This is a genomic window from Psychrobacter sp. CMS30, from assembly GCF_904846565.1.
Lineage (GTDB): Bacteria > Pseudomonadota > Gammaproteobacteria > Pseudomonadales > Moraxellaceae > Psychrobacter > Psychrobacter maritimus.
Genome location: NZ_CAJHBF010000012.1, coordinates 1 through 57,671, shown reverse-complemented (window position 1 = coordinate 57,671; position 57,671 = coordinate 1). Strand labels below are relative to the sequence as shown.

The following is a 57,671-nucleotide window of genomic DNA, read 5'->3' as shown; positions in this document are numbered from 1 at the left end:
CTTATCTTTTTCACCTACATTTTTAGAACCGAGCCAGCGGCGTACATCTTGGGTATGCAGATGGTCGTAGCTTATATAATCAACATCTTCTGGGGATAAGCCAACTTCTGCTAAAGCGCCAGTGACATCACGGATGATAGGTGCAACCACGCTTTCAAGTGGTGACCAGTTAGGCATCTTGTCTGTTAAGCGTTTAAAAAATGGTGTCTCACGGTCTGCTTCGATATCAGAAGGAGAGAATAGCAATGTTTTTAATTCACCCAAAAAGTCATGATATTGAATGATAAAAATGCGGTTGAGGATATGAATGTAGGGGAATTTATAGGTGCTTTGGGTATAGACGCCACTGTAGGCGTACCACGTGGGGTAGGGAACACGCACCATGTCGGCGCTTTGATAAAACTGTACCGGCGCTTCATCCATAAAGCGCTCTCTAAAGGCGCTTGCTTGCTTACGCGCTGCTTTTAGACGCTCTTGTGGTAACGGGCTTTGGCGAACGTCATCAAACTCGTGAATGGCTTTCATGCCGAGTGCTTGCAAATCCATAATGCATTTCCTTATGACTGATGGATATCTTAAAATAATACTAACAGTATTGTTTTAAGATTTATAGCGACTTTAAAAAACTGCTCAGTTTACTAAGTTAGGTCTATTAAAATTTATCCCAATAAGGGTCATCACCAAAACGCTCAGCGATAAAATCAATTAAATAGCGGCAGCGCTGCGATAAAAAGCGGTTTTTTGGATATACCGCATAGGCATTGAGTGTGGGTAATTGATATTGTTCAAGAATAGGCACAAGCTCACCTTTGGCCAACCGTTTATAAGCGATAAAGGTTGGAATAAATACAATACCTTGACCTTTTACCGCTAAGTCCACCAAGAACTCGCCATTAGTGGCTTTGATTTTGGCATCAATGGTGTGGTTGTGTTTTTTCCCTTGCGCGTCCGTCAGGGTTAGCGTGCTTGTTTTACCAAGACCATACTGCAAAAACTCATGTTGTTGTAAGTCTTCTAGGGTCGCAGGCGTTCCCATCTTTTCTAAATATTCTGGACTGGCACAAAGTGCATAACGAATAAGTGCCAAACGTTTGGCCTGATAACTGGAATCTTGTAGCTCTCTGATACGAATGGCAAGCTCATAGCCTTCCTCAATCAAGTCAACATGGCGATCAGAAAAATCGAGCTCAAAGTTCAAATTGGGATGCTGATTGGCATATTCATCGATGACATCATTGAGATGCATCAAGCCGAATGACAATGGCGCGGTCATTTTTAAGGTGCCCTCGATACGCGTCGGTGCGCCACTGGTTTCCTCGTTTAGCGCATCGACCTCGCTGAGTATATTGTTCACTTTTTGGTAATATTGCTCACCGGCTTGGGTTAGGTTTGATTGGCGCGTGGTGCGGCTAATAAGCTGACTGCCCAAACGTGTCTCTAAATCCTTAAGACGACGGCTAACGGCTGATTTGGCAATATTTAATTGTTCAGCGGCTTTGGTAATGCTGCCTGCTTCAACAATGCGAACAAACATCGCCATGTCTTCTAGTTGTCCCATCCTAGCTACCTCATTATTGTTATTTAACTATTGTTATTTAGCTATTATTATTTTGCTATATCGTATGATGACCATGATATAAAACGGTTATTTCCCAAGTGTTCTCTTTATCTAAGTATATATTTAATATGTCTATTTTATTTAATATTAACGATACAAAAGATAAAAGGCTGAGTTAAAAACCCAGCCTTTTATCAAAAAACCAAATAGTCGAGACTGTGGTCAATCTAAAAGCACTATCTTAAATGGTTAAATTACCCTTATTTAGTGTCTGCTTTTTTAAGGTCTGCTTTTTTACTACCTTCTACCTGAACGACCAGTTTGATGTCTTTCATCATACCGCCATCGGTAAAGGTATTGATGCCCCATTTGGTTCTATCGATAGTGGTTTCAAAATCACCACCACAAGCTTCAGTTTTTAATAAAGGACTGTCATAGCAGTTAAATTTAGTGGCTTTTAAAGTCACTGGATGGGTCTTACCAAGCAGGGTTAAATCACCTTTGACCGCTTTAACTTTATCGCCATCAAATTCCCATTTAGTCGATTTAAAATAAGCGGTTGGATATTCTTTTACGTTAAAGAAATCCGCAGATTTTAGATGGCCGTCAAAAGCTTTAATGCCTGTGCTCAAGCTGCCCATAGGAATCGTAATACCGACAAAGCCTTTTTTCTCTTTAGGGGCGTATTCAAGAATACCCGATAGATTATAGAAGCCGCCAGCATTGGTCGTGGTACCGAAGTGGTCTACAGAAAAGCGCACGGCGGTATGATGTGGGTCAAGCTCATAAGTCACAGCGTGACCTAGGGTGCTAAGCAGACCAAGCGTACCGATAGCAGCAAAAGTAAGCGCACGATTGGTTTTTTTAATAGAATTTACAGTGATCATAAATCAATCCTTTTGTTAAGTGAGTAGGTAAAAGTCAGTATATTGTCGAGTAAATATACTGCTTTTTTAATTATCAGCTCAAAGACTGATATTGGTTTAAAATTCTTCGGTTTAAAAGCGCTTCATTTAAAAGCTAGCGTTAAGTATATCTTATACACCAACACAATAAGTGTAGCAAAAAATCATGGTATTGGAGGTATGGTATTGGAGGTTAGGCAGTATCGAAAAATACTTCTTTCTGTGGCGGCTGATACCTTCTATCAAATACTAACTGTTTTTATCATTGTATCAATAGAACCATTCCTTGATTGTTCTCTAAATAAGAACTCATATTTGTAATTATCACGGTTTATCTATTGATAAGCAACGACTACAATAATGTCGTTGCCTAATCAAACAAAAGTCTTTTAAATAAACACGTTATCTTTAGAAATCTCATACTATTGGAGAATAATCATGGACAAATTACAAGAGCTTAGCGCCCCAATTGGTCGCCTATTTTTATCAATGATTTTTATCTTTTCAGGTTTTACTAAAATCACTGGCTACGCTGCCACTCAAGGTTATATGGAATCGATGGGCGTGCCAGGTATGTTATTACCTTTGGTCATCGCTGTTGAGCTGCTGGGTGGTATCGCCATCCTATTGGGCTTTAAAGCGCGCTTGGTGGCTATATTGATGGCAGGCTTTAGCGTTGTCTCAGCATTGCTATTCCACCAATTCTGGATTGATGAATCACAAATGAACCCATTTATGAAGAACATCGCGATGGCGGGTGGTTTCTTGATGATTTTTGCCCATGGTGCAGGTGCTTATTCAATTGATCACAGCAACACGCGCAGAATTTAGTATAGTAAAATGCTTAATCCATATGGTTTTATCATCATTCAGGAGTTGCTATGAGCGCATCAATCAACATCGCCCTAGTTATTGGTAGTTTGCGAAAAGAATCTATCAATCGTAAATTTGCCGAATATATCGTATCGCAGATGCCTGACAGCGTCACTATAAAGGAAGTCCACATTGCAGACTTGCCGCTCTATAATCAAGATTATGATGATAAAACCATTGATAGCTATGAGCGTGTCCGTCAGCAGCTAAAAGACGCTGATGCGGTATTGATTGTCACCCCAGAGCATAATCGCACCATGCCTGCGGCGTTAAAAAACGTCGTTGATATCGGCTCGCGTCCCTATAAAGAAAGTGTCTGGACGCATAAAAAAGTTGCCGTAGTTACGGCATCGCCGGGGAGTTTTGGTGGTATCAATAGTGGGCTTGATGTGCGCAAAAGCATGCAAATGCTCTCGGCGCAACTGATGGTCGATCCAGAAATCCATCTCAGCCGTGCAACCGATAGCTTAAATGAAGATGGCAGTGTTAGCGCCCGCACGCAAAAATTTTTACAAGGCTTTGTAACTGATTTTGTGCAGTTTGCAGGCAAGTCGGGTGGCTAACTCACTCTCTAATAATGCTGCGAATACTAATAATGAAGCTGCTAATAAAGGTGATAGTCACCAATCAGCTTCATCTGACTCACAGCCGTTACATTCAAAGCCGCCAAGTTTTTGGCGGCGCCATCAAACGCCTGTGCTATTAACCGTGGTTGGCGGGGCGATTGATACCATTGGTTTTATCACTTTGTTTGGCTTTTTTACTGCTCATGTCACAGGTAACTTGGTGATGGCAGGCAGTGGCTTGGTCAAAGGTGAGGCGGGTCTATGGATTAAGCTTGCCGCCTTACCGTTATTTATTTTGACGGTCATGGTGACCAAGATATTTATTGACCATAGTAAAAATAAACAATTAACGCTGAGCCATTTGTTCCTAGCGGAAGCGTTTTTTTTGACCGCTTTTATGATTGCCGGTCTGTACTATCAACCCTTTGTCGATGCCGATGATATAACCGTGGCGATAACGGGTGGATTAGGTTTAATTGCGCTGGCGATTCGTAATACTGCCAGCAAGACAGTGATTAAGCATATGAGTCCGACGGTATTGATGACCGGTAATACTACGCAACTGGGTATCAACCTGACCGATTATTTGCTCAATCGCACAGCGGATAATGGCAAAAAACTGGCGCACAGCTCGGTATTGGTGTTTAGCTTTTTAGTCGGGGCGTTAGTGGGTGCGCTGTTATATATGCAGCTGAGTTTTTGGGCAGTGGGCTTGTTTGTACTACCCGTACTGTATTTATCAATGAGGGCGCGCGATAAAGAATTTTTACAACATATTGCCTAAGCGTTTTTAGCTGAATTATTCTAGCGCTTACATTATAGAGATTAGAAAGCATCGTCCATAAAAAACGCCATATCTATCAGATATGGCGTTTTTTTGCGTGTTAATTAAATGCTTATGTTTAGCTAGCTACTGTTTAAGGCGTAGCGTTTTAAGGCGTGGCGTTATGAAATACCGAGTTGTCTTGGTATTCTGGATGCTTATCGATATAGGCTTTGATATAGGGACAAATGGGTTTCACTCGCAAGTTTTTCGCTGCCGCATCGTCTAGGATGGATTTGGCAAGATAACCTGCAATACCACGGCCACCTAACTCTTCTGGCACTTCGGTATGGGTATAAGCAATGCCTTTTTCACCTTGACTGGTGGTAAAAAACTCATAATCTTCAAAGGCGATATGGCCATCGATATGAATCTCAAAACGCTTTTGCTCAGTATTGTCGATGACTTCGTAGTTTAATGGTGTTTTGTTTGTTGTAGTTGACTTTGCATTCTCTGACATAGTTAAATTTCCTTATATCGTAAGTATGATTAACATCTTATAGACCCAATTTACATTCGTTATCATTACATGAGCGATAGTATCAGTTTATGCTACTAGCTCTGTTATGAATACAAATGGTTCTGTTATGAATATAAATGGTTCTGTTATCCATATATTACGCTATCTTTATGACGTTATTGTTCTAAAAATAAGAATAGTTAATTGCGATTATCGTTGTTTATCTATTAGCTGACAACAATTATAATAGACCCATTGTTTAAGCAAGTTAATTAATAATAAATTTATAAACATTTAACCTATTAATATCTAAGGATAAATTATGAAAACCATCTATCATGCAGCAGATTCTCGTGGCGATGCCAACCATGGCTGGCTCAAAAGCAAGCACACCTTTAGCTTTGCCAATTATCACAATCCAGAACGTATGGGCTTTGGCGCGCTACGTGTCATCAATGATGACTTCGTCATTGGCGGTCAAGGCTTTGGTAAGCACTCACATCGCGATATGGAAATTATCAGTATTCCTCTATCCGGTAAGCTCGGTCACGGCGATAACATCGGTAATAACGGCATCATTGAAACCGGTGAAATCCAAGTGATGTCAGCGGGTACTGGTATCACGCACAGTGAAATGAACGGCGACGATACCGAAGCGGTGAAGTTCCTACAGATTTGGGTTATCCCAAATAAAATGAACGTTGAGCCTCGTTATCAGCAAATCCGTATGGACGATATCCTAAAGCCAAACGAGTTCAATCAAGTATTGTCACCCAATGCGGACGACGCAGGGGTATGGATTCATCAAGATGCTTGGTTTAGCATGGGCGATTTTGATAAAGGTATCACCCAAACTTATGAGCTAAAAAACCCTAATAACGGCGTTTATATCTTTGTCATTAGCGGTAAAGTCGTGGTAAACGGTAACACTTTGGATACCCGCGATGGCCTTGGTGTTTGGGATACTAAGAACTTTACGATGGACGTAGAAGAAGATGCTAAAGTATTGCTAATGGAAGTTCCAATGAGCTTTTAAGCATCCCTGATGCTAAATGTAAAAGGTGCTAAGTTTAAAAGCTGCTAAATTTAAAAGGTGCTGACATTAAAGTGCACTTAAGTTAAAAATAGCATGTTGAGTTAAAAGTAGCGTGGTAAAAAAAGCGTGGTAGAAATAAAAACATCATTTTGCCGCGCTACTTTGATTTTTTTATAGCGTGTTGCCCATTATCTTTACATCACATCCCGTATCACATAATAAGAGGTGAATCATGAGTATCGAAACCCTAGAACCACGTTTGGCCGATGTTGGCGGTATTCCTATTGCGCGTCTATTGCCCAATACAGGCAAAAAGCCCATCGGCGCTTGGTGCTTTTTAGACCATGCTGGCCCTGCTGAATTTGGCGAAGATGAGTCAGGTATGCAAGTCGGTCGCCATCCGCATACCAACTTGCAAACCTTTAGCTGGATGTTAAATGGTGAAGTGCTGCACAAAGACAGCTTGGGTAATGAGCAAGTGATTACCAAAAACCAAGTCAACGTCATGACAGCGGGCACCGGTCTAACCCAAGGTATCAGTCATACTGAGCAAAGCGTTTTCGCAGATACTGGTGGCTCAGCAGATGCGGCGCGCGGTTTGAGCATGGTACAGCTGTGGATTGCACTGCCAACGGATCAGCAAATCGAGCGTAGCTTCCATCATTATCCAGAGCTACCAACCTGGCGCGAAGATAGTGTCGAGATGATTCTGACCACTGGCAGCTATACCAGCGTATCAGGTGAGCGTTACGAAGCGCCGACCATCCAGTATTCAAAAATGGTTGGTATCGATGTCTATTTCGTTGAAGACGGTGAGGTCACGCTTAACTTAGAGCCGGGCTTTGAATACGGAATCTTGGTGACAGAAGGACAAATCGAGTCTGAAGGCAAGATTTGTGAGCAAGATCAATTGTTCCGCTTCCATGATAGCGATGTTGCCAATAATAAAAGTATTAAGCTGGTCGCCAAAAAAGGCACCCGTGTGATGTTTATCGGCGGTGAGCCATTAAATAACCAAGTATTACTGTGGTGGAACTTTGTCGCGGACAATAAAGAAGAGATTGAGCAATCTATCATCGACTGGAATAACGGTCACGAGCGTTTTGGTAATGTCGATTCAGATATGAAGCGCCTGCCAGCGCCAGAGTTACCTGAAGGCTTTAAAGGTTAATGTCTTTAAAGGTTAATTTAACGGTAAGCTTTATTCGTTAAACTGCCTTTCAAATAGATATGTATTATTAAGTTTTTTTACAAAAGCAAAGTACGGATTTATCTCAAACGTCCATATAATAATTGAGATTAAAGAGTAGGAGCTTTGAGGTTATTCATTGCCCCTACTGGTTTAACGGTTATTTTCATTGGATTGAAATTCTATTAATCATATGGAGAAATATATATGTCAGACCTAAAAACATTACAGCAATTGGCTGAAAAGCGTCGTTCTATCTATGCATTGAGCAATCAATTGCCAGTATCAAACGATGAAATCGTCAAGTTGGTTGAGCATGCGGTTTTGCATACGCCATCAGCTTTTAACTCACAATCAACGCGTATCGTGGTTTTATTTGGCGATGACCATAATAAGCTTTGGCAAATGACCGAAGATACCTTACGTGATATCGTTGATAATGAAGAGCAATTTGCTGCAACTAAGCAAAAAATGAATGGCTTTAAAGCGGGCGCTGGTACGGTTATGTTCTTTGAAGATCATAGCGTCATCAGAGATATGCAGGCAGCCGCTCCTTTATATGCAGATAAGTTCCCAATTTGGTCGCATCAAACCAGTGCCATGCACCAGTATGTGATTTGGACTGCCTTGGCAAGTATCAATGTCGGTGCCAACTTACAGCATTACAATCCAATCATCGATAAAAAAGTGGCCAACGAATGGAACATCGATGAGCATTGGGAACTAAATGCTCAAATGGTATTTGGTGCGATTGAGCAGCCAGCAGGCGACAAAGAATTTAAGCCCGTTGCAGATCGTATGCAAGTATTTGGCAAATAGTATGTTTTATATTTGCGTATCAAACGTGTGCTAAATAACGGTCGCGTTTGATACCTAAGGCGAAAAAGCAGCAAAACCAAAAAAGCGCCATCCGACTATCCGTTGGGTGGCGCTTTTTTTGGTTAAAATGGCTAGGGCATGATTTTTTAAATATTGAGCTTAAAGATAATGGCAAGAGTAGATAGTTAGGATTGGCTTTTTTTACGACCCATCAAGCTATTAGCTACCCATGCTGGACCAATTAATAAGAACTGTAAATCTTCAAAAAATGATGGTTTTTTACCCTCAATTTTATGACCGATAAACTGTCCAATCCAAGCAACAACAAAGATAGCTGCCCAAACCTTAAAGCCCCACGGTAATAACGTCATTACCGATAGGCAAATGAGAATAAACATCCCCATGGCTAAAAACAGCGGCGTTGATAAGCGCATATAGAATATTAATACCAAAGCGCTCATCACCAAGGTAAACCAGACGGAGAGCGACATGCCCATGCCTAATATACTGACAAAAATAGCCGGAACACATAACCAATGGATTTTTTTATTGACTAGATTTTGATGACTGACAGAATACTCACTGAGCCATTGCTCAAGTGTGCGTTTAGACATGCGATTTTGCGACGTACGAGACATACTAACCTCCCTGTTAGTAAATAAATGACGGTTAAGCAATAATAGTCAGCAGATAAATGGAAAACTCTACTAATTAATACCAGTTGTAGCACTAATTGGCCCAATCTGCCATTTTATCTGGTAAACCGCACAGTCAAAGCTTGTTATCTTTTTAACCTCATCTGCCTGTTTTTCAATTTTTCGTCACTTACTAAAATTATCCCTTAACGTACGGGTTTTGCCAATTCTACAGAATCTTGCTCACTACGATACCACTCATACAGTCCGACAAACGAGTTCACCTGATAAACCATGGTTTGAATAGCAAAGATATAATTGCCCGACATTAAGTTGACGGTCAGCCAAACGAAGTTGGATAAAATCCATAACCACCAATTGAATGAATAACGCAGAATCATCGCTGCCTGCGCGGTGATAGACAGTACAAAGGCAATGACGTTAATCCAAAAGAAAGAGATAATGCCTAAAAATTTACTATTATCATCTTCAACGACCGCATAGCCATAGCTGGCAAGTAAATCATTCACGGTAGGAAATAGCGCCAAACCAATAACCATAAAGGCGATGGTTAATAGCCAAATCCAGCGACTGGCAGATTTGGGCACCATATCGCCATCGGCATCGGTGTGCTTTGACCAATAAAAAATCCCATAAAGATGACTGAAAAAGTTAAAGAGCGGCGCTAACATCAAACCAACTGCGCCAGAGGTTGCTTGGACGACAAATTCCCCTGCGGTCGCTGCCATGCCAAAGCCATTACCCATGATATTTTTGCGAAACGATAATGACACCACGCAAATCAAACCAATAAATGACACGGCTAAGTAAAACCAGTCAAGGGTCGTATGTTCAGTAGTCAGCCAAAAGCCTGCTGATAAAGCAAGCACGCCGCAAATAAACCAGATGACAATCCATTGTATCGCCCATTTTCCGGTGATGTTGTCTAGGAGCTGAATACGCATAACGCCTTTTTCCTTAAAGTATAAAAGCTATAATAGTTTTTTTCTTTTTTTTAGTATGGTTTAGTATGCCGTTTTTGCCATCGCTAATATTTGCCACAGTCATTTATTTCTAGCAATCATTTTTGCTTTCGTTCTTTTTATTTTCGTTTTCTGATACTGTTATTTGCCATAAATAACCTCATCGATAATTAACAAAGCTTGCTTATAGCGGGCATCATAATCGGGTTTATCAATCATATGCGGCTTAATATCATGACGGGCGAAAATATCTAATAAGCGCTGCTCAAAGCGTCCGCGTGCTTCAGGCGTGCCCAATGAGCGCATGCCATCGTCAACCCATGGCGTATTGTTATCAAGCATGATCGTATGGTCTAAGCGAAACTCATCGATACAAGCAGCCACAAAAGGATGGCTACGACCCTCGTACTCTTCACAAAAAGCCTGAGTGGTGACAAAGTCAGTATCAACAATGGTAACGGGCGCTGTTGCCCTAGCGGCGGCATCACGGATTGCTTGGGCATGATTGAGCGCAATGGGTCCGTAATCGCTGTACTGCAAGCCAATCTCGCTACCACCCAAATCTGTACCGACGTATAGCCGCCCCATCTCTAGGGCAAAGCTAGCTCCATAATAATTGGCAAGTTTATGTACCAAGGTGGTCTTGCCTGAGCTTTCACCGCCAACGATGGCAACGGTTTTGGTATAGTCGCCGCGCACTTGTGGGTGCAGCGCCGACCAATGCGCGACCGGATTACGTGCAATCGCATAGGAGTCGAATTCAGGCTGTAGGGGCGTGGTGAGCACTGGCATGATTAGCTGCTCACAAACATCGCTTTGCGCCAATGGGTGATTTTCTGCGACAAACAATACCGTCTCTGCTGGCAACGCTAATGCATCACTCAAGCGTTGCAGCTTGGCATTGCTGGCAGCAATATCTATGCTGACATCAGCAAAGCTTTCATGGAGTGGCAGCTCAATCTCATCAGTGGTATGAATATGGATAAATGGCAAATCAGCACACGCCATCTGGAGCCAACGCGCTTTATCTTGTAAGGTAATATTAAAGTCTGGATGCGGTGCTGGATGCGCCATAATCACGATATTTAAGGTTTTTGCTTGTCCTGCTGCTGCCAATATACTGCGCATCTGTCCTAGATGTAGCGGTTCAAAATGTCCAATCATTAAGCCTGAGTCGTACATAGCTATCCTTACTATTCTAAAAATAATTAATCGACAGTCGTTGTTTTAGTTATTTATCAGCATGGTATAAAGGTTTAAACAGATTTACAGGTAGGTTATTGTAAATTGGCAGTGGTTTATGAGTTTTTTATTGATAAGCAATAGTATCAAGCCATTCATTTTCTTATCATTATTGAAGATAATTCGCAATTTTTGCTAGTAAATCTATAAGATTCACTGAGCTGTTATCAATCGACGATTACTGAATTTGTAACAAGAATTGTAAGGTAGCAGCAACAAAGTCAATTATGAAACATTTTGAAATAATTATTTAAAATCAGGGGTTTACGAGCAGTTATGAGAGGTTAGGGCAAGCTTAGGTAGCATAAATTCACAAAGCACGTCTACATCCTCAACAGATAGAATAGGAATAGTTGCTATACTGATTCGTAAGTTGAAAAGACTCATATGAATTTAAGAATAGTTTTGAAAAATAATATTCAAAAATAACGATAAATAATAGCTATAAAATAAATATAACCAATATTAAGAGAGGTATTTGATTTGGCTAAGTTAGCAAAATTACATCGCTCACAAAATAATCGCATGATAGCAGGTGTGATGGGCGGTATCGCAGAATATGTGGGTTGGTCGCCAACATGGGTGAGATTGCTATTCGTTGTTATCTCAACGATGAGCGCAGCAGTACCAGGTATTTTGATTTATATTATCCTATGGATAATCATGCCAAAGGCAAGCAATCAGTCGTATCAGTAAGATGCTTCTAAAGTTAAAATTTACTAAAGCACAAAGTTTCTAACGTACAATGAAAGTAAAGTAATCATAGAAAACAAGATTTAAAAAATAAGGCCAATAAAAAAATAACAGCCCCCGAAAAAACAAAAAGCCTGACTCATCAGGATAGCAAAGACATACTTTTCCTCCTGCCCAGATGCTCTGCATTTGGGTATTTTTTTATCTTACTTTTATATCTATAGGCTTAATAACGCCTATCCGGACAGTTTAACGATAAACAAGGCGTATAACTGACGATTTAAGCCCGTGAGATAAATTTAATTGCGGTAAATATAGATAAAATAGTCAATTTTTAGTAAGGTGAGCAGGCAAATAGAGTCGTTGCCGAATAGGCTATACGAGCGCTATCAATATTTTATTTCATAATACTAATTCCACCGTGGCTTTATTACGATGCCCCAAACTATGACAATCCAAACTATGACATCACAAGTGACAACCTCGATGACACAAGAAAAAGACTCTCAACCGATGACGTTTCAAGATCTCATTCTAACCCTACAAAATTATTGGGCCGACAAGGGCTGCGTTATCTTGCAGCCGTATGATATGGAAGTCGGCGCGGGTACTTTTCATACCGCGACATTTTTGCGTTCATTAGGTCCTGAGCGCTGGAATGCCGCTTATGTGCAGCCATCACGTCGTCCAACTGATGGACGCTACGGTGATAACCCGAACCGTTTGCAGCATTACTATCAGTTTCAAGTGGTGCTTAAGCCCAATCCACCCAATATCCAAGAGTTGTATTTAGACTCATTAAGAGCCATTGGTATCGATCCGCTGGTGCACGATGTGCGTTTTGTTGAAGACAACTGGGAGTCGCCAACGCTTGGTGCGTGGGGACTTGGTTGGGAGATTTGGCTCAATGGTATGGAAGTCACCCAGTTTACTTATTTCCAACAAGTTGGCGGTATCGAGTGCTTCCCAGTGACGGGTGAGATTACCTACGGTCTTGAGCGCTTGGCGATGTATGTACAAGGCGTCGATAGCGTTTATGATTTGGTCTGGGCAGATGGCGAATTTGGTCGCGTGACTTATGGTGATGTCTTTCATCAAAACGAAGTTGAGCAATCGACCTATAACTTTGAGCATGCCGATGTGCCAATGATGGGTCAGATGTTTGACTTCTATGAGCAGCAAGCGGATAAGCTAGTTGCCGAAGGGTTGCCACTACCCGCTTATGAGATGGTGCTAAAAGCGTCGCATGCCTTTAACTTACTTGATGCGCGTGGCGCGATTTCAGTGACCGAACGTCAGCGTTTTATTTTGCGAGTGCGTACACTGGCACGTAAAGTCGCCATTGGTTATGTCGAAGCACGCGCTAAGTTAGGCTTCCCATTGGCTGATGAGGCGCATCGTCAAGCGGCGCTCGATAAGTATTTGCCAAAAGAAGATGAAATAACTGAAAACACAGATGACAATCAAACTACTAATAACAATAAATAGGAGCATCCCATGAGTACTATTCTATTTGAACTGGGGTGTGAAGAATTACCTCCAAAAAGCCTAAAGCCTTTACGTGACGCGCTACAAGCCAGTGTCACTGAGCAATTGACTGAAGCTGATATCACGTTTGATAGCATCAAAGCCTTTGCTGCTCCGCGTCGTTTGGCGATTCAGATTCAAGGTATCAGCGATAAGCAACCTGACCGTAGCGAGCAAAAGCGCGGCCCGGCGATTAAAGCGGCGTTTGATAGCGATAGCAATCCAACCCGTGCGGCAATGGGTTTTGCCAAGGGTTTAGGTATTGAAGCCAGCGAGCTCATAACCATTAACACCGATAAAGGTGATTATGTCGGTTATGAGCAAGTCATTCATGGTCAAGCGACCACTGAGCTGCTACCTGCGATATTCCAAACGGCGCTTGATAATTTGCCAATTGCTAAACGCATGCGTTCAGGCGCAAGCCGCAATGAGTTTGTACGTCCGGTACAGTGGGCGGTATTGATGCAAGATAGTACGGTCATTGAGGCCACTATCCAAGGGCATCAGACGGATACGCAAACCCGTGGTCATCGCTTCCATAGCCCTGATTATCATACTATTGCGCATGCCAATGATTATGAGCAACTGCTCGATGGTTTAAAAGTGGTGGCTGATTTTGATAAGCGTCAAATGCTGATTAAAAATCAAGTTAAAGCGCTGGCCGATGAAGTCAATGCGGATCCTATCGTACCGCAAGATTTATTAGATGAAGTAACCGCGTTGGTTGATTTCCCTATTGCGCTACGTGCAAACTTTGAGGCGCGCTTTTTACAAGTACCACAAGAAGCGCTTATCTCAACCATGCAAGCCGATCAAAAGTATTTTTGCTTGACCGATAAAGCGGGCAAACTGCAGCCGTACTTTATTTTTATTACCAATATCGAGTCAAAAGACCCCAATCAGATTATTGAAGGTAATGAGAAAGTCGTGCGCCCGCGTTTGGCTGATGCAGAGTTTTTCTTCTTACAAGACCAAAAGCAGCCATTATTTGCGCTCACAGAAAGCCTTAAAACGCGCGTCTTTCAAGATAAGCTAGGTACGATTTGGGAAAAATCTGAGCGTATTGCGAAACTTGCCGCTTTTATCGCTACTTTAATGCAACAGCAAGGTCGTGATATTAGTATTGATGAAACGGTACGTGCTGCAATTTTGTCCAAAGCAGATTTGGCAAGCTCGCTCGTCGGTGAATATCCTGAATTGCAAGGTATCGCAGGTACGTATTATGCGCGCTTAAATGGCGAGCCAGAAGCAGTAGCAGCAAGTTTGGAAGAGCAGTATCTGCCCAAGTTCAGCGGTGATGTGTTACCAAAAACGCCGATTGGTATTTGTTTAGCATTGGCCGATCGCTTAGATACGCTAGTTGGTATTTTTGCCATTGACCAAGCACCGACGGGTTCTAAAGACCCGTTTAGCTTACGTCGTTCAGCGATTGGTATTCTGCGTATTTTGATTGAAAAACAATTACCGATTAATCTAGTGGCTCTGGTTGAGCAAGCGATTAAAGGCTATAGCACGAGCGATGGCAGCAAGATTGCTAAAATGGGCGATACCTTTACCCAAGTGATGGCGTTCTTAAATTCACGCTATCGAGCCATGTATACCGAGCAAGGCGTTAGCGTCGATACCATTCAAGCCGTACAAGCGATTAATCCGCATATGCCGCTTGATTTTGATCAGCGTATCCGTGCGGTACAGACCTTTAGTAAATTGCCACAAGCTTCAATGTTGGCAGATTCAAACAAACGTGTTGCCAATATTTTAGCCAAATCAGAAGTCAGCGTCGCTGACAATGTCGATGAGTCGTTATTATCTGAATCTGCCGAGCAAGAGTTATATCAGGCTGTACAGCAAGCACAAAAGGCGGTCAAACCGCTGCTAGAAACGGCTGACTATACGCAAGTATTGCAAACGCTGGTCAGTTTAGATGCGCCATTGACCCAGTTTTTCGCTGATGTCATGGTCAACAGTGAAGATGTCGCACTAAAGAACAATCGCTTAGCGCTACTTAAGCAAGTTCGTGCCTTATTCTTAACCGTTGCTGATATCAGTGAGCTGCAGCTATAGTTGGTTGATTATAGTTTGACAGTTATAGTTTGAAAGTTATATTTGACAGTCATAGCTCAATGACACGCTGAGCAACTATACTTTTGATTTATTAACGACTTAAAAAACTGGCTCCATGTGGCCAGTTTTTTATGCGCTTATTCTGCAGCGTTAAGTTTATAATGTCTTAGACCCTATTCGAAGGAGCACTGCCGTGTTGGCCGTTATTATTGTAATTCTAATTATCTGGGCTGTGATGTGGGGCTTTTATAAGTTTATGTACCCACGCGCACCCAAAAGTATGATGCCAAAAAAAGGCGATGTGACCACGCCGCGTCAGTGCAATTTTTGTGGCAACAGCTTGGCTGAATACCGTGGTGTATTAGAGACCAAGCCCGTTTTTATGGAAGAGAATTCCACAGTAGCTAATCAAAGTGATAATAGTATTGCCGATAATAAAGTATTATTCTTTTGCAATTATGAGCATCAAGCGGATTTTCACGCCGGTAAGACTTATCAAGCAGATGCTTAACTTGTAAGCCATAAGTCGTAAAGCATAAGTAAATAAGATGTTATTTACATTTAAAAAAAGCGCTTAGCTTCAATGAGTTAAGCGCTTATCTTTTTAGAATAGCAATTTAATATCGGTACAAGCTTATAAAATAGAATGGGCGTCTTTCATAATTTTATTTAATAAGGCTTCAGACTGCTTGCTTTGCTGCAGACGATCTTCTTCACTTCTTTGGTTGGTATGGATTTTTTCATACAAGTTCAAGCAGCACAGTACTAAGAGGCTTTCTTGACTGAGGCTTGGCGCATCGCGTTTGAGATCTAACGCATAGTTATTGATATAAGAAACCGCTGAGTGCAGCTCTTCTTGCTCATGCACTGGGCAATAAATCGGATAGGTCACGCCAGCAATCGCCACATCGACCTTTTTAATTTGCGGTTCAGGAGTGCTTGCAGCTTTAGCAGCAGGTCTGGCAGCGCTGCTGTTTACCGTACTGTCAGTAGCACTGGCGCTATTTGTATTACTACTATCAGTATTCGAATTATTTGGCATTGGTTTTTGACTGTCTACAGGGTTTGCGCGGTCATCGGTCATGATAAATCCTACAATATATGTCAGTAAAGTGAGTAATTAACTATCACAGCTATAAATATGGTAATGATAAACTTGGCGATTTAATGAATAAAAATTAATTAGCAAAAATAGGCAAGTTAAGCGTGATTCATTGCCATCGGTGCCTAACTTTTTTCCTAACTTTCTGCTTAGCCTTCTGCTTGATCAATACGGGTTAAGCGCTTTAATACCACTTGCGTGCGCTCAGCTGCCAGCTCGTTTTTCTTTCTCAAATCGTTATTTTGCTGTTTAATATCGCTGTACTGCTGCTTTAATTCATTATTTTGCTGCTGCAGCTCATTATTTTTTTGTTGTAATTGGCTAATCTGTTTTTGCAAATTATCTTGCTCTTCGCCTATCATATGATGCGCTTCAGCAAGGTTTTGATAACGCTTATCTAAATCGCTCAATTGTTTTTTGGCACCGTCACGCTCTGTATAGCTGCTGTCGAGTTTGGTTTTTAGCGCGGCAAGCTCCTTTGGGTCAGTCATTGGTTGTTGCTTGAGGCTGCTAAGTTCAGCACTGACAAGCTGATACTGTTTTTTAATGTCGAGTACCATTTTTTCTAATATTCTAAGTTGGTCATACATAGTCAGTTTTTATCCTTAACAAGTAAGCGTGAATGAATTTTGTTCTCTGCGTTTAATAATGCCATAGGTGACCGCATAATATCTATATCAACAAAGTAATTGTATGCCGCTTTGTTTCGTGACTGCTATCAATCGCCGCCTTATTCATAACATCGTGCGGCGTTTATCCATATTTAATACTATTAATCAATAACTAGGACCTCTATTATGAATGATAATATCTCTGGCTGGAATACATGGCTGACTGCGTTTGATGACTGGACTGACGTGTCTATCAGCGAGGTACATGGCTTGATGACAGGGCTGATGACCGCCTGTGATGCGCCTGATGAGCCAGTATGGGCAAAGGTGTTTGAGGAGCTGAGTTTTGCGCCATTACCTGATGAAGCATTAACCTTGTTGACTGAAGAAGCGGAAGACACCGTCTTTCAGTTAAAAGACAAAGACGACGCTTATTCGTATACGCCGCTGGTACCAGATGATGAACATGACTTGTACGAGCGCGTGATTGCTCTGAAACAGTGGGCAAATGGCTTTATGACTGGTTTTGGTATTACTGACTGTGGTCTGAGTAGCGATGAAAACGAGATGCTGTCGGATTTGGCTAAAATCGGCGGGATTCGTTTAGAAGATGACGAAGACTTTGAAGGTGGCGAAGAGTCTTATCTGCATATTTATGAGTTTGCACGCATGGTGCCAGTGAGTTTTGCTACCCGTAAGCGTAAAGCTGTGAAAGATATTGCCTTGATTGCTGGACTGGCTATCGATGCCAAAACCACCAAAGAGCTACAAGCAGAAGGGAAGTTGCCAAAACCGATGCCGCCAGTGCTTGATGTGATGAATCAAAACCGTCCGTCATAATAAAGACGCCATCGTAAGAAGCAACTATCATAAAAACCAACTGTCATAAAAATTAACTTATCATCAATGCTGGGATTTGCTAAAAAGGTATGATGGATTTTAAGAGCCAGCATTGGCTCTTAATAAGCATGGGTTCTTAATAAGCATCGCCTCTTAATAACAGAAGGGAAACTATGATGATGACTGACAATGATATAATTTATTTGCGCCGCTGCATTGAGCTTGCTACGGAAGCATTAGAGGCGGGCGATGCGCCGTTTGGTAGCGTATTGGTTGATGGTGATGGCACTATATTATGTGAAGACCGTAATCGCGCCAATACGGTTGATGCAACCTACCATCCTGAAATTGCCGTGGCAAAATGGGCCGCTCAAAATATGACCCCTGAAGCACGGGCAAAAGCAGTGGTCTATACCTCGGGTGAGCATTGCGCCATGTGCTCTGCCGCGCATGCTTGGGCAGGACTTGGTCGTATTGTTTATATCAGCTCATCAAGGCAGCTAAGTACATGGATGGATGAGATGGGCGTAACATCGACATCGCCCATCCATTCATTAAGTATTCAAGAAGTTGCGCCGAATGTACCAGTAGATGGTCCGATTGCTGGCTTAGATGAAGAAATTAAAGCCCTGCAACAGCGTTCATTTCAAAAAAGCTCATTAAAAAAGGCTAATTAAAAAGCTGGGTCTTTTTATCTTGTAGTACGATAAGGATGTCTTATGACGGTAATAAATCACAATAAAGGCAAAGAGCAAGCAACGGCTAATGCTAGTTATCCTACTGCCAATAATTATCCTACCGACAGTATCGAATGGCTAATACGGCTGATTGCTTTCGATACGGTCAGTCGCCATTCAAACTTAGCATTAATTGAAGATGTACAAGCTTACTGTGAGCAATTGGGCTTAACAGTAGATTTGACCTTTAATGCAGCCAAAAATAAAGCCAATTTATTTGTTACGGTGCCAGCAGGGGCAAACGCTGACGATGTGAATCATGGTCTGGTGTTATCAGGTCATACCGATGTGGTGCCTGTCGATGGTCAAGACTGGACATCAGAGCCGTTCACAGCGACCATTCGTGGCGACAAGCTATACGGTCGCGGTGCTTGCGATATGAAAGGCTTTATTGCTTGTGCGTTGACGCTATTGCCACAAGCGGTAAAGCTATCTAACGTAGGTCAATTGCGTCGACCATTGCATTTGGCATTGTCATTTGATGAAGAAGTTGGCTGCTTGGGTGCGCCATTGATATTGGCCGATTTAAAGGCGCGCGGTATTACACCTGACTACTGTATCGTTGGTGAGCCGACCAATATGGCGATGGTGGTGGCGCATAAAGGCATCGCGGTTTACCGTTGCCGTGTCCATGGCAAGTCAGCGCATTCGTCATTGACGAAACAGGGTGTCAACGCCATTAGTTATGCCAGTCGTCTGATTGGTTATGTCGATGAATTGGCAGAAGAGATTAGTTATCGAAGCGATAACGATGCCATGTTTGATGTGCCTTATTCGACACTTTCGGTGGGTACGATAAAAGGTGGCACCGCGACCAACATTGTTCCCAATCTGTGTGAATTTACCTTTGATTATCGTAATCTGCCGCATATGACGCAAGACGATATTCTTGCACCAATTCAAGCCAAAGTGGCGGAGCTAAACGCACAAATGCAAGCACGCGCTGCCGATACCGGCATTGAGCTGCTACAAGAAGAAAGTGTGCCAGCGATGACCGATAGCGACAGTGCCGAGCTGCAAGCGTTAATAGCTGCACTGACGGGCGATGATACACGCCATAAAGTTGCTTATGCGACGGAAGGCGGGCAGTTTACCAATGCGGGCATCCCAACGATTATCTGTGGTCCCGGTAGTATTGAGCAGGCACATAAAGCCGATGAGTATGTGGCGCTGAGTGAGATGGCACGCTGTGATGAGTTTTTACAAAAGCTGCTAAACAGCTGTGCCAGCAATTGATACAATAGGCAGCAAGTAGTTCTTTTGCAATATATATGAGCATAAAATACACCGTCTTTATGGCGGTGTTTATTTTTTCACCATTAAGTATTAACCATTAAGCATTTAAATTTTCTATTAATAAAAAGTAGGGGTTGGTTGATGTCTTGGCATCTGTTTGCGGTATTTTTTGCAAGTACGTTTTTTATTTCAGCGACCCCTGGGCCGAATATGCTGCTGGCATTCCAGTATGGTATGAATTATGGCGTGAAGCGCACCTTATGGACGCTGGCAGGTCTGAGTTTGGGCTTATTTTTGCTGCTACTATCGACACTGCTAGGCTTAGATGTAATCAGTCGCCAATCGCCTTGGGTGCTGACTGTTATCAAAGCTGTGGGTGCCGCCTATTTAATCTATTTGGGCATCAGCTCGTGGCGCGATGCTGGTGATAGTAGTTTGATGAGCGATGCCCGCGAAATGGGCGAGGAGGTCGCGGCTGACTATCCTGATACAATGTCAGCTGTGACTGATAAAACAACGCCGCAGCCACGCTCACTATCTAGTGCGGCAGTCAAAGTATCGCCGAGCAATATGACCTTATTTCGTACCGGTATTTGGGTGTCGCTGTCTAATCCAAAAGCGATCTTGTTTTTTGCCGCGTTTTTCCCCAAATTCATCAATTTTAGTGCGCCGCTATGGCCGCAATATATTTTATTAACGGCAGGGTTGTTCTTAAGCGAGACAATTTGGCAAATCGTTTATACATTGGGCGGTACAAAGCTGGCAAGTTGGCTCGATGTTGGCAATCGCTTAGCGTGGTTAAATCGTGCGTGCGGGGTAATCTTTCTCTTAATTGCCGCGGCGTTATTGGCTGAAGTATTAAATGGTTTTATGGTTTAAAAGACGAATAATATTTAAGATTAATATCAATTACAAAAAAGCCATTCACTATTTAATAGTGAACGGCTTTTTTATTGATTCAGTGTCCTAAATGCTTAAGCAAGCACTTCGATTAGCTCACCTTTCACCATATGCGGACTAACAAAATCCGTAATACGTACACTAACGATTTTGCCGAGTAACTCATCCATTTTATCAACGTCATAAGGGAACATGACCGTACGCGTATTATCGGCTGTACCGATTAAGCAGTCAGGATGGCGATTGGCGATTTGCTCGACCAAGACACGAGTCGTCGTACCAACCATCTCATGGGTTTTAGCGAGCGTTGAGTCGATAATTACTTTTTGGAATTCTGCCAAGCGCGCTTTCTTAGTTTTGAAGCTCACATCATCCGGCAACTCTGCCGCTGGCGTGCCCGGACGCTTCGAATAAATAAAGCTATAAGAGTGATCGAAATTTAATTCTTTTGCTAGATTTAAAGTATCTTGGAAGTCTTGCTCAGTCTCACCGGGGAAGCCAATGATAAAGTCACTCGACAAGTGAATATCAGGACGTATGGCTTTAAGCTTATTAATCTGATTGATATAAACATCAATGGTATGGTTGCGTTTCATCGCCGCTAAGATAGCGTTTGAGCCACTTTGAACCGGTAGATGCAAATGTGATACCAGCTCTGGCAGTTGTGCATAAGCGTCAATGATATCATCGGTAAACTCGAGCGGATGGCTAGTCGTATAACGAATACGCTCGACGCCATCGACGTGCGAGACATAATGCAGCAGTTCTGCGAAACGGCAAATACTGCCATCGTCTTTTTCGCCACGATAGCCATTGACGTTTTGACCTAACAGATTGATTTCGCGCACGCCTTGGGCGGCTAAGCTGTCAATTTCAGCCAATACATCATCAAGCGGACGTGATAATTCTTCACCGCGGGTATAAGGCACGACGCAAAATGAGCAATATTTTGAGCAGCCTTCCATAATAGACACAAAAGCCTTATAACCTTCTACTCTTGGCTCTGGCAGAAAATCAAACTTTTCAATACTTGGAAATGACACATCCACTGTACCAATACGATTTTTAGGTGAGATTTCACGCTGCTCGTGCGATTGGTCATAGAGCTCTGGCAAACGGTGCAAAGTTTGTGGACCAAAAACCATATCGACATAAGGCGCGCGTTTTTGGATATTATCGCCTTCTTGTGAGGCCACGCAACCACCAACACCGATGACTAAGTCAGGACGTTTTTCTTTCAATTTGCGCCAGCGACCCAATTCTGAAAAGACTTTTTCTTGGGCTTTTTCGCGAATTGAGCAGGTGTTCATCAACAGCACATCGGCTTCGTCGATATCGTGGGTGACTTCCATACCATGTGAATCACCAAGTACGTCGAGCATTTTGCCAGAGTCATAGACATTCATCTGACAGCCTTGGGTGGTAACAAAGACTTTTTTTGGCGCGCCATTGACTGGTGCTTGGGCTATTGGTTTTTGGATAGAGTTTGGCGCTTTGAGTGCCGTAACGGCAGGCGCAGTAACCGTTGTGTCAACAGCAGCGTCATCGATGCGGGGATTAAATACAGTAACACTCATAAGCGAAGTCCATGATTGACTAAAAATATAGCGGGGTAGGCGATTAACTGGTGGCGTATTTTATCACAACCCCGCCCCAATGTGAAAAGTTAGCGTACGCTTATCGGGATAATTATGCTAGATTATTTATAATAGTATCAAATGCTTACCTAGTATTATTCAGTAATAAATGCTATTAATTACGATTATCACTGTTTCAAGCGTCGTAGCACCTCTGTGTTACGCAGGGCTATCCGATTTATTAACGAAAAGTAAAGCTTCTGGTTGAATGTGCAACGAGTATAGTATGATGAAAGTAACCATAGCTGTACTATTGTTTAAATGAGCGTTTTAAGTAGGATGAAAACATCATTTAAACCTATATTGAAACAATTTATTTAGCCAAATTATTTAGACTTATTATAAAGAGAATTCGTATGACCAAGCCGCAAGTTGCTCAAGGTATTAAGGATAAAAATGCCAAGCGCCAAAATATTACGCCTGACCGCCTGAAAAAAACGGCGCTAAAAACCAGCGTTTTGGGTTTGGCGACGGCGATGGGTGTCATGGGCTTGTCGCAAGTCGCTTGTGCCGAACTCACTTGGGGTAGTGATAGTAGTTATCCGCAAGAAGGCAAGTATCAGCCAGAAAGCTATAAACCAGACAGCTATCAACCACAAAGCTATCAACCACAAAGCTATCAGCCGGATAATTATCAACCACAGAGTGCGCCGTCAAACAGCAGCTATCAAGCAGATAATGGCGTGGGCTCATTTACGGCGGCGGCGATTGCAGCCGAGCGCGGTGATGTCAACGCCCTTTATAATTACGAGCAAGCGATGAGTGGCGGCTTGTTTGCCATGTATCCGACTTATTGGCGTATGAATGTCGATTTGAATTCGCAAAGCCCAGCGGCGGTATCGCAGTTTGTGCGTCAATATCCAGATACGGTAGTGGCAGAAAAACTGGCGGCCGATTTTGCGGAAACCAAAGCGGGTTCCAATGATTATGCCGCCGTACGCCAAGTGGCAAATTTGATTACCAATGCTGACGATAGCGAGCGCTGTGCGGTTGCGCTTGGGTTTAATAATGGCGGCGATAGCATGCGTGCCATGGCAGCCAAGCCTGACGTTTGGCTGGCCACCAAAAAGCAGCCAGCCTTGTGTGACCAGTTGGCGCTAGAGATGAATAATAACGCCCTGATTAGCAATCAAGATAGAGTATCACGCCTCAAGCGTATGCTGCGTAAAGGCAAAACGGGCGATATTATGGCGCTGTCTTCACGTCTTGGTACGCCTATTCCTTACTCGTCGTTAAGTGAAATTCAGCTAAATCCATCATCGTTTTTTAGCCGCTTTGCCCGCGAAGCAAATACCCAAACCAATCAATACTTGTATTTATATGCGATGGGCCGCTTGGCAGAAAAATCCTATCGTGAGGCGGCGCTACAACTAGACTTTGATATTAAGCAAGACAATCAGCGCTCAGCGAAGTTGTTAAATGATGACACCCGTCGTTATGCTTATCGTATTCTTGGCGTACAGCGCATGAATCACAATACCGACGATGGCTTTAATGTCGAAGCGGTTGACTGGTTCCGTAATAGCTTAGATGATGACTTTAGCTTTGAAGAAGCTGAATATTATGCTATGGCAGCGATTCGTTTTAGTCGTTGGGATGATGTGGTCGAAGCCATCTCAAAAATGGATGCCGAAACGCAAAAAAACAATCAATGGCAATATTGGCTGGCTCGTGCTTATGAGCAATCAAGTGATGCCAACAAACGCAATACCGCCAAAAAGATGTATCAAAACTTGGCAAAAAGTAATGAGTATTATGGCTTAATGGCAAAGGATAAGGTCGGTCAACGTTTTGATGCCAGTCGCTTAGGCGGTAGTAATTTACCCAATGTCAGTACCGCTGACCGCGCGCGCGTCATGCAAAACCCACACTTTGCACGGGCATTTGCTTTATACAATGCCGATGCCAGTCGCGCCTATGCCAACCGTGAGTGGAATTGGGCGGTGAAAAAAGCGCGTGATAATCGTGATGATAATTTGATTATTGCTGCGGCGCGCCAAGCGTATGATATGGGCTGGCTCGATCGGGCGATTTATGCTGTTGATAATACCGATAGGGTAGACAGCTTGGCTTTATCGCATCCGATGCCGCACCAATCGGCGGTCGTCCGTCACAGTCAGTCGGCGGGTATCGATCCGGCGTGGGCGTATGGCATCATGCGTCAAGAAAGCCGTTTTGTAGCCTCGGCGCGCTCAAACGTTGGCGCCAGCGGTCTGATGCAGGTCATGCCTGATACGGCAAAATATATTGCGCGTAACTTAGGCGAGACTTATAGCGCCAGCCGTGCCAATAGTGGCGATACCAATATTCGTTATGGTACGTGGTATATGGGCGATATCTTTGGCAAATTAAATAGCCAGCCTGTTTTGGCAACGGCGGGCTATAACGCCGGTCCAAATAATGCCAAACGCTGGCAGCCGACTTATGGTTCACTTGCCGCTGACCAGTATGTCGAGTCTATTGCCTTTCCTGAAACCCGCAATTACGTCAAACACGTGATGGAAAACGCTACTATTTATAGCAGTCTATTAGGTCGTGATCAGCCTATCAGCCAGCGTATGGGAACGGTTCCTGCGGCATTCTAATGCTTTTCTCTTACCCTAAAAAACCACTATCAGCTTGCTGCTAGTGGTTTTTTTATAAGCGTTTCTTTTAATAGGTACGGTTTTTATAGGTACGGCTTTTATATGCACTTTTCTTATATATAGTAAGTTCTTTTTAAATAAGATACAATTGTTTTAAAACAAACGAAATGGCAGAATAACAAATGACCTATTCAGCAGATTTTCGAGCACAAGTGATTAAAAGTGTCAAAAGCAAAGATATGAGTATCCGTCAGGCTTGTACTTTTTATAATATTAGCAAAACCGCATTACAGCGCTGGCTCAAAGATTCAAGTATCAAACAAACCGGAATAAACCACCGACTAAAATACCGAATGAAGCACTCTTAAAAGACGTTGAACAACATCCAGATGACTATTTGTATGAGCGAGCTAGGCGATTCAACTGTAGTAAGAGCGGCATGCACAACGCTTTAAAACGCCTAGGTATCAGTCAAAAAAAGACCTTAGAGCATCCAAAAGCCTGCCTGATAAAAAGAGCGTCGTATCAGAGTAAGCTTGATAGCTTTACACAGCAAGGCTATCCCATTGTGTATATGGATGAGAGCGGCTTTGAGGCTGAAACTATAAGACCTTACGGATACTCACCGATAGGCAAACCCTGTATCGACAGCTTCAACTGGCAAGCAAAAAGCGCACTAATGTCATCGGTGCTTTGTATAAAAAGATGCTGTTTGCGCTTGATTACTTTGAACAAAATATCAACAGCCATATATTTTATGACTGGTGCAAATATACGCTTATTCCAAGTCTCAAGACTAAATGCGTGATCGTTATGGATAATGCCCGCTTTCATAAGAGCAAGCGTATTAAAAAATTACTGAACAGGCACGGCCATCGTATTCTATGGCTGCCACCCTACAGTCCTGATCTAAACCCCATTGAAAAGAAATGGGCTCAAGCTAAGTTTCTACGCCAAGGGTGGATGGAGAATAATCTGCCTAAGCTATTTCAGGATATGGGCTGTATTTATTTTATTGTGAACTGACTATACATTGCTTTCATATAAAATGCTTTTATAGCGCTGATATATGACGGGTTTTAAATCGCCCTTTTAAAGTCAGTTATCCACTTTCTAGGCACTGTTTACGTTTTTGCTATAGATTAAAAAAGGCAATTTGCTACCATGACTCTAATTACCGTCTGCGTTTTTCGTTGGTTGATTCTTAGGCTGCTGATATTTTAAAAGCAAACTGGCTTAATGCCGAATATAACCAATTCTAGAAGCTATCTTCTTCATTGCTAAATGCTTTAACCTCTTATGATTAAAAAATATTTCAATCTGCCTATATTGTCGCAAGCTAGGCGTCAGTTATGTGTTCAGACAAAGGTGGGCTCGATGTCAAAGACAAGGCTATCGGAGCATTTTAATCAATGCTTGATCAGCAAAAAGTATGAAAGTAAAGGCAATGCTGCTAATGCTACGATAGCTATTACGGCTTTACTTTTGTTGCAGGGTGCCATGGTATTGCCAGCGCAAGCGGCAAGTGCTACCAAAACGGGACAGCGTGTGCTGATGATTGAGATGACGCCAGCGCTGTGCAGCTTACAACCGACGCGCGCGCGTATGCGCCAGTGTTTAGAAGGCTATTCGCTAACCGTTTCGGGTTTGGATATGGGCTATGGCGAGCGCTGCGGGCGTGGTAGTGAGCCACGTTTGACGCCACTACAATTAAAAGTCGTCAATCGTATCATGCCTGATACCACGGTGCGTACCCAAGCATGGCAGCGCTATGGCGTCTGTAGTCCGCTTAGTGCCAGTAATTATTTTCGTCAAATCACTAACTATGCCGGCGACTTAAAACTGCCGAGTGAATTGAATACGGGCAACAGTTATACGGTATTAAAATCGCGTTTTGTGGGACAAATGACCCGCTTAAATAGCGGTATGTCAGCGGATAGCGTTGATTTGATTTGTCAGGCAGGTGCGCGTCGTCAAATGGTATTGACGGACGTCCATGTTTGTTATGAAGGCAGTGCCTTTGGCACTTGTAGCAACGTCGTCGATAACTGTGGCAGTAAATTTATTATCTCAGGCGGCAAGTAGGCATTAGTCATAATCAGTAATGAACCACAAAGTATATCCCTCTAGCTTTTCAGTGCGTGACTATTAATTAGGGCGCGATTATTCATAAGCAAAAATGACCATAAGCAAAAACGGCAGTGTTATGTATTTAACGGTAATACAACTTATGTAATCGTATTAAATTCTCTTAAATAATGCTGCTAAAGTTCCTATTAAATCTTTTCTTTTTTCAGCTCTTATATCTCTCTAAGACTTTATTTTTATAGCTTTTTATCGTAAGATAAAACATCTGTTCGTATAAAATGTAACAATATAACCCGCATAGTTATCCATCACGTTCGCGCTTTCTCTAGACGGTTAATAGGCTGAGGTGCTACACTAGCTCTCGGTTTATGACTGCTATATTCAGCGAGTAAATCGCTATCTAAAACGATCATCCTCAATCAGAACCATCAATCAGAATCATGAATTATCTAATCTATAATTAGGGAGTATTCAATGTCAATGAAACAGCCTTTACGTGTTGCCGTCACTGGTGCCGCTGGTAATATCAGCTATGCTATGTTATTTCGTATTGCATCTGGTGAGATGCTAGGTAAAGATCAGCCAGTTATTCTGCAATTGCTTGAAATCGCCCCAGCACTTGACGCCCTAAAGGGTGTGGTCATGGAGTTAGAAGACTGTGCATTCCCATTATTGGCCGGTATCGTTCAAACTGATGATGCGACCGTTGCATTCAAAGATGTAGACTATGCTTTGCTAGTCGGTTCACGTCCTCGTGGCCCAGGTATGGAACGTAAAGATTTGCTAGAAGCCAACGCTGCGATTTTCTCAGCCCAAGGTAAGGCACTGAACGACGTCGCAAGCCGTGATGTAAAAGTATTGGTCGTCGGTAACCCTGCCAACACCAACGCACTTATCGCTCAGCGTAATGCACCAGATTTAGATCCACGTAACTTTACTGCTATGACTCGCCTAGATCATAACCGTGCCATGGCACAGTTGGCTGAGAAAACAGACAGCACTGTTAACGACATCAAAAACATGACTATCTGGGGCAACCACTCATCAACTCAGTATCCAGATCTAACGTCTGCAACTGTAAACGGTAAGCCAGCACTAGATTTAGTCGATCGCGAATGGTACGAAGCTACCTATATCCCAGAAGTACAACAACGCGGTGCAGCGATTATTAAAGCTCGCGGTGCATCATCTGCCGCTTCTGCTGCCAACGCTGCCATTGCACACGTACGTACATGGGCACTAGGTACTGATGAGAACGATTGGGTATCTATGGGCGTTTACTCAAACGGCGAATACGGTATTGCTGAAGGCTTAATCTACTCATTCCCAGTAACCTGCGCTAACGGCGACTGGTCTATCGTAGAAGGCGTTGACGTGTCATCAGATTTCTCAAAAGAGAAAATGGCCGCAACTGAGCAAGAGCTTAGCGAAGAGCGTGATGCAGTAGCACACCTGCTTCCATAAGTAGGCAATCTACTCAAGCTGTTATATAGAATTTAATCTGAAAAGCCCTCTACGATAGAGGGCTTTTTTGTGCCTTGCGTAACCATCAATACAATTGCTAACGTTAGCTAAACGTTGATTAACAGCTATTAGCAGCAAGCTTGCTACAATAAAGTGGTTAATTTAAATAATAAGTACAATCAAATCATTATTAAATTTTTGTCATTAAGGAAAAGACTATGTTGGGTGAACCTGAATACAATATGAATGAGTTATTTGCGCAGTTAGGGCTTGATAGCTCGGATGAAGCAATTGACAGTTTTGTCGAAAATAATAAACTGGCAAAAGAAGAAAAGTTAATCGAAGCGGCGGTATGGAATGACAATCAGCGTGCCTTTTTGCAAGAAGAGTGGAATAAAGATGCCGCATGGGTAGAAGTTATCGATGATTTAAACGTGCGTATGCATCCTGATGCCTAAAAGATAATAGAATATTAGACTAGATAAAAACCCACAAACGTTATTCACGCTGTGGGTTTTTTTTATACATTAGTCTTTTATAGGCTTATAACTACCATTTTAATTCGACTGCTTAGCGCGCCATTCGAGTAAATCGACAACATCGTTATGAATACCTGCTTTTAAGGCTTCTAAACTCTCGTAATGGCGCTCGCCATGTAAATAATGCAAGAAGCGTACTTGTAAGGTTAAACCGTATAAATCTGCTTGTAGCTTAGGGAAATGTACCTCTAAGCGCCAATCATGTTCTTTATCTACTGATGGTCTGATACCAATATTGGCAGTACCAAATAAGCTATGCGGGCGTAAACCTGCAACCCCTGGGTTTTCGCTATCTGTCAGTGCGGTTAAGCCGTTCGGTATGACATAACCATTATCATCAAGGCTGACGACATCGACAGCAAAGATGCCATGTAAGGCAGGTTTTATGCGTTTTAAGTCGACATTGGCAGTGGGAAAGTCCATGGTACGACCGATTTTATCACCACCAACGACGACGCCTGTCATCGCATAATCGCGACCCAATAAGGCATTAGCCGCATCAATGTCACCGGCCAATAATAGGTTGCGTATACGCGTAGAGCTAATGCGCGCGCCTTTGCCTTTATCGTCGATCACGGTATGCAGATTGGTCACATCTAAGCCGTAATTACGCAAAAAATGACTGTCACCGGTACGATCATGACCAAACTTAAAATCATCACCCAGTACCAAGGCTTGTACATTCAAGCGCTGCGCTAAGATATCGGCAAATGCCTGCGCTGATAGCGAGCGAAACTCCGCATCAAAGCTTGCGACAATTAAAGTCTCAATGCCATACTCTGCCAGCAAAGCCTGCTTTTCGGCAAGATTGGTGAGGCGGGCAGGCGCGGTAGCTGGCGCAAAAAACTCACGCGGCTGCGGTTCAAATATCATGACTGCCGAGCCAATATTTTGCGCCTTGGCAATATCACGCACGTGCGCAAGCATCGCTTGATGACCCAAATGCACGCCATCAAAATTACCGATAGTCAGCACGCAGGGTGCTAAATCTACTGGGCTAGTATTGGCAGACAAAGCGCTTGGCGATGCCATCAGTTGCTCAAGAAAATAGGTGTTCATAAATTTTCAGCTATGATAGATAGGACCGGATAAAAAAGAAAAAACACACCTCTACCAAAGATTGATGTGTCTAAAATCAGTCATTATAAAGTAAAATAGCCATACTAACATCCTATAGTCTGCTGATAATCAAACAACCACGCTAACAGCCCAAAAGGTATGGTTTTTATCTGGCTTACCTTGCTTGCTTTGTTAATTGCTTCTGCTGACTTCCGCTACGTACAGCTAGATTAGATGAGAGATGCAACGATTAAGTGTTAAGCCTTAAGTATTAGACATTAATGACTAATTAGCCGTTATTTATTACTTATCATTCATTTTTACTATTAATAATCATGGAAACGCTATGCCTGATGCTACCTCTGTCGCTGCTTGTCATGATGCCTCTCATTCGATGGCACCTGTCTTGGCAATTAATAAGCTCAATGAGGGCTTTACGGTACAGCGTGCTAATAAAGAAGATTTACCCGCAATTTTAGCCATTTATAACCAAAGTATCGCCGGTAAGCAAGCAACGGCCAATCTAACGCCCGTCAGTTGTGAAGAGCGTCGGGATTGGTTTGAGGAGCATGTAAATAATACTACGCGACCTATTTATATTGTTCGCGCTGTCGAAGAAGCAGAAACTGTAGGCGGTGGAGGTGAGGGGCAAACAGTATCGCCAATCGTCGCTTGGGGCAGCTTTAGCGATTTGTATGCACGGCCGGCTTATCATATCAGCACTGAGATTAGTATTTACTTGCATCAGGATTATCATGGTCAAGGCTTGGGTAGCTTATTGACACGCTGGATGCTGACGCAAGCGCTGAGCTTAGGTATACATAATGTGGTGGCGCTTATCTTTGCGCATAATCAACCAAGCTTAGGATTGTTCCGTAAGCTTGGCTTCGAGCAATGGGGCTATATGCCAAAGGTTTGCGATATGCAGGGGTTTATCGCCGATGTGGTGATGCTTGGTAAAGCGGTGATGACAGCTAATAATGACAAATAATACAGATAATAATGCCAAATGAAGTAAATTTAGAGAATAGCAGATAGGTGTTCTATCCTAAAATCTTCCATTTTCCACCAATCTTTTGTAGCTCATAAGTCAAGGGTGCAGGCTCGCTTTGCCCCCTTAGCATCAACTCGCCAGTGATGGTGGCACGGGTTTTATCATCGTTGTATATAGTATCAGTAAAAGTAACGCCATCAACCGTTTGCTGAAAAGCAGCCTGTGTATTGGCTAGCTCTTCTTCGAAGTTTGCCATATCTACTTCATAATAAGAGGCGGATTTTTTCGCATCGCCATAATATAAGCTGTCTAGCGCTTGTTTAACGGTATCTTCCGGCGTCCCGTCTTGGGTCGGATTGGTCACTAAGCTTTTTTGCTTAGCGGCAGCGGTAACTGGATTGAGATTATTACTAGCAATCGTGGTTTCATCTTTTGTGCTATCTGCTGCCTGTTTACTATCAGTAGTAGTGCCTGCTACTTCTACTTGGCTCGCGTCGTTCTCAGATGTTTGTGCGACCGCTGTAGCATCTTCATTATTACTGGCAGCAGTCTCAGTTTCACCCTTATCATTATTGCTACAACCACTTAAAAGTAGTCCGGTACTCAAAATGCCAACAGTCAGTATATTTGGTAAGCGTAACAAGGTTGCTGATAAAGCTGTTTGTGAAGCTGATGATTTAGTCGTCATATTAGTCCCCAAAATTCATTTATTCATTAAACAGTAATTATGGCAACTATCAGCAGCGTTCACTGTCAATTCTCATACTAAGCTTGTTTTGGTTTGGTAAGTTAAAGCCTTGCCTAGTGCTTAATAATTAATCCTTAACCATGTTTTAGCTGGCGCGGACGGAAGCCTGTTGCCAATAGCACAACGCCATAAACCACCGCACCGACGACGCACATAATCAGTAGCGCGACAATACGTTTCCATTGAAAATCATTGGTTGGGAAATAGGGCAGCATGACATAAAGCACAGCAATCATAGAGGCGGTAGAAATCCCAAACTGGGTAAAGAGTTTTTTCCAATGGCTACCAAAGCGGAAAATATCACGCTTATGCAAGAAGTAATATAACAAGCCCGCGTTCACAAATGCCGCGCCCGTGGTTGCCAATGCCAATCCACCATGCAACGGCATATCGAAGAAGTAAAATATACCGATAAAAATGACACTAAATACCATATTGGCAAAAACGGAAACAATACCAATTCTGACTGGCGTTCTAGTGTCTTGACGGGCGAAAAAGGCGGGTGCAAAGATTTTAATTAACATAAAACCTAATATGCCGCCCGCCATGCTTTTTAACGCCAAGGAGCTCATTTGTGCATCGCGTAAGGTAAATTCGCCACGTAAAAAAAGCGCCTGCATAAGTACGTCAGAGAGTATAAATAGTGCTGCCGATGCTGGAACACCGACCAAAATAATTAAGCGCGCTGCCCAATCGATGGTCTTTTTAAAGCTAACGTCATCTTTTCGTGCTTCACTTTTCGATAGACTTGGTAGAATAACTGTACCGATAGCCACGCCAATTAAGCCTAGGGGTAACTCGCTCATACGCTCAGCAGCATAAAGCCAAGAAACCGAACCGCCAATCATTAATGAGGCAAAAATAGTGTTTAATAATAGATTAATCTGCGTGACAGAGACGCCAAAAATAGCTGGCAGCATCAGCTTTAAAATACGGCGAACGCCTTCATGCTGAAAGTCAATCTTTGGTGCGACCAGCAGTTTTTGCTGCGAGAGCTGTGGCAGTTGTATCAATAGCTGGAGCAAACCTGCGATAGCGACAGAATAACCAAGCGCCATAATAGGGACGTCAAACATAGGCGCAAATACTAGCGCGCCGCCAATCATAGATAGGTTGAGTAACACTGGCGCAAAGGCTGGCGCGGCAAAACGGCCGTAACTTTGTAAAATACCGCTGGCAAAAGCGGTCATAGAAATAAATAATAAGTAAGGAAAGGTCAGGCGTAGCAGCTCAGCGGTGATGGCAAATTTATCTGGCTGGTTAGCAAAGCCTGGGGCAAATAGCGTCACCACCCAAGGGGCGATTAAAATCACTACGACCGTCAGCATCGATAACACCAGCAGCAGCGCTCCTGAAGTGCGACTGACTAAAATCTGAACCTGCTGTAGGCTATATTTTTCTTTATATTCTGACAGCACAGGGACAAACGCTTGGCTAAAAGCCCCTTCTGCAAATAGACGGCGCAAAAAGTTGGGTATCTTAAAGGCGACCAAAAAGGCGTCCATCAGACCACCTGCGCCAAACACGCCTAATAACACAATATCACGCACCAAACCTAAAATACGCGACAGCATGGTCATACTACTGACCACCATGGTTGAACGAAATAACCGACTTTTTGCCATGAGAACCTATTCTGCTAATTTGTTTAATGAAGGTTGTGTAGTGATGGTTGTTTGCTGCTGTAGTGTTGTCAAAAAACTGACGGATTATAGCACTTTCATTGTCCTGATAAATGGATTGAATGGGGAATAATATCTGCTGTCTACAGAACTTTCGATAAGACTATTATCACAATTTAGCTGGTCAATTTATGACTTGCTCGCAAAATGGTGAGCAACCATCTCACGCAACTTTTTCCATTCAAAATAATCACCGGGGTCGGTTTTGCGACCGGGCGCGATATCACTATGACCAGTAAGATGCCTGCGAGTTTTTGGATAAGCGTCATAGATAGCAACGATAACTTTGGCAAGCGCTTCATATTGGGCGGCGGTAAAGGACACAAAATCTGAACCTTCAAGCTCAATGCCAATGCTATAATCATTACATTCAGGGCGACCCAAATAGCTAGAGCGTCCGGCATGCCACGCGCGTTCGTTAAAGTTGACAAACTGGGTAATTGCGCCATCGCGCTCTATAAATAAATGCGCTGAAACTTCTGCACCTTTAATGCTTTGAAAGTAAGGATGCGCCTCCCAGTCTAATTGATTGGTAAATAAGGCCTTGACGTAATGTAAGCCGTCAGTATCGCAAGCTCCAAATTCATTGGGCGGCAAGCTAATATTGTGAATAACAATGGCATCAATCGTGATATTTTCAGGTCGTTTATTATAATTGGGTGACGCAAGCCAAGTCGCAGCTGATAATCGACCGGTATGAATAGTCATTGACGATGCTGTAGACATAATACTCTCTTTTATAATGTGATAATAAATGCGCGGTAAATGCTGATGATTATAAGTTTTTTATGAATAAGCGGCGCATTTAACTAAAAAAATAGTCGTTTAAAACATTCGTTCAAAACATTCGTTCAAAACCATGGTTTAAAGCTGTTATTAAAAACACTGATTTATAATATCACTCTGACAATTCGAGAGACCTAATAACGCGATAAGCGTATGACTCCTACAGTGCGAGATGTTACTCATGTCCATATATTCAAAACATTCAAACCTTTTGGCGATAGATTGTACGCCAACAAGCATTGGCAGGCGAGCACGTTTGCCACTCACCATAGCTGGAGTGCTGCTGACCGCACAAGCACAGGCGTTTTTGCCAACGCCGGCATCACTTGTGACAACAGGGGAGTTGGCGCTAGATACGGCTGATAATAATTCAGCCTCTAAATCACAAAGCACTGAGCCAACATTGATGGCTTATACTGAGCCAAATAATACCATCAAGCCAGATAGTGTCTCAAATACCGCAGTCACTTCTCGGACATCTAACCATCAAAGTGCTAATAATACTAATAGCGATAATGGGGCGAACACCCAACAGCTATTAGCATCATGGCGTGCGCAAGCAAAAACAAAAAACCTTGCCCAACATATAACATGGCGACGGTTATTATATTTCTTTGATGATCAAAAGAATTTAATCGGCAAGAAAAAAGACAGCAGTATCGTTGATGATGCTGCATTTTTCTTAAGTAAAAATGGACAGCATGATTCAGCTGCCGAGCTTGATGCCTTGCTGGTTGCCCTTGCTGACGAAATGGCTACGACTCCAGATAACAGCACTGCTAATAACAAACTATCCAATCGTGCGACTAAAAACTCGGGACAAAACTCAGTATTATGCCGTCTCCCTGCGCGCGTCCAATGGCTGACCGATACACTCAATATCGACAAGAGCGGCTTGCAAGTTGACTGTCCAGAGCTGAATGATTGGATGCAAAAGCTGGCACCTGAGCAGCTGTCTATTATGTTTGCGCAAGAGTACTTAGACAATCCTATTTCAGCCTTTGCTCATACGCTATTACGTATTGATTCTAAAGCCAGCGTGGCCGATCCAAGCCAAATTCATCATGCAGTTGCGCTAAATTATACGGTAGGCGGCGATGCAACCGATAGTTTTTTGGTATATGCCATCAAATCGATGACCGGCGGTTATGACAATCTGATTGAAATTGACCCTTATCCAGAGAAGCTGGCGAAGTATCTGCAAGAAGATGAGCGTGATGCGTGGACCTATCAATTGGATTTGACCCCAGCAGAAGTGCAACAGATTATGCTACATGTTTGGGAAACCAAAGATTTGAAGTTGCCGTATTACTTCACCACTGATAACTGTGCCTCTGAGATTTTACGCTTGATTGACGTGGTACGCCCGCAGCAGCATTTATTAAGTCGCCTGCCTTATGCCGTGATTCCCTCAGATGTCGTGCAATTACTTAATAGCGAAGGCTTACTTGCCAGCACCAACTATACGCCTGCTGATAGCACCTTACGCCAAGCGCAGTTAAATAAGGTTAAAGAGCAGCGTGAGCAAGTGGGCTATCATAATAGCGCCAAGCAGACGTTAAATGAGATTAAATCTGCCCAGTTGAATCCAACCTCGAGCATAGCTGCCGACGGAAAAACGCTATTGCCACGCCGTATTGCAATAGCGGATAACAATCCGATAGACAGGCATCCGCTGCAACTGGGGTTTATCGGGCTAGGGCAGCGCGGTGATAATAACTATATCGATTTAGGTGTGCGCGCAGGTTATCACGATACCCTCGATCGTCCTTCAGGATTTCCGCAGTTCTTTGATTTAGAAGGCGCGGCTGCAACCTTGCGTCTGTATGACACCGATAATGACAAAGCCAATCAGCCAAGTAGTGTGGTCTTGCAAAATGTGACCTTGGTGCGAGGGCGCTCGTTTAATCCGGTTAATTCTGCCAAAAAAGGCAAAACTTGGGGCGCCAGTATTGAAGCGACCCGCGTAAATGACGGCTCGCAGCAAGAGGGCAGCGATCATTTAGTTGGTAGTTTAGGCTATGAGACCGGTTGGTCGTGGGCGTTTGGCACACCTAGCGCGGGCACAGGCGAGATGCCGCCACAGCTATGCTATACGCTTTTGGCAGGTACGGCGCAAGCAGGACGCGGTATTAATAAAGGCTATCGTGTCGGCGCAGGCGTCAATGCCGGTTGCCGTTATCAGATTAACAATCAGTTACGTGCGCAGGCTGAATTACAACTGCCATATTGGTATCATGGCAGCAGCGACGAGTCTAATGCCCGTGGTCATTACTGGCAGCCGATATCGACATTAGGGCTACAATATGATATCGATAAAAAACAAGCGTTACGTATCAATGCCAACTACGAATGGCAAGATCGTATCGATGCCAAGGAAGACATACAGCTGTCGTATAGACGCTATTTTTAGAGCTTGTTATTAAATTATAAAAACCTTCTTAGCCAGTTATTAGCATAGACAGTCATCAGAAGCAGTTTTTAAATAAAGGGTATATGATGAGTACGCAAAATTTACTGATTATTGGTCAAGGTGATATCGGTTTACCCGTCACCAATAAGCTCGCGCAGGACAGTCTCAACGTCACGGGGCTGGCACGTCGTGAGCGTCATCATTATGACCTACATCCTAAAGCTAAGTTTTTGCAAGCCGATGCTTTAACGCTCAGCGCTGAGCAGCTGCAAGACTTTACCGCGATAGCGATTATAGTAACCCCTGATGAGTATTCGACCAGCGGTTATCATGATAGTTATTTAGCAATCAGCCAGCATTTGGCAACATTAGCGGATAAACTAACCAATCTTGCGCGCATTATTTTTATTTCATCAACGGGTGTCTATGGGCAAGATAATGGCGCATGGATTGATGAAGATACCGCGCCTGTGACGCCAGAGCGTGAAGCCTCGCAAGTGATATTGCAAGCGGAACAAGCATTGCAAAAAGGTTTTGGTGCTAAGGCTATTATCATTCGCCCAAGTGGTATTTACGGACGTAAGCGCCTCATGCGTCTGCGTAAAGCCCGCGAGCCACAAAAAGAGCCAGTGGCAGCAGCGCACTGGAGCAATCGCATTATGGATCGCGATTTGGTCACCATTATCGCAAATGTCATGACTATAAGTATGCCAAAACCGCTTTATATTGCTACTGATTATGCACCAGTCACCACTTTTGAGCTCGGCACGTGGTTAAGTGAGCAGATAAATGAAGTGCCGCCTGTTATTGATGACAATAAAGCGAAAGTAACGGGTAAGCGCTTGCACAGCAACATTCCGTTAGCTTGGCTGGACTATCCTGATTGGCAAGCAGGCTACCGAGATATTTTGCGTCATCAAGAGCAACATCAACACAGTCAAGAATAGCAACGCCAATAACACCAATAACAAAATGACCGTTTGAGTTGATTGGTTTTATTTTTATATCTTTTAAATTTATAAGCTTAGGGAAAGTTCATGACCCAGCATTCTACTTCTGATGACCGTTTATCCAACGCTAGCGTTATAGCAGCAGAGGATCAGCTTGCAGAAGGTCATGCTGAGCAATCCGCTAATTTAGCAAATAGTCAGCAGCCAGCGATTGTACATCCTAATTTTGACCCAAAGCGTTTGCCATTGGACCCTGCACGACCATTGACTGATATTCCAGAGCCTGCACGGCGCTTAAATAGTCAGCTGCGCCGCTTATATGGTAGCTCGACCCGTTTTTATCAGCCCAATACAGACAGCTTATCGAAATGGGCATTGATGGCTTCAGAAGCATTGGCTGAGCATTTAGCACTGCTCAGTGCCGCAAAACTGGTTGAGCTGCCCGAGAGTTTTTATCACAATCATAGCGAGCAGCCGTTATTAGCTTCATTAACAGACATGACTTTGCTTGATATGGCAGATATCCAGCGCGCGCTGCAAGCGTATCCAAAACTGAGTCGTTATGGGTTTTTGGCTACTGACAATATAAATACTGACAATATAAATACTGCTAAGAATATTAAGAAGCCTTTAGCGTCAGAATCTTTGCGAGCATTGACCAAACGTTATAATCCTGATGAGCTGCTCAATAGTATCTATGCTGACGATTGGCAAGTGGTATTGCAGCCACAACAATTTGACAGCGGCGAGGGCAGTTTGGCGACTGATCTTATGGCCTGTAGCGTCGCCGTCCATGCTTTGAAGCAATGCAGTACGCGAAAAACGATTAACCACAGCTACAGCGCGGCGCAAATTTGTCAGCATCTGCGCAGCTACTTGCTCAGTCAGATTATTTTTGAGCCAGCACAGCGCCATGCGTACCGCCAAGTGCGCTTATTTACGGGGCATATTATCGTTGCCGCCTATCATTTGGGCTGGGATATACAAGTCAGTAGCGATGGTCAGTGCTACTTTAATATCTCATCACGTTGTGGGTTATTGACGCGTTACGCAAATATGCAAGATTATGATATCAATGGTTGGTCAAGTTAAACCTCGACGACTATAATGCGCTTCACAACTTTTCATTGTTTAACTTTCCATTTTCTTTTTGCCGATAGGAAGACCCTATGCTTAATGCCGCAACGCCTCATAACCAAGCTGCTAATAATGTTTCATTTTCATCGCATCAATTTATCCAATTGGCTTTAGACAATCAGGTCTTAAAATTTGGCGAGTTTGTCTTAAAGTCTGGACGTATTAGTCCATACTTTTTTAACGCAGGTTTGCTGGCGTCGGGTGAGATGTTATCGTTATTAGCGCGTGGTTATGCCGATGCCCTAGCTGAAAAAGTGGCAGAACAAATGGCAGCTAGTGATAATGGTACAAATGAGCAAGAGCTGGTTATTTTTGGTGCTGCTTATAAAGGCATTCCATTTGTGGCGGCAACGGCGCAAGCATTATGGCTGCATCATGGTATCAATGCTAAATGGGGCTATAACCGTAAAGAAGCCAAAACCCATGGCGAAGGTGGTAATTTAGTCGGTGCTGATGTCAAAGGCAAGGCGGTTTGGGTGCTTGATGATGTGATTACTGCTGGCACGGCGATGCGAGAAGTGGTTGAAATTTTAGAGCAAGCGGGCGCAAGCGTTGCCGGTATTATCGTCGCCCTCGACCGTAAAGAAAAAGGTTTGGCGGAGCGTTCTGCTATTCAAGAGCTGGCTGCAACCTTAGAAGTACCAGTGCGCGCGCTGATTGATATCGATGATTTAATCAGTTACCTAGCAGAAAGTAGCCCAAATAAAGATGCGACTCAACTTGCAAAAATGCAGCATTACCGCGCCCAGTACGGCGTATAATTTATCGCAGTCATTGCTATGTTTCAGCCATATTGGGTGAAATTTGAGTCATGTTATTGATGTCTGTTCGAACGATTAATACTATTTTAAATGATTAATACTATAACGTAAGTGAGCCTTATCATGAGCCAAGAAAAACAAAAGAAATCATTAAACATACTCGTCATCATGGATCCAATCGAGCAGGTCAATTATAAAAAAGATACCAGCCTTGCGATGATGTGGTCGGCGCAAGACCGTGGGCACAGCCTTGGTTACTGCCAGATTCATGATTTATGGTTAGATCGTGGGCAATTGATGGTCGATACCCAGCCGGTGACAGTCAAGCGTGACCCGAATGATTTTTATACCTTGGGTGAGAAATCGACAGCGCCGGTCAGCGCTTATGATGTGATTTTGATGCGTAAAGATCCGCCGTTTGATATGCGTTTTATTTATGCCACTTACATGCTTGACCATGCTAAAGCCGCAGGCGTACTGGTGGTCAACGACCCACAAGCGATACGTGATTGTAATGAAAAGCTGTTTGCTACTTGGTTTAGCGATTATATGAGCCCAACGATTGTGACCAGTAAACAGGCACATATTCGCAAATTTATTACTGAGCAGCAAGATGTTATCGTCAAGCCATTAGATGGTATGGGCGGCACCGGCATCTTCCGTTTGACCGCCGATAGCCCAAATATCGGCGTGACGCTGGAGATTTTAACCGAGCTTGAGACGCTACCGATTATGGCGCAGCGTTATTTGCCGGAAATCAAAGAAGGTGATAAGCGTGTGTTAATCGTCGATGGCGAAGTGGTCGATTATAGCTTGGCGCGTATTCCGGTGAAAGGTGAGACGCGCGGTAATCTTGCGGCAGGTGGTAGCGGTGTTGCGATGCCGCTCACCGATATCGAACGCCAAGTGGCTCAAGTCGTCGCACCGATTGTCAAAGAAAAAGGGCTGATGTTCGTCGGTTTAGACTTAATCGGTGGCCGTATCACTGAGATTAATGTCACCAGTCCAACCTGTGTGCGTGAGATTGATGATCAATGCGGTACTGATATTGCAACTGACTTTATTATCGCTATCGAGAAGAAGTTAGCAGTTTAAGTACTGCCGTTTAAATAATGACGTTTAAATAATGACGTTTAAATAACGATGTTTAAATAATATCTCTTAAATAAAACAATGTATGCAAAGCGGTAAGGATACAGTAATTTATCACTAAGCTATGTGCACAATACTTAAAAAACGATGTGCTAAGATATATTGATAAACCGTATTGCTTAATAGCGCCTTTAAACAGCGATAAAACGTCATTAAAAGCGCTGTTTTTATGATTTTTTAAGCGTATTTATAACAGCCAAGCCGCGATTACTCATGGCTTGGATTTTTATTATTTACGCTGCATAAAGTGCTGTCTATCAGGCAGCGATTTACACTATACTATGCGGGCTTTTATAGGCTCATTTTAGTTCGATAAATAATACAGTCAAAAGATAATAAGTCTTTCATATAAATAAAGAAAAGATAGGCAGGCGTTCATGAAAACACCGCATATATTAATGATGGCTGCTGGTACAGGCGGGCATGTATTTCCAGCACTTGCGGTTAGCGAAGAATTGACCAAGCGCGGTGCTGTTATTCACTGGCTTGGTACGCCAAATGGCATGGAAAATGGTTTGGTTGCACCCACTGGCTATCCTTTTCATGCGATTGATATGCAAGGATTGCGCGGCAAAGGATTGGGGCGCTTGCTTAAGCTACCCGTGACGTTATTGTCAGCGACGATGGCGGCGATTAAAGTGATTCGTGGCAATCAAATCGATGTGGTCGTTGGCTTTGGTGGTTACGTCACTGCGCCCGGCGGTATCGCGGCGCGTTTGACTAAGACGCCGCTTATTATCCATGAACAAAATGCCATTGCAGGCATGAGCAATCGTTATTTGGCCAAGATGGCGACCAAGGTATTGCAAGCGTTTGAAAATACCTTTGCCAATAGCCAGCATGATAGCAAGATTGAAACGGTGGGTAATCCCGTGCGCAATGCTATTAGCGGTGTTGCTGAACCCAGTATTCGTTACGATGTCAATGACAGCTCGCCGCTTAAATTATTGGTGGTGGGTGGTTCGCTCGGTGCGCAAGTGTTAAATGAGACGCTGCCAAAAGCATTGGCGTTGATTGACCGTCCGTTTGAGGTCCGTCATCAATGTGGACGCAATAATGAGGCCGCCACGCAAGCGGCGTATGACAGTGAAGCGTTAAGCGCCCATCAGTTTACGGTACAGCCATTTATTGATGATATGGCAGCGGCGTACAATTGGGCGGATATTGTGGTTTGTCGGGCGGGTGCTTTGACGGTAACTGAAATTCAAAACGTCGGCATTGCTGCGATATTTGTGCCGCTACCAAGCGCGGTTGATGACCATCAGACGGCAAATGCACGCACCTTGACCTCACACAAAGCGGGGATTTTGCTGCCACAAAGTGAGCTGACGCCCAAAAGTTTGAGTAGTGAGCTTGCGATGCTAGATAGGCGTGCTTGTTTAGAGATGGCAGAAAAAGGTCATGCGCTTGCCAACCGCCATGCCTGCCAACAGGTAGCCGATATTATCTGGCAGGCCTTATAAAAGCTGATTGTCTTAATCATTATTTTATTACCTATTATTTTTATTACGTATTATTAACCAAATTTGTTTGTCTACAATAAAGAGAAAACCCTATGCCAACCTCTGCTAAAGCCTTAACTAAGCGTTTAATTGAAATACCAGAAATGCGCCGTATTCAGCATCTGCATTTTGTCGGTATTGGTGGCTCGGGGATGTGCGGTATCGCTGAGGTTATGAACAATCAAGGCTATGAAGTCAGTGGTTCTGATATCGCTGAGAGCTTGGTGACTAAGCGCTTAGAGCAGATTGGTATTACTATTGCGATTGGTCATGATTCCAAAAACATCGCCAATGCCGATGTTATCGTCGTATCGTCTGCCATCGACCGTAGTAATCCTGAAGTCAAAGCGGCGCTTGAAGCGCGTCTGCCAGTGGTACGCCGTGCTGATATGCTCGGCGAATTGATGCGCTATCGCCATGGTATCGCCGTTGCTGGCGCGCATGGTAAAACCACCACCACCAGTTTGCTGACAACCATGATGGCAGAAGGGCAGCTTGATCCCACCTATGTGATTGGCGGTAAACTCAATGCTTCAGGTAAAAATGCCGCGCTCGGTAGCAGCCGTTATTTGGTTGCCGAAGCCGATGAATCTGATGCGTCATTCTTATCTTTACATCCGATGGCGGCGATTGTTACCAATATCGATCAAGACCATATGGAAACCTATGGCAATAGTTTTGACAACTTAAAAGCCGCTTATATCCAGTTTTTACAAAATATGCCGTTTTATGGCTTGGCGGTGGTCTGCGGTGACGACCCTGAATTGTACTCCATGATTGATGATATTGGTCGTCCGGTATTAACCTTTGGTCTTGAACCCTTTAACGATGTACAAGCCGTTGACTTGGTCAGCGAAGGCACAAAAACTCACTTTACCGTCTTGCGCCGCGACCATGAGCCATTGCGTCTAACCTTGAATATCCCGGGCGTACACAATGTTTATAATGCGCTGGCCGCTATTACCATGGCAACCGACGAAGGCGTAGATGACGAAGCCATTAAGCGCGCCTTACAGAAATTCGAAGGCGTTGGTCGCCGCTTTGAGCAGCATGCCTCCGTAGATATCGATGACGGCAATGTTTTGCTTATTGACGATTATGGTCATCACCCAAGAGAAGTCGACGCGACCATTAAAGCGGCCCGTCAAAGCTTCCCTGAGCGCCGCTTAGTGATGATGTTCCAGCCACATCGTTATAGCCGCACCCGTGATTGTTTCGATGATTTTGTCGAAGTACTTTCAAGCGTCGATGAGTTATTGTTATTGGACGTTTATCCTGCTGGTGAAAGCCCGATTGCTGGTGCCGATACCAAAGCCTTGGCACGCAGTATCCGTTTGCGCGGAGCCGTTGAACCGACGATTATCGATAAGGATAATTTGGCACCAGTCATGCAGCGTTTGCTTCAAGCGCATGACATGTTGATTACCCAAGGTGCGGGTAATGTTGGACAAATAGCGATCGAATTGGCCGCCAATAATTTATATATCAAATAAGCCGCAAACGAATTTTAGGAACGAGACTCATGACTACTCATAACCAAGAAAACAATAACCAAGAAAATGAAAAAAACATGGATAAAAGTAGCGATAATAAAAATATCGATACTAATATCAATGTTGGGGCGAACACCGCTATTACCAATCCAGAGGCAGCCCTAGCAGCTGCTGCCCAAGCTGAGAGTAACAGTGTGGAAAATAACCAATCAAGCCAAGATACATTCTTAAATGTCGCTCCTAGTAAAGTAAAAGATGCGAGTGAATTTGGGAAAGTGGCTGTGGTATATGGCGGCAGTAGCAATGAGCGCAGTGTCTCTTTAGATAGTGGCGCGGCCGTTTTACAAGCGCTGCAAAACCAAGGCGTTGATGCCACGCATTTTGACCCTAAACACCAAGATATTACTGAGCTTCGTCAATATGACCGCGTGTTTAACGTTTTGCATGGTCGCGGCGGCGAAGATGGTCTGCTACAAGGCGTGCTGCAATGGTTTAATATTCCGCAGACCGGTTCTGGTATTTTGGCATCAGCACTGGGTATGGACAAAGTACGTACCAAGCAGCTGTGGCAAGGTTGTGGTTTATCGACCGCACCGTTTTCATTACTAACTGCTGATACCGACTGGCAGCAAGTGGTTAATATGCTAGGACTGCCGCTGATTATCAAGCCAGTCCATGAAGGCTCAAGCATTGGTATGACCAAGGTTAATAATCTTGATGAGCTTCCTGCTGCGTATGCAACCGCCGTACAGTGCGGTGATGCAGTGATGGCTGAGCGTTGGATTACCGGTCGCGAATTTACCATTGTTATTATCGATGATGAGGCCTATCCGGTTATTCGCCTTGAGCCTGCCGATATTACCAACTTCTATGATTTTGAAGCCAAATACAATCGTAACGATACCAGCTACTACATTCCCTGCGGTCTAAGCGCTGCGGATGAAAAGCATTTGCAAGATTTGAGCTTAGCGGCATTCCGTGCGGTTGATGCGAAAGGTTGGGGACGTATCGATGCGATGCAAGACGAAGCGGGCAACTTTTGGCTGCTTGAGATTAATACCGTACCGGGCATGACCAGTCATAGTTTGGTGCCAATGGCGGCCAAAGCTCGCGGCATGGATTTTGAGAGCTTGTGTTGGCATATTTTGGCGCAAACTGTATAAGTATCGATTAACGATTTTGCCGCTAATAGCTGTACGACTGATAAATGCACGACTGATAAATAGAAGAGGTTTGCTTAATAAACGTTCAATTGGCTATTAAATAACTGATTGGACGTCTTATATATAGGTATGCAAATATTTAGCATAAAGCTGCTAATTATGTCTCGGCTAAAACCAGCTTTACAAACTACTTAATGATGGTAATTAGCCTGTTTAAATATCGTCAAATGTATCGCTAGAGCTGCTATAGCACAGCTTCATGTAAACTTGTGTAAATTCGTTGTTAGTAGTAGGGGTTAGGCTATTGTTTAAACGTAAAATACGTTAATATTGTAAATATTGGTCTATATTCGTGATATTTATGGTTATTTGCGCCACTATCTCTTAAGTCATTCATTAAATGAGAAAAATGTTACGTTTTAATGACAATAAGCGCACGTTATAAACCGTTTTAGACAAATAAATTGATAATATGTTAGTTTTATAGATTCCTGCGAATGTTTAGCAGATTTACTTTTAATAGAAGCACTATTGGCGTTATGCAAATAGCTTTAAGCAAAAATAGGGACGAAGTTTATTATGACTCAAACTGTCAATGACGTCGCTGACTTGATGAGTGATAAGACCCGTCGCCCGACATCTAGTTTTCAAGTACCGACTTCGGTCAGATATTTCTTTACGGTACTGGTGTTGGGCTTGCTTGTGCTGATATTAATCATGGGTGGTAAGGCATTACGCGACGCACCGCCTGCTGCTATTCATGTCGATAATCGAGATTTGACATTTGCGCAATATCAAGCGTTACAGCATGTCATGAGCCAACAGAGTGTGAGCAGTTTTTTCACCTCGGACTTGCAGGCACTAAGAGATATTACCACCAGTTTGGCTTGGGTTGACCAAGTGAGTGTGAGCCGTGATTGGCAGCGTGGTATCGTCGTTAAAGCCTTACCAAAACAGCCGGTGGCAAATTTCGGTACTGAGCGTTTGGTTGATGCAAAAGGGGCGGTTTTTGTTCCTGCTGACAGTCGAGATTTAACGCAAGAGCGTTTTGCGACGTTGCAAGGTGATATGGCGCAAGCGCCCGTTATTATGCAACAAATGCAGCAAGTCAATGATTGGTATGCGCCGCTTGGTATGCAAGTTGAAGATATCATTTTGTCACCAAGAATGACGTGGCTGATTCGCTTTGATAATGGTCAACGTGTCATCGTTGATAATGAAAATACCGCGCAAAAACTGTTGAATTTAAGTCAGCTGCTCGGCAATCAGTTAAGCAATCGCCGCGATGAAATACAGTCTGTCGATCTTCGTTACAAAAATGGATTTACTATCGCATGGAATCTGGCGCCGCCAAAAACTACTGAAACACCACCGTAAATGAATAAAATATTAACAAAGCAGTCAAAACCTTATATTTGTCTGCTTTCTTAATATAAAGAGTTAACATACAATATCACCGCGTGCTGCTAGCGCTTTTTAATGATTTAATGGAGACGTCATCTGGTCTCCTGTTTAGCGATAATTTGTCTGGTACCATGAAAAATACTGAAAATCTGGTTGTTGTCCATCTAAGTGCCACGGCAGTATATGTCGTCATTGGCAGTGTTGTCTCTGCAAAAGACATTCGTATTATGGGTGTGGGGCAAGTTAAAAATAGCGACTTTTATCAAGGTCAGATAAAGCATCGTGAACGTTTGCAGGGCGCTATCAAACAAGCCATTCAAGAAGCCGAAGATACCGCCAATTGCCGTGTACATAGTGTCTGGTTGACCATGGCGACGCCTGAGCTATTAAGTAAGAATAGTGCAGGCGATGTCAGAGTCGAAGACGAAGTCGTCCGTGCCAAAGATATGGTACAAGCGCTGTCAAATGCCAAATCGCAAGACTTGTCGCCTGATTATTATTTGATGCATTGCTGCCAGCAAGGTATCTATATCGACAACCAAGAGTTTATGGTTGATGATGCTATTGATATGGTCGCGCACAATATCACTGTGATGTATCACATGATGATGATGCCAGTATCTAGCCGTCAGAATATCCAAAAATTATTACAAAGCTGTGACGTCGGTATTGACCATATCGTTTTTGATGCGGTTACCAGCGCCGAATACAGTTTGATGAGTGATGAGCGTCAGCAAGGGGTTTGCTTAGTCGATATCGGTGCGAGTACAACCAGTATTTGCGTCTATAAAGAGAATAAGCTGATTTTCACCCACTGTATCGCTACCGGCAGTCATGAAGTAACGATGGATATCTCAGCCGATGTTGGTATCTCTATGATAGAGGCGGAAAGGCTGAAAAAAACGTATGGTACCGTTGATATCAATAGCGTTGATCCTAGCTCATTCTTTCTCTTTAAGCCGCAAGGGTCGGGCGATGAAATTAATATTGGTACGTATAATTTAGCGCGTATTATTGAAGCGCGATATGTGCAGATTTTTACTGAAGTGGTTCGCCAATTACATGATGCGGATTTGCTAGGCTATATTGATAAAGGTATTGTACTCACAGGCGGTGGCAGCGCTATTAAAGGCATGATACCTTTTGCCAAAAAGCTGCTGAAAATGCCTGTCGTATTGACCAATACCCATCCTGCTATTAGTGCTTATAATCATTTTGATAATGATGAATCGTTTAAGCAGCTGAATATGCAGGTCAATGATCGCGCTTATCAAACCGCGTTTGGTACATTACTATATAGTCAAAGCGAGCAGTTTCGCCGTAGTGAAAAAAGTGAACCGGAAGCGATTCAAAAGAATCGTGTCACGGGTGTTTTTCAAAGTGCAGGGCAGCGTTTTGCCAGTGTACTCAAAAAGATATTATAATCTGCTGTAAACTTACTCAGATGAAGCAGTTAAGAGCCTGCCGCAGTATTATAGGTAAGCATATTTAAAGCAACACCCTGTAGAATAACTGCATATATAGGCTAAGCACAACTATTTAAGCCTTTGCCCTGTTTTATTTAAATACATTTATATATAGTAAGTCGATAGCGCGCCATATGAGTGTGTTACCACGTATCGACCATCACGCTATCTGCAACTGGAGAAACCTTTTTATGTCAAAATACACCATGCCAGATGATAATCAGCTTCAAAACAACGGCCAGGCAAGCTTCACTGTATTCGGTGTGGGCGGCGGCGGCGGTAATGCGGTTGAGCATATGGTACAACAAGGGATTAGAGGTGTAACGTTTGTCTGTGCCAATACGGATAAACAAGCGCTCGATCGTCTGACAGCGCCGCATAAATTGCAGCTTGGCGCTAAGACCAACCGTGGTCTTGGCGCAGGGGCAAACCCAGAAGTGGGCCGTGAAGCCGCAGAAAGCGAAGAAGAAGCCATCCGTGCTTTACTTGAACACTCAGACATGGTCTTTATAACCGCGGGTATGGGTGGTGGTACAGGTACGGGCGCCGCTCCAGTGGTTGCGCGTATTGCTAAAGAGATGGAAGTGTTGACGGTCGCAGTTGTGACCACACCATTTAAGTTTGAAGGTGGTAAACGTATCAAGGCTGCTAAGGCTGGTATCGAGCAGTTGACCAATTTCGTTGACTCTATCATTACCATTCCAAACGACAAACTTATGAGTGTGTATGGCAACATCTCTATGCAAGATGCCTTCAAAAAAGCCGATGACGTCCTGTTGCATGCGGTACAGGGTATTGCAGAAACCATCGCCAGCGAAGGTATGATTAATATTGATTTTAACGATATCCGCACCGCGATGACAGCTAAAGGTCATGCGATGATGGGTATCGGTCGCGCCAGCGGCGATGATCGTGCGCGTCAAGCGACCGAGAAAGCCATCAGATCGCCATTGCTTGATGATTTGCGTTTAGAGAATGCCAAAGGCTTACTCGTTAACGTTATCTCTTCTGAATCTTTATCATTGGATGAGATGAGCAAAATCAGTGTCATCGTTGAAGAAATTACTGATATAGATGATGCGCATATTTTCTATGGTTCAGTGATTGATGAAAAAATGGGTGATGATTTACATGTAACAGTCATCGCAACCGGTCTGACCTTAGATGAAAATGCTGGTCAAGAGCCTGAAGTGGTAGAGCAGCCTGTGCCATCGGTAAACAGCACCCAGCCTGTTGATCCAAACTTGCATACCAGCGCGCTCAACAGTCAAAAACAGTCGCAAGCTCAGTATCAAGAAAGCCCGATACGCGCAAATGTGACTCAAGAGCAGCCTAAAACCAAAACCAACAGTATTCAAGATTATCTTAAGCGCCAACAGAACAAATAGTGCTTAGAATAAGTAGGCATTAAAATGAATGCTTGTTGTAGATAGTATGAATAAAGAAGAGCCAGTATTTCGATACTGGCTTTTTTGTGCCTGTCTGTTTTTAAGCTTTGTTTATTTATAGGTAAGATATTTATAAGTTTTGTCTATTTATAAGCGGGCGATTTATACAACCTTTATAAATAAAGTGACGCTCTATCCAATTGCGGCTTATAAATAGCTATAAACCGTTATTTATCGCTGATTGACAGTTTATTGTCTGCTAAAAGTCATTGTTAAAATAATGACGATAAGTGTTATCAATCAAAGACATAAGCAAATTAACGCTTTTTAGCGCTAGCGAAATAGGGTCGGGTAATGCTACACTATGTCAATTGTAACAAAATATGTGAGAAGACAGCCATGAACCAACGAACCATAAAAACAGCGATAGCCGTTACAGGTACTGGTCTTCATAGTGGTCAACCTGTTGACTTAGAGTTTCATCCACAGCCTATCAATACCGGTATCGTATTTGAACGTTCTGATATTGTCGGTAGCAATCCTATTCCTGCCAGTGCCTTTTTGGTACAAGATACCATGATGTCATCGAATCTCGTATTTGGTGGCACCCGTGTGGGCACCGTTGAGCATTTGCTCAGTGCGGTCGCAGGACTTGGCGTTGACAACCTATTAATCCGCGTATCGGCGTCAGAGATACCGATTATGGATGGTAGTGCTGCCCCATTTGTGGGACTGCTGCTACAAGCAGGGTTTTGTGAACAAGAAGCGGCAAAGCGCTTTATTAAGATTGTGCGCCCAGTACGCGTTAAAGTTGACGATAAATGGGCAGAGCTACGTCCTTATGAAGGCTTTGAGCTCAATTTTGAGATTGATTTTGACCATCCGGCCATTGATAAAGATTTTCAGCATGCACAATTGCAGTTTTCAACGCAAAACTTCATTGAGCAATTGAGCTCAGCGCGTACTTTTGGTTTCTTACGTGATATCGAAACCTTACGTCAGAATAACTTGGCGTTAGGCGGCAGTATGGACAATGCCATTGTCATTGATGATGCCAGTATCCTTAATGAAGAAGGCTTACGCTTTAATGATGAATTTGTACGTCATAAAATTTTAGATGCGCTAGGCGATTTATATCTGATTGGCTATCCGATTTTAGGTCGTTTTAATGCGTATAAGTCTGGTCATGCACTAAATAATATGTTGGTACGTGAGATATTATCAGATCCTGATAACTTTGAAATTGTAACTTTTGATGACAATGTAACCTGTCCTATCGAATATTTACCATTAAATGGTTTAACAGTTGAAGGATGAATACAGGAATATACACGAAGTATCGAAACATTTACGCAATATTACATAAGATGGTTATAAGTAGCGCTAAATAATATTCGTTTAAATAGATATTTTCTTTCTCATTTTACCAATAACCTGCTTCAGAGTAGGTAAAATAAAAGATGTGAGAAATAATAAAATCATCTGTCAGTGAGGTTCACATTGTGAATGGCACTGACAGATGATTTTTTTTGTTGACGAAATTACAAAAACGCAGCTTTATCAGCGTCAATTACGGGTTTAATTTACATAAGTTTACAGAGTAAAGTGGGGATTTTTACGGATTAATCAGGCGCAAAAGTGCCTTTTTGAGATTTTCATCAGTGGTGACATGCTCTGCAGCCTGTGATATAGTCCGCTTTGTGTTTTGGCTAAGAGCCTGATTTTCATGGGCTTTACGAGGCTTTGATAAGGGTGCCGACAAGGCTTGTGATGGTTTAGGATAATCATTATGAGCAGAATTTTTGGCTACTACAACGCGGATTTGCTTGAGTTGTTTAAATGTAATTGACTGCTCTGTTAACACCTGCAAATAAGCGCTCTGTAAATAGCGAATATGATTGGCGGCAGTCATCGAGCCCACACTGAGTATGAGTTGCTCAGAGGTTAAGCCCACGACCCAGCAGTTATCGAGGATTTCCTCAGGTAGACAATCTACCAAAAGCTCTTTTACCTCGGTCGTAGCTTGCAGATATAAACGCATATTATCAGCCAATGTTTGAGGTAGCGCACTACCAGCAAAGGCTTGATGATCGATAAGTTTAGCAAGTCGGTTAGGTTGTTTTTTTGACATCGTGAACACTCATCTAATAGGTGACAAAATCGATATTCATCATAAACAGCGAGCTTTTGTACTAAGGATTTTATCATGTTTATTTCATGGTCATCTTCCCTAAATTAATTCATGCTTTGTCACGGATGACGAGCAATCCTGTATTCACAATAGGTAGTAAATTTATGAAACAAGCTTTATTAATTTTGTCAGTATTGGGAATGGGTATAGCACAGACGAGTGGTGCTGTCGAAACAACCTTTCAACCAAATAATACCTTGAGTCATACCATCACCAATATCTCTACTTCTGCGAACTACGGTTCAAGTCGCAATATCTATAGCACTAAAAGTGGTGCTTATGTCTCAAGCAATGATGAAATCAGTCAAGCAATTGACAATCTTAGTGCCCATGCTAAGCAAAAAGAATATCAGCTTGCCTCGCTAACCAGCCGCTTGTCTTACGAGCAGCGCCAGCAGCAAGCAAGCTCAGTGCCAGATCGTTATTCTGCACCTGCGATTGCCGCCGCCAATGCTTCACGTGTGGCGCTATCTAGCAGTAGTGGTTACTGTGCTCGTTATGTGCGTAAAGCCCTACAATCAGCGGGTTATGAATTTACGCCTAACCCTTCAGCGTATCAGTATGCCTCTCGTGGCACATTGGCCCAAGCTGGCTTTACCAAAATCAGTAACAATACGCAGCCACAAGTAGGCGACGTCGTGGTCTATGATCGCACCTCAAGACGCCCGCATGGCCATATTCAAATATTTGATGGTAATGATTGGGTTTCTGACTTCCGTCAAAACAGCATTAGCCCATACAGCGGTCATCATAACTACACGACATGGCGTGATTCAAAATACGTCGATGATGCATCAGATCGCGGTATCTACCTTGCAATGGCTGACAAATAAGCAGCAGCTAGATGTAACGTAATTCAAAAGTTTTCTCCGAACCCAGTAATGCTCTTTATGACATTACTGGTTTTTTTTGCTTGGCATAAAGAGGTTATTTGATTAAAGAAGCTATGTAGTTGGAGAAGGTGCTTAATTTAAGCAGCTATCTAGCCAGTGCTGCCTGCTTATCAAATACTGACCAATATTGCAGATTGTGAAAATCGGGCGGGGAGGCGTGTTTGGGTGCAAAATATACCGCCGTTGTACCAAGCCTTGTACCAAACGTCGTAGCAAAGCTTAAAATCACACAGGGATGAATGTATTCAATGGCAGTATCGTCGATAAAAGCCTTTGCGTTAGATAGTTGGCTTAAGGGCACAGTAAAGCTGCGTTGATAAAGATAAGAGTTAGCGGTGCTGGTATTAGGTGTTAATGAATCGATAGCAGGTTCGATTTGCGCTGATAAGGAGTTTTGCGCTGCGTTGGCAGTGCCATTATTCGCAATGCCATTACTCGCAGTGTCATTACTTGCAGGGCAATGGCTGGCTGTCCAGTTAATAAACGCCCGTGTTTGTCCATCAGGTTGTAAAAGCGGCGTTGGCGGCAGTGTCGCAGGATGACGATAGCTTGCAAACTCGTAAAGCGCATAACGACCGTCAGGGCTGGCATTAACTTCAATATAAGCGCTAGTTTTATTAGCATCCGCTCCATCAATGCCAATCTCATTAACATCATTTATCGAAACGCTATTATTTATTAATCTGTCTGTTATTAAGCCGCCTGCTAAAAAGCACTCAAGGCAAGTTTGCTCCCATAAATAATCTGCAAATCCTACCTGCGTCGGTTGCCATGTTGGCCAGTCTAATTGCGCCGCTAACGATTTAAGTGGCAGCGTTATGTGATAATCAAGCTGTAACTGCCACTCTGGCTGCTGAGCGCTTCGGGTTATCTGTGCGGTTTGGGCTATCTGATTTGTTTGAGCTAAGGTTACGATGACTTCTACCTGAATGCTTTGTAAGTCTTCTATCGTCACGCCAAGAGTTTGGGCATCAGCGGCAAGGGTGTCGGTTGCGAGGCATAGATAAAAAGTTTGGCTCATAAGTTAATAATATCCGCAGTTTAATAGTATTAAGGATATCTTATAGGCGGTTCGCTATAAAATGAATACCAGTAGCGCGTTATCATACTTGTACTGATTTTATTTAGGACTGACTATAAATAGAAAACAGGAAATGGCGTATAGATAACATAAAAGCCGCTAGCAAAATGCTGAGCGGCTTTTATTAGATAGGATAGAACATAAACTAAGCTGAAAATAACAACTTACTGCGCGTGACGAGCAAGGTTTGATAGCTTAGGATTGGCATGTGGGTTTTTACGTAATAACAGCGCCATACGACCAATTGAATGAACCAAAGAGGCATTAGCTGCCGCTGCAAGCTGAGCGCCGATGACATCGCGTTCTTCTTTGGTGCCAGCTGGCAGTTTTACTTTGATAAGTTCATGATCCGTTAAAGCGCGATCAATCTCTTCCGTGATGCTTGGGGTAATACCTTTGTTGCCAATCATAACGATAGGTTTTAGGTCATGACCAATGCCTTTTAGGCGTTTGATGGTAGCGTTATCGAGTTGCATATAATTCCTAGATGTTGGTAAAAATAAAAGATGGTGCTATTGAGAGCAGATAATGACCATTATAGATAATCTGTGGTCATCTTGCATGAGATCAGCAGGATTTTGCACGATTTTACGTGATGAAAATGTTAAACTGAAAGTATGAGTACATTATAAACGCTACGGTCTTATAAAGCAGTGTTTTCACCAAGAGAATTTAACCGTAAAAGGTTACAAGGTGCATGAGAGGTTCAATAGCTAATTTAGCTAGGTAACTTAAACGCCTAGTAATAGCCATGTTATAGATAATTGTTTTATCAATAGACAGATATTGAATCGTCATAGATAACCACGTTATAAGCCGCTAGCCGTGTTTTGCAAAGTAATAGGAGCAGTCATTTTGGTCACGCGTATTGAAAATAAAAAGTTGTCAAAAAGCAGCAGTGCTTGGATGCAGGAGCACATTGACGATCCTTATGTGAAAAAAGCCCAAATAGATGGCTACCGTGCCCGTGCTGCTTATAAATTGCTTGAGATTAATGATAAGACCAATCTAATTAAGAAAGGCATGACCGTCGTCGACTTAGGCAGTGCACCGGGTAGTTGGTCGCAAGTTGCCGGTCAACTGGTTGGTGAGAAAGGCGTGTTGATAGCCTCTGATATTTTGCCCATGGATACCTTGCCCGATGTCACCTTTATTCAGGGCGACTTTCGCGAGGCAGAGGTGTTTGACCGTATCATGGCAGAAGTGGGCGATAAACAGGTTGATGTGGTGTTGTCCGATATGGCACCCAATACCGCTGGCAATAGCGCCATCGATCAGCCGCGTATGATGTATTTATGCGAGCTGGCAGTCGATTTCGCGCTTGCAACCTTACCAGAAGGTGGCGCGCTTATTATGAAAGTGTTTCAAGGCGAGGGTACACAGGAATTACGCAAGCAGATGCAGGCGGATTTTAGTAAAATTCGTAGTATCAAGCCGGGTGCTTCACGACCACGCTCAAAAGAGATGTTTTGGATTGCCATTAAGTAGTAGGTATGCAAACCTTTCTATAAAATGGTTTTAAGGTCAATCAGTTGCGCAAATTTCCCAGATGATGGGGTTTCATCATCAAGAGTATTGCTGATTAACATAAAACCGCTACAATCGTTAACTGAATAAATAAGAATGCTGCTTGAATTATTCAGGTTAGCACCACATATCATGGTATATTAACTTTGTTTTGAATCTATATCGTTTTAAATATATACCTATATATTAAGGCTGTGTTTTAAACAGAGTTGTTTTAAGCAAAGTCGTTTAATAGTAAGCGCTTTATTGGCTCAGTTATTTATGTTCGTTTGTCTATTTATTTTGTTTGGGGTTTTAAGTTACTTAAATCCAAGCTTGAACGATAATTTACAAATGGGCATTGAATAATGAAGCATACGTTTGCATATAGACGTCACGTGTTTAACAAACACACCAATAAGTAAGGGATGGGAATAACTAGTGAGCGACATGGTAAAAAATACCTTATTGTGGCTGGTGGTAATCGGCGTTTTAGTGCTGGTGTTTAGCGGCTTTGATCAATCTTCTGAGCCGGATAGCCTTAACTACTCTGAGTTTGTGACCGCTGTGTCAGAAAACCAAGTAGCCAGTGTTGAAATCGATGGCGAGCAAATCACCGGCGAAAAGAAAAATGGCTCATCATTTGAGACCATTCGACCAGCCGTGGCTGATGAACAGCTAATGCCGCTATTGCGTGAAAACCAAGTTGAGGTGCAAGGTACCGCGCCTAAACGTCAAAGTGTCTTGATGCAACTATTGATAGCCAGTTTCCCAATTTTATTAATTATTGGTCTGTTCCTATTCTTTATGCGTAATATGCAGGGCGGCGCTGGCGGTAAAGGCGGTGGTCCGATGAGCTTTGGTAAATCAAAAGCCAAAATGCTGACCGAAGACCAAATCAAGGTTAACTTTGATGACGTTGCTGGCTGTGAAGAAGCCAAAGAAGAGGTCGTTGAAGTCGTAGAGTTCCTGCGAGACCCTGATAAATTTACCAAATTGGGTGCGACAATTCCACGCGGTATCTTGATGGTAGGTCCTCCGGGTACGGGTAAGACGCTGTTAGCGAGAGCCATCGCTGGTGAAGCTAAAGTACCGTTCTTCTCAATTTCAGGTTCTGACTTTGTTGAGATGTTCGTCGGTGTTGGTGCATCGCGTGTGCGTGATATGTTTGAACAAGCGAAGAAGAGCGCGCCTTGTATCATCTTTATCGATGAGATTGATGCGGTCGGTCGTCATCGTGGCTCAGGTATGGGCGGCGGTAACGATGAGCGCGAGCAGACATTGAACCAATTATTGGTTGAGATGGATGGTTTTGAAGGCAATGAAGGCGTTATCGTCATTGCGGCGACCAACCGTGCAGACGTACTGGATAAAGCATTATTGCGTCCGGGTCGTTTTGACCGTCAGGTGCAAGTAGGTCTGCCAGATATCAAGGGTCGCGAACAAATCCTGAAAGTGCATTTACGTAAATTACCAAATACTATCGGTGTTGATGCGCATGCATTGGCGCGTGGTACTCCTGGATTTAGTGGTGCGCAGTTAGCCAACCTTGTGAATGAGGCGGCCTTATTTGCCGCGCGTCGTAACAAGCGCAGCGTCGATATGAATGACTTTGAAGATGCAAAAGACAAGCTATATATGGGTCCTGAGCGTAAATCAATGGTTATCCGTGAAGAGGAGCGCCGTGCGACTGCTTATCATGAGGCGGGTCATGCCTTAGTTGCTGAGTTGCTACCGGGTACCGACCCTGTGCATAAAGTAACGATTATGCCGCGTGGTTTTGCCCTTGGGGTGACGTGGCAGCTGCCTGAGCACGACCAAACCAGTATGTATAAATCAAAAATGCTCAGTGATATTGCGATTTTATTTGGTGGTCGTATCGCAGAAGAAGTATTTATCAATCAGATGTCGACGGGTGCTTCAAACGACTTTGAACGTGCTACCAAGATGGCACGAGCGATGGTTACCAAATACGGTATGTCAGATGCGCTAGGTATCATGGTCTATGAAGATGATGATAACTCACAAGGTTACTTCGGTGGCGGTGGCCGGACGATTTCAGAAGCGACGCAACAAAAGGTCGATGAAGAAGTACGCCGTATGCTTGAAGAGCAGTATGACATCGCACGCGAATTGATTGAAGGCAATCAAGAAAAAATTCATGCGATGGTAGATGCTTTGATGAAATGGGAAACCATTGACCGCGATCAATTGCAGGATATTCTAGCTGGCGAAGAACCTCGTCCGCCAAGAGTCTATCAGCATAATGAAGTAAACTTATCAAAAAATGATGTGAAAACCACGACTTCAACACCGCCGCCATTACCAGCGATGTAGTTTCTGGTTTATTAATGTAGTTTTTTAAGATTGCATCTATTTTTGATAGAAAAAGCCCTTTTTAATAAAGGGCTTTTTTGTTGCTACAATTTCATGAAGGCTTTAGGAGAGCATCAGATTTGCTGCTATCATAGGCATTATAGCTTGGTAGATTATCACGACAGCTAAAACGATTTTACGAACTGAATTTATAATGGATACCTTATGTCATTATTCCAACCTTTACCTAATTATACGGTGATAAGTCGCGATAAAGTATTAGATTTATCGCACCCGCATATCATGGGTATTTTAAATGTCACCCCAGATTCTTTTTCTGACGGTGGGCAGTTTAATGCTATCGATAGCGCCCTTGCTCATGCTAAAGAGATGATTGCCGCGGGTGCAAGCATTATCGATATCGGCGGTGAATCTACCCGTCCAAATGCGCAAGCTGTAGCGTCTAGCGATGAG

The 57,671-nt window shown here is 43.2% G+C and carries 53 protein-coding genes and 1 pseudogene (1 of these 54 running past the window's edge); 37 read left to right on the top strand and 17 right to left on the bottom strand.

The features are described from left to right. The 3 genes from JMX94_RS07995 to JMX94_RS07985 form a co-directional block, all read right to left on the bottom strand. Positions 1–546, bottom strand: the 5' end (the start) of a protein-coding gene (locus tag JMX94_RS07995) for a hypothetical protein (protein ID WP_201564849.1). Its footprint begins 579 nt before the window's first position; the window shows 546 of its 1,125 coding nt (coding positions 1–546); the start codon lies at positions 544–546; its stop codon lies off the left edge, out of view. A gap of 106 nt (positions 547–652) precedes the next feature. Next, on the bottom strand, positions 653–1,558 hold the full coding sequence (locus JMX94_RS07990; protein ID WP_201564848.1) for a LysR family transcriptional regulator: 906 nt from the start codon (positions 1,556–1,558) through the stop codon (positions 653–655). A 260-nt stretch (positions 1,559–1,818) separates the two neighbouring features. Further along, a complete protein-coding gene (locus JMX94_RS07985) occupies positions 1,819–2,445 on the bottom strand; it encodes a YceI family protein (protein WP_201564847.1) in 627 nt (208 codons plus the stop codon). A 456-nt stretch (positions 2,446–2,901) separates the two neighbouring features. Between JMX94_RS07985 and JMX94_RS07980 the strand changes: the two genes are divergently transcribed. The 3 genes from JMX94_RS07980 to JMX94_RS07970 all read left to right on the top strand — a co-directional run bounded on the left by JMX94_RS07980 (position 2,902) and on the right by JMX94_RS07970 (position 4,686). Next, entirely contained in the window at positions 2,902–3,294 is a 393-nt protein-coding gene (locus tag JMX94_RS07980; protein WP_201564846.1) for a DoxX family protein, read from the top strand. A 50-nt stretch (positions 3,295–3,344) separates the two neighbouring features. Beyond that, positions 3,345–3,899 carry an NADPH-dependent FMN reductase gene (locus JMX94_RS07975; protein WP_201564845.1) on the top strand — a complete coding sequence of 185 codons (555 nt, stop codon included), beginning with the start codon at positions 3,345–3,347 and terminating at the stop codon, positions 3,897–3,899. A gap of 133 nt (positions 3,900–4,032) precedes the next feature. Next, on the top strand, positions 4,033–4,686 hold the full coding sequence (locus JMX94_RS07970; protein ID WP_201564890.1) for a YoaK family protein: 654 nt from the start codon (positions 4,033–4,035) through the stop codon (positions 4,684–4,686). A 148-nt stretch (positions 4,687–4,834) separates the two neighbouring features. Here JMX94_RS07970 and JMX94_RS07965 read toward each other — a convergent pair whose 3' ends face one another. Continuing rightward, on the bottom strand, positions 4,835–5,185 hold the full coding sequence (locus JMX94_RS07965) for a GNAT family N-acetyltransferase (protein ID WP_201564844.1): 351 nt from the start codon (positions 5,183–5,185) through the stop codon (positions 4,835–4,837). 322 nt (positions 5,186–5,507) lie between these two features. Between JMX94_RS07965 and JMX94_RS07960 the strand changes: the two genes are divergently transcribed. The 3 genes from JMX94_RS07960 (at position 5,508) to JMX94_RS07950 (ending at position 8,229) form a co-directional block, all read left to right on the top strand. After that, complete coding sequence (locus JMX94_RS07960) at positions 5,508–6,221, top strand: pirin family protein (RefSeq protein WP_201564843.1); 714 nt, start codon at positions 5,508–5,510, stop codon at positions 6,219–6,221. Positions 6,222–6,453: 232 nt separating this feature from the next. Continuing rightward, positions 6,454–7,392, top strand: coding sequence for a pirin family protein (locus JMX94_RS07955; RefSeq protein WP_201564842.1), 939 nt, complete (start codon positions 6,454–6,456; stop codon positions 7,390–7,392). 225 nt (positions 7,393–7,617) lie between these two features. Then, positions 7,618–8,229, top strand: coding sequence for a nitroreductase family protein (locus JMX94_RS07950; protein ID WP_201564841.1), 612 nt, complete (start codon positions 7,618–7,620; stop codon positions 8,227–8,229). 185 nt (positions 8,230–8,414) lie between these two features. On the opposite strand, the gene JMX94_RS07945 is transcribed toward JMX94_RS07950, so the two are convergent. The 3 genes from JMX94_RS07945 to nadR all read right to left on the bottom strand — a co-directional run bounded on the left by JMX94_RS07945 (position 8,415) and on the right by nadR (position 11,029). Continuing rightward, positions 8,415–8,867: a DUF962 domain-containing protein gene (locus JMX94_RS07945; RefSeq protein WP_201564840.1), complete on the bottom strand. Its 453-nt coding sequence runs from the start codon at positions 8,865–8,867 to the stop codon at positions 8,415–8,417. Positions 8,868–9,070: 203 nt separating this feature from the next. Then, on the bottom strand, positions 9,071–9,829 hold the full coding sequence (gene pnuC / locus JMX94_RS07940; RefSeq protein ID WP_201564839.1) for a nicotinamide riboside transporter PnuC: 759 nt from the start codon (positions 9,827–9,829) through the stop codon (positions 9,071–9,073). Positions 9,830–9,988: 159 nt separating this feature from the next. Then, positions 9,989–11,029 (bottom strand): multifunctional transcriptional regulator/nicotinamide-nucleotide adenylyltransferase/ribosylnicotinamide kinase NadR, encoded by a 1,041-nt coding sequence (gene nadR, locus JMX94_RS07935; RefSeq protein WP_201564838.1) that lies wholly within the window; start codon positions 11,027–11,029, stop codon positions 9,989–9,991. 543 nt (positions 11,030–11,572) lie between these two features. On the opposite strand from nadR, the gene JMX94_RS07930 reads away from it, so the two are divergent. From JMX94_RS07930 to JMX94_RS07915, 4 genes are all read left to right on the top strand, one after another. Beyond that, entirely contained in the window at positions 11,573–11,785 is a 213-nt protein-coding gene (locus tag JMX94_RS07930; RefSeq protein ID WP_201564837.1) for a PspC domain-containing protein, read from the top strand. Positions 11,786–12,295: 510 nt separating this feature from the next. After that, complete coding sequence (glyQ, locus tag JMX94_RS07925; protein WP_201564889.1) at positions 12,296–13,270, top strand: glycine--tRNA ligase subunit alpha; 975 nt, start codon at positions 12,296–12,298, stop codon at positions 13,268–13,270. Positions 13,271–13,279: 9 nt separating this feature from the next. Then, positions 13,280–15,373, top strand: a complete 2,094-nt coding sequence (glyS, locus tag JMX94_RS07920) for a glycine--tRNA ligase subunit beta (protein WP_201564836.1) — start codon at positions 13,280–13,282, stop codon at positions 15,371–15,373. A 193-nt stretch (positions 15,374–15,566) separates the two neighbouring features. Continuing rightward, a complete protein-coding gene (locus tag JMX94_RS07915; RefSeq protein WP_227673564.1) occupies positions 15,567–15,884 on the top strand; it encodes a hypothetical protein in 318 nt (105 codons plus the stop codon). A 123-nt stretch (positions 15,885–16,007) separates the two neighbouring features. On the opposite strand, the gene JMX94_RS07910 is transcribed toward JMX94_RS07915, so the two are convergent. Together JMX94_RS07910 and JMX94_RS07905 are read right to left on the bottom strand one after the other, a co-directional pair. After that, positions 16,008–16,457 carry a cell division protein ZapA gene (locus tag JMX94_RS07910; protein WP_201564835.1) on the bottom strand — a complete coding sequence of 150 codons (450 nt, stop codon included), beginning with the start codon at positions 16,455–16,457 and terminating at the stop codon, positions 16,008–16,010. Positions 16,458–16,624: 167 nt separating this feature from the next. Next, positions 16,625–17,065, bottom strand: a complete 441-nt coding sequence (locus JMX94_RS07905; protein ID WP_201564834.1) for a hypothetical protein — start codon at positions 17,063–17,065, stop codon at positions 16,625–16,627. Positions 17,066–17,272: 207 nt separating this feature from the next. On the opposite strand from JMX94_RS07905, the gene JMX94_RS07900 reads away from it, so the two are divergent. The 4 genes from JMX94_RS07900 (at position 17,273) to JMX94_RS07885 (ending at position 20,778) form a co-directional block, all read left to right on the top strand. Further along, positions 17,273–17,926 (top strand): UPF0149 family protein, encoded by a 654-nt coding sequence (locus JMX94_RS07900; protein WP_201564833.1) that lies wholly within the window; start codon positions 17,273–17,275, stop codon positions 17,924–17,926. A gap of 176 nt (positions 17,927–18,102) precedes the next feature. Next, entirely contained in the window at positions 18,103–18,603 is a 501-nt protein-coding gene (locus JMX94_RS07895) for a nucleoside deaminase (protein ID WP_201564832.1), read from the top strand. A 42-nt stretch (positions 18,604–18,645) separates the two neighbouring features. Continuing rightward, complete coding sequence (argE, locus tag JMX94_RS07890) at positions 18,646–19,899, top strand: acetylornithine deacetylase (RefSeq protein ID WP_227673563.1); 1,254 nt, start codon at positions 18,646–18,648, stop codon at positions 19,897–19,899. Positions 19,900–20,040: 141 nt separating this feature from the next. Then, entirely contained in the window at positions 20,041–20,778 is a 738-nt protein-coding gene (locus JMX94_RS07885) for a LysE family translocator (protein ID WP_201564831.1), read from the top strand. Between the two features lie 95 nt (positions 20,779–20,873). Here the strand turns inward: JMX94_RS07885 and miaB are convergent, their stop codons facing one another. After that, complete coding sequence (gene miaB / locus JMX94_RS07880; protein ID WP_201564830.1) at positions 20,874–22,376, bottom strand: tRNA (N6-isopentenyl adenosine(37)-C2)-methylthiotransferase MiaB; 1,503 nt, start codon at positions 22,374–22,376, stop codon at positions 20,874–20,876. 416 nt (positions 22,377–22,792) lie between these two features. Between miaB and JMX94_RS07875 the strand changes: the two genes are divergently transcribed. The 6 genes and pseudogenes from JMX94_RS07875 (at position 22,793) to JMX94_RS07855 (ending at position 29,031) form a co-directional block, all read left to right on the top strand. After that, on the top strand, positions 22,793–25,021 hold the full coding sequence (locus JMX94_RS07875; protein ID WP_201564829.1) for a lytic transglycosylase domain-containing protein: 2,229 nt from the start codon (positions 22,793–22,795) through the stop codon (positions 25,019–25,021). A 182-nt stretch (positions 25,022–25,203) separates the two neighbouring features. After that, a pseudogene (locus tag JMX94_RS07870) lies at positions 25,204–25,829 on the top strand (IS630 transposase-related protein). Continuing rightward, entirely contained in the window at positions 25,727–26,047 is a 321-nt protein-coding gene (locus tag JMX94_RS13290) for a transposase (protein WP_374220402.1), read from the top strand. Before JMX94_RS07870 ends, JMX94_RS13290 begins: the two are co-directional and overlap by 103 nt. Positions 26,048–26,398: 351 nt before the next feature. Beyond that, positions 26,399–27,106, top strand: a complete 708-nt coding sequence (locus JMX94_RS07865) for a hypothetical protein (RefSeq protein WP_227673562.1) — start codon at positions 26,399–26,401, stop codon at positions 27,104–27,106. Positions 27,107–27,583: 477 nt separating this feature from the next. After that, positions 27,584–28,573 (top strand): malate dehydrogenase, encoded by a 990-nt coding sequence (locus tag JMX94_RS07860; protein WP_183620353.1) that lies wholly within the window; start codon positions 27,584–27,586, stop codon positions 28,571–28,573. Between the two features lie 218 nt (positions 28,574–28,791). Then, on the top strand, positions 28,792–29,031 hold the full coding sequence (locus JMX94_RS07855; protein WP_183620354.1) for a DUF2789 family protein: 240 nt from the start codon (positions 28,792–28,794) through the stop codon (positions 29,029–29,031). A 99-nt stretch (positions 29,032–29,130) separates the two neighbouring features. On the opposite strand, the gene ribF is transcribed toward JMX94_RS07855, so the two are convergent. Beyond that, positions 29,131–30,171 carry a riboflavin biosynthesis protein RibF gene (gene ribF, locus JMX94_RS07850; RefSeq protein WP_201564828.1) on the bottom strand — a complete coding sequence of 347 codons (1,041 nt, stop codon included), beginning with the start codon at positions 30,169–30,171 and terminating at the stop codon, positions 29,131–29,133. A gap of 346 nt (positions 30,172–30,517) precedes the next feature. Here ribF and JMX94_RS07845 point away from each other — a divergent pair, with 346 nt between their 5' ends. Then, the gene (locus JMX94_RS07845; protein WP_201564827.1) at positions 30,518–31,162 is read left to right on the top strand and encodes a GNAT family N-acetyltransferase; all 645 of its coding nucleotides are present in this window, start codon (positions 30,518–30,520) and stop codon (positions 31,160–31,162) included. Positions 31,163–31,214: 52 nt separating this feature from the next. Here JMX94_RS07845 and JMX94_RS07840 read toward each other — a convergent pair whose 3' ends face one another. The 3 genes from JMX94_RS07840 to ampD all read right to left on the bottom strand — a co-directional run bounded on the left by JMX94_RS07840 (position 31,215) and on the right by ampD (position 34,321). Then, entirely contained in the window at positions 31,215–31,853 is a 639-nt protein-coding gene (locus JMX94_RS07840) for a hypothetical protein (RefSeq protein ID WP_201564826.1), read from the bottom strand. Between the two features lie 134 nt (positions 31,854–31,987). Beyond that, positions 31,988–33,538 (bottom strand): murein biosynthesis integral membrane protein MurJ, encoded by a 1,551-nt coding sequence (gene murJ, locus JMX94_RS07835; RefSeq protein WP_201564825.1) that lies wholly within the window; start codon positions 33,536–33,538, stop codon positions 31,988–31,990. A 186-nt stretch (positions 33,539–33,724) separates the two neighbouring features. Then, a complete protein-coding gene (gene ampD / locus JMX94_RS07830; RefSeq protein WP_201564824.1) occupies positions 33,725–34,321 on the bottom strand; it encodes a 1,6-anhydro-N-acetylmuramyl-L-alanine amidase AmpD in 597 nt (198 codons plus the stop codon). Positions 34,322–34,562: 241 nt separating this feature from the next. Between ampD and JMX94_RS07825 the strand changes: the two genes are divergently transcribed. The 12 genes from JMX94_RS07825 (at position 34,563) to lpxC (ending at position 50,527) form a co-directional block, all read left to right on the top strand. Beyond that, a complete protein-coding gene (locus JMX94_RS07825) occupies positions 34,563–36,794 on the top strand; it encodes a DUF4105 domain-containing protein (RefSeq protein ID WP_307843724.1) in 2,232 nt (743 codons plus the stop codon). Between the two features lie 86 nt (positions 36,795–36,880). After that, positions 36,881–37,741 carry an SDR family oxidoreductase gene (locus JMX94_RS07820; RefSeq protein WP_201564823.1) on the top strand — a complete coding sequence of 287 codons (861 nt, stop codon included), beginning with the start codon at positions 36,881–36,883 and terminating at the stop codon, positions 37,739–37,741. A gap of 90 nt (positions 37,742–37,831) precedes the next feature. After that, positions 37,832–38,836, top strand: coding sequence for a hypothetical protein (locus JMX94_RS07815; protein WP_201564822.1), 1,005 nt, complete (start codon positions 37,832–37,834; stop codon positions 38,834–38,836). Between the two features lie 77 nt (positions 38,837–38,913). Continuing rightward, the gene (gene pyrE / locus JMX94_RS07810; RefSeq protein WP_201564821.1) at positions 38,914–39,642 is read left to right on the top strand and encodes an orotate phosphoribosyltransferase; all 729 of its coding nucleotides are present in this window, start codon (positions 38,914–38,916) and stop codon (positions 39,640–39,642) included. Positions 39,643–39,765: 123 nt separating this feature from the next. Further along, on the top strand, positions 39,766–40,737 hold the full coding sequence (gene gshB / locus JMX94_RS07805) for a glutathione synthase (RefSeq protein WP_201564820.1): 972 nt from the start codon (positions 39,766–39,768) through the stop codon (positions 40,735–40,737). Positions 40,738–41,171: 434 nt separating this feature from the next. Next, a complete protein-coding gene (murG, locus tag JMX94_RS07800; protein WP_201564819.1) occupies positions 41,172–42,257 on the top strand; it encodes an undecaprenyldiphospho-muramoylpentapeptide beta-N-acetylglucosaminyltransferase in 1,086 nt (361 codons plus the stop codon). Positions 42,258–42,349: 92 nt separating this feature from the next. Then, the gene (gene murC / locus JMX94_RS07795) at positions 42,350–43,789 is read left to right on the top strand and encodes a UDP-N-acetylmuramate--L-alanine ligase (protein WP_201564818.1); all 1,440 of its coding nucleotides are present in this window, start codon (positions 42,350–42,352) and stop codon (positions 43,787–43,789) included. Positions 43,790–43,818: 29 nt separating this feature from the next. Then, positions 43,819–44,952: a D-alanine--D-alanine ligase gene (locus JMX94_RS07790; RefSeq protein WP_227673560.1), complete on the top strand. Its 1,134-nt coding sequence runs from the start codon at positions 43,819–43,821 to the stop codon at positions 44,950–44,952. A gap of 579 nt (positions 44,953–45,531) precedes the next feature. Next, a complete protein-coding gene (locus JMX94_RS07785; RefSeq protein WP_201564817.1) occupies positions 45,532–46,329 on the top strand; it encodes a cell division protein FtsQ/DivIB in 798 nt (265 codons plus the stop codon). A gap of 110 nt (positions 46,330–46,439) precedes the next feature. Further along, complete coding sequence (gene ftsA / locus JMX94_RS07780) at positions 46,440–47,780, top strand: cell division protein FtsA (protein WP_183620381.1); 1,341 nt, start codon at positions 46,440–46,442, stop codon at positions 47,778–47,780. Between the two features lie 233 nt (positions 47,781–48,013). Next, complete coding sequence (gene ftsZ, locus JMX94_RS07775; protein WP_183620383.1) at positions 48,014–49,210, top strand: cell division protein FtsZ; 1,197 nt, start codon at positions 48,014–48,016, stop codon at positions 49,208–49,210. Between the two features lie 399 nt (positions 49,211–49,609). Further along, on the top strand, positions 49,610–50,527 hold the full coding sequence (lpxC, locus tag JMX94_RS07770; RefSeq protein WP_201564816.1) for a UDP-3-O-acyl-N-acetylglucosamine deacetylase: 918 nt from the start codon (positions 49,610–49,612) through the stop codon (positions 50,525–50,527). Positions 50,528–50,825: 298 nt separating this feature from the next. Here lpxC and JMX94_RS07765 read toward each other — a convergent pair whose 3' ends face one another. Continuing rightward, a complete protein-coding gene (locus JMX94_RS07765; protein WP_201564815.1) occupies positions 50,826–51,341 on the bottom strand; it encodes a hypothetical protein in 516 nt (171 codons plus the stop codon). A gap of 164 nt (positions 51,342–51,505) precedes the next feature. On the opposite strand from JMX94_RS07765, the gene JMX94_RS07760 reads away from it, so the two are divergent. Next, positions 51,506–52,234, top strand: coding sequence for a CHAP domain-containing protein (locus JMX94_RS07760; protein ID WP_191691009.1), 729 nt, complete (start codon positions 51,506–51,508; stop codon positions 52,232–52,234). Between the two features lie 145 nt (positions 52,235–52,379). On the opposite strand, the gene JMX94_RS07755 is transcribed toward JMX94_RS07760, so the two are convergent. Together JMX94_RS07755 and JMX94_RS07750 are read right to left on the bottom strand one after the other, a co-directional pair. Next, a complete protein-coding gene (locus JMX94_RS07755; protein ID WP_201564814.1) occupies positions 52,380–53,315 on the bottom strand; it encodes a hypothetical protein in 936 nt (311 codons plus the stop codon). 224 nt (positions 53,316–53,539) lie between these two features. After that, positions 53,540–53,851: a YhbY family RNA-binding protein gene (locus JMX94_RS07750; protein WP_183620392.1), complete on the bottom strand. Its 312-nt coding sequence runs from the start codon at positions 53,849–53,851 to the stop codon at positions 53,540–53,542. Positions 53,852–54,230: 379 nt separating this feature from the next. On the opposite strand from JMX94_RS07750, the gene JMX94_RS07745 reads away from it, so the two are divergent. From JMX94_RS07745 to JMX94_RS07735, 3 genes are all read left to right on the top strand, one after another. Next, positions 54,231–54,863: an RlmE family RNA methyltransferase gene (locus JMX94_RS07745; protein ID WP_201564813.1), complete on the top strand. Its 633-nt coding sequence runs from the start codon at positions 54,231–54,233 to the stop codon at positions 54,861–54,863. A gap of 459 nt (positions 54,864–55,322) precedes the next feature. Beyond that, the gene (ftsH, locus tag JMX94_RS07740) at positions 55,323–57,218 is read left to right on the top strand and encodes an ATP-dependent zinc metalloprotease FtsH (RefSeq protein WP_271133550.1); all 1,896 of its coding nucleotides are present in this window, start codon (positions 55,323–55,325) and stop codon (positions 57,216–57,218) included. Between the two features lie 204 nt (positions 57,219–57,422). Further along, on the top strand, positions 57,423–57,671 hold a 249-nt coding region (locus tag JMX94_RS07735; RefSeq protein WP_201564812.1), incomplete at its 3' end, for a dihydropteroate synthase.

Bases quoted from the DNA above. Each gene is read 5' to 3' on its own strand.
- JMX94_RS07990 (WP_201564848.1), bottom strand. From the start codon at position 1,558: ATGGGACAACTAGAAGACATGGCGATGTTTGTTCGCATTGTTGAAGCA.
- JMX94_RS07985 (WP_201564847.1), bottom strand. From the start codon at position 2,445: ATGATCACTGTAAATTCTATTAAAAAAACCAATCGTGCGCTTACTTTT.
- JMX94_RS07980 (WP_201564846.1), top strand. From the start codon at position 2,902: ATGGACAAATTACAAGAGCTTAGCGCCCCAATTGGTCGCCTATTTTTA.
- JMX94_RS07975 (WP_201564845.1), top strand. From the start codon at position 3,345: ATGAGCGCATCAATCAACATCGCCCTAGTTATTGGTAGTTTGCGAAAA.
- JMX94_RS07965 (WP_201564844.1), bottom strand. From the start codon at position 5,185: ATGTCAGAGAATGCAAAGTCAACTACAACAAACAAAACACCATTAAAC.
- JMX94_RS07960 (WP_201564843.1), top strand. From the start codon at position 5,508: ATGAAAACCATCTATCATGCAGCAGATTCTCGTGGCGATGCCAACCAT.
- JMX94_RS07955 (WP_201564842.1), top strand. From the start codon at position 6,454: ATGAGTATCGAAACCCTAGAACCACGTTTGGCCGATGTTGGCGGTATT.
- JMX94_RS07950 (WP_201564841.1), top strand. From the start codon at position 7,618: ATGTCAGACCTAAAAACATTACAGCAATTGGCTGAAAAGCGTCGTTCT.
- JMX94_RS07945 (WP_201564840.1), bottom strand. From the start codon at position 8,867: ATGTCTCGTACGTCGCAAAATCGCATGTCTAAACGCACACTTGAGCAA.
- pnuC (WP_201564839.1), bottom strand. From the start codon at position 9,829: ATGCGTATTCAGCTCCTAGACAACATCACCGGAAAATGGGCGATACAA.
- nadR (WP_201564838.1), bottom strand. From the start codon at position 11,029: ATGTACGACTCAGGCTTAATGATTGGACATTTTGAACCGCTACATCTA.
- glyQ (WP_201564889.1), top strand. From the start codon at position 12,296: ATGACGTTTCAAGATCTCATTCTAACCCTACAAAATTATTGGGCCGAC.
- glyS (WP_201564836.1), top strand. From the start codon at position 13,280: ATGAGTACTATTCTATTTGAACTGGGGTGTGAAGAATTACCTCCAAAA.
- JMX94_RS07910 (WP_201564835.1), bottom strand. From the start codon at position 16,457: ATGACCGATGACCGCGCAAACCCTGTAGACAGTCAAAAACCAATGCCA.
- JMX94_RS07905 (WP_201564834.1), bottom strand. From the start codon at position 17,065: ATGTATGACCAACTTAGAATATTAGAAAAAATGGTACTCGACATTAAA.
- JMX94_RS07900 (WP_201564833.1), top strand. From the start codon at position 17,273: ATGAATGATAATATCTCTGGCTGGAATACATGGCTGACTGCGTTTGAT.
- JMX94_RS07895 (WP_201564832.1), top strand. From the start codon at position 18,103: ATGATGACTGACAATGATATAATTTATTTGCGCCGCTGCATTGAGCTT.
- argE (WP_227673563.1), top strand. From the start codon at position 18,646: ATGACGGTAATAAATCACAATAAAGGCAAAGAGCAAGCAACGGCTAAT.
- JMX94_RS07885 (WP_201564831.1), top strand. From the start codon at position 20,041: ATGTCTTGGCATCTGTTTGCGGTATTTTTTGCAAGTACGTTTTTTATT.
- miaB (WP_201564830.1), bottom strand. From the start codon at position 22,376: ATGAGTGTTACTGTATTTAATCCCCGCATCGATGACGCTGCTGTTGAC.
- JMX94_RS07875 (WP_201564829.1), top strand. From the start codon at position 22,793: ATGACCAAGCCGCAAGTTGCTCAAGGTATTAAGGATAAAAATGCCAAG.
- JMX94_RS13290 (WP_374220402.1), top strand. From the start codon at position 25,727: ATGCTGTTTGCGCTTGATTACTTTGAACAAAATATCAACAGCCATATA.
- JMX94_RS07865 (WP_227673562.1), top strand. From the start codon at position 26,399: ATGTCAAAGACAAGGCTATCGGAGCATTTTAATCAATGCTTGATCAGC.
- JMX94_RS07860 (WP_183620353.1), top strand. From the start codon at position 27,584: ATGTCAATGAAACAGCCTTTACGTGTTGCCGTCACTGGTGCCGCTGGT.
- JMX94_RS07855 (WP_183620354.1), top strand. From the start codon at position 28,792: ATGTTGGGTGAACCTGAATACAATATGAATGAGTTATTTGCGCAGTTA.
- ribF (WP_201564828.1), bottom strand. From the start codon at position 30,171: ATGAACACCTATTTTCTTGAGCAACTGATGGCATCGCCAAGCGCTTTG.
- JMX94_RS07845 (WP_201564827.1), top strand. From the start codon at position 30,518: ATGCCTGATGCTACCTCTGTCGCTGCTTGTCATGATGCCTCTCATTCG.
- JMX94_RS07840 (WP_201564826.1), bottom strand. From the start codon at position 31,853: ATGACGACTAAATCATCAGCTTCACAAACAGCTTTATCAGCAACCTTG.
- murJ (WP_201564825.1), bottom strand. From the start codon at position 33,538: ATGGCAAAAAGTCGGTTATTTCGTTCAACCATGGTGGTCAGTAGTATG.
- ampD (WP_201564824.1), bottom strand. From the start codon at position 34,321: ATGTCTACAGCATCGTCAATGACTATTCATACCGGTCGATTATCAGCT.
- JMX94_RS07825 (WP_307843724.1), top strand. From the start codon at position 34,563: ATGTCCATATATTCAAAACATTCAAACCTTTTGGCGATAGATTGTACG.
- JMX94_RS07820 (WP_201564823.1), top strand. From the start codon at position 36,881: ATGAGTACGCAAAATTTACTGATTATTGGTCAAGGTGATATCGGTTTA.
- JMX94_RS07815 (WP_201564822.1), top strand. From the start codon at position 37,832: ATGACCCAGCATTCTACTTCTGATGACCGTTTATCCAACGCTAGCGTT.
- pyrE (WP_201564821.1), top strand. From the start codon at position 38,914: ATGCTTAATGCCGCAACGCCTCATAACCAAGCTGCTAATAATGTTTCA.
- gshB (WP_201564820.1), top strand. From the start codon at position 39,766: ATGAGCCAAGAAAAACAAAAGAAATCATTAAACATACTCGTCATCATG.
- murG (WP_201564819.1), top strand. From the start codon at position 41,172: ATGAAAACACCGCATATATTAATGATGGCTGCTGGTACAGGCGGGCAT.
- murC (WP_201564818.1), top strand. From the start codon at position 42,350: ATGCCAACCTCTGCTAAAGCCTTAACTAAGCGTTTAATTGAAATACCA.
- JMX94_RS07790 (WP_227673560.1), top strand. From the start codon at position 43,819: ATGACTACTCATAACCAAGAAAACAATAACCAAGAAAATGAAAAAAAC.
- JMX94_RS07785 (WP_201564817.1), top strand. From the start codon at position 45,532: ATGACTCAAACTGTCAATGACGTCGCTGACTTGATGAGTGATAAGACC.
- ftsA (WP_183620381.1), top strand. From the start codon at position 46,440: ATGGAGACGTCATCTGGTCTCCTGTTTAGCGATAATTTGTCTGGTACC.
- ftsZ (WP_183620383.1), top strand. From the start codon at position 48,014: ATGTCAAAATACACCATGCCAGATGATAATCAGCTTCAAAACAACGGC.
- lpxC (WP_201564816.1), top strand. From the start codon at position 49,610: ATGAACCAACGAACCATAAAAACAGCGATAGCCGTTACAGGTACTGGT.
- JMX94_RS07765 (WP_201564815.1), bottom strand. From the start codon at position 51,341: ATGTCAAAAAAACAACCTAACCGACTTGCTAAACTTATCGATCATCAA.
- JMX94_RS07760 (WP_191691009.1), top strand. From the start codon at position 51,506: ATGAAACAAGCTTTATTAATTTTGTCAGTATTGGGAATGGGTATAGCA.
- JMX94_RS07755 (WP_201564814.1), bottom strand. From the start codon at position 53,315: ATGAGCCAAACTTTTTATCTATGCCTCGCAACCGACACCCTTGCCGCT.
- JMX94_RS07750 (WP_183620392.1), bottom strand. From the start codon at position 53,851: ATGCAACTCGATAACGCTACCATCAAACGCCTAAAAGGCATTGGTCAT.